The sequence below is a fragment of the Lysinibacillus sp. NPDC093197 genome (assembly GCF_044754025.1).
Classification (GTDB): Bacteria; Bacillota; Bacilli; order Bacillales_A; family Planococcaceae; genus Lysinibacillus.
In genome coordinates, this window is the sequence record NZ_JBIVOH010000009.1 from 112,698 (window position 1) to 170,368 (window position 57,671).

General features: G+C 36.7%; 51 protein-coding genes (2 of these 51 cut by a window edge). 40 read left to right on the forward strand and 11 right to left on the reverse strand.

What is annotated here, in order from left to right:
- The 6 genes from ACIP9G_RS19720 to ACIP9G_RS19745 form a co-directional block, all read left to right on the forward strand.
- Positions 1-766, forward strand: partial view of a M3 family oligoendopeptidase gene (locus ACIP9G_RS19720; RefSeq protein WP_340821958.1) — the final stretch only. It extends 932 nt beyond the left edge of the window; 766 of the gene's 1,698 nt are visible here — the last part of the coding sequence; its start codon lies off the left edge, out of view; its stop codon occupies positions 764-766.
- Between the two features lie 469 nt (positions 767-1,235).
- Positions 1,236-2,324: an AI-2E family transporter gene (locus ACIP9G_RS19725; protein WP_340821960.1), complete on the forward strand. Its 1,089-nt coding sequence runs from the start codon at positions 1,236-1,238 to the stop codon at positions 2,322-2,324.
- 13 nt (positions 2,325-2,337) lie between these two features.
- A complete protein-coding gene (locus tag ACIP9G_RS19730) occupies positions 2,338-2,955 on the forward strand; it encodes an NUDIX hydrolase (protein ID WP_401013104.1) in 618 nt (205 codons plus the stop codon).
- Between the two features lie 215 nt (positions 2,956-3,170).
- The gene (locus tag ACIP9G_RS19735) at positions 3,171-3,635 is read left to right on the forward strand and encodes a hypothetical protein (RefSeq protein ID WP_340821963.1); all 465 of its coding nucleotides are present in this window, start codon (positions 3,171-3,173) and stop codon (positions 3,633-3,635) included.
- 22 nt (positions 3,636-3,657) lie between these two features.
- The gene (locus ACIP9G_RS19740; RefSeq protein ID WP_401021631.1) at positions 3,658-3,849 is read left to right on the forward strand and encodes a hypothetical protein; all 192 of its coding nucleotides are present in this window, start codon (positions 3,658-3,660) and stop codon (positions 3,847-3,849) included.
- 18 nt (positions 3,850-3,867) lie between these two features.
- Entirely contained in the window at positions 3,868-4,473 is a 606-nt protein-coding gene (locus tag ACIP9G_RS19745; RefSeq protein WP_401021634.1) for an alpha/beta hydrolase, read from the forward strand.
- Positions 4,474-4,528: 55 nt separating this feature from the next.
- Here the strand turns inward: ACIP9G_RS19745 and ACIP9G_RS19750 are convergent, their stop codons facing one another.
- The 3 genes from ACIP9G_RS19750 to ACIP9G_RS19760 all read right to left on the reverse strand — a co-directional run bounded on the left by ACIP9G_RS19750 (position 4,529) and on the right by ACIP9G_RS19760 (position 8,556).
- Positions 4,529-6,637, reverse strand: coding sequence for an MMPL family transporter (locus tag ACIP9G_RS19750; RefSeq protein ID WP_401021635.1), 2,109 nt, complete (start codon positions 6,635-6,637; stop codon positions 4,529-4,531).
- A gap of 261 nt (positions 6,638-6,898) precedes the next feature.
- On the reverse strand, positions 6,899-7,915 hold the full coding sequence (locus tag ACIP9G_RS19755) for an inorganic phosphate transporter (RefSeq protein ID WP_340821968.1): 1,017 nt from the start codon (positions 7,913-7,915) through the stop codon (positions 6,899-6,901).
- Between the two features lie 20 nt (positions 7,916-7,935).
- Positions 7,936-8,556: a DUF47 domain-containing protein gene (locus tag ACIP9G_RS19760; RefSeq protein ID WP_173479367.1), complete on the reverse strand. Its 621-nt coding sequence runs from the start codon at positions 8,554-8,556 to the stop codon at positions 7,936-7,938.
- A 421-nt stretch (positions 8,557-8,977) separates the two neighbouring features.
- Here ACIP9G_RS19760 and ACIP9G_RS19765 point away from each other — a divergent pair, with 421 nt between their 5' ends.
- On the forward strand, positions 8,978-9,664 hold the full coding sequence (locus ACIP9G_RS19765) for an ABC transporter ATP-binding protein (RefSeq protein ID WP_401021637.1): 687 nt from the start codon (positions 8,978-8,980) through the stop codon (positions 9,662-9,664).
- Position 9,665: 1 nt separating this feature from the next.
- Complete coding sequence (locus ACIP9G_RS19770; RefSeq protein WP_340821973.1) at positions 9,666-10,985, forward strand: ABC transporter permease; 1,320 nt, start codon at positions 9,666-9,668, stop codon at positions 10,983-10,985.
- 41 nt (positions 10,986-11,026) lie between these two features.
- Here the strand turns inward: ACIP9G_RS19770 and ACIP9G_RS19775 are convergent, their stop codons facing one another.
- Positions 11,027-12,187: a class I SAM-dependent methyltransferase gene (locus tag ACIP9G_RS19775; RefSeq protein ID WP_401021641.1), complete on the reverse strand. Its 1,161-nt coding sequence runs from the start codon at positions 12,185-12,187 to the stop codon at positions 11,027-11,029.
- 196 nt (positions 12,188-12,383) lie between these two features.
- On the opposite strand from ACIP9G_RS19775, the gene putP reads away from it, so the two are divergent.
- The 12 genes from putP to ACIP9G_RS19835 all read left to right on the forward strand — a co-directional run bounded on the left by putP (position 12,384) and on the right by ACIP9G_RS19835 (position 26,567).
- Positions 12,384-13,874 (forward strand): sodium/proline symporter PutP, encoded by a 1,491-nt coding sequence (putP, locus tag ACIP9G_RS19780; protein ID WP_401021643.1) that lies wholly within the window; start codon positions 12,384-12,386, stop codon positions 13,872-13,874.
- Between the two features lie 327 nt (positions 13,875-14,201).
- Positions 14,202-15,488, forward strand: a complete 1,287-nt coding sequence (hflX, locus tag ACIP9G_RS19785) for a GTPase HflX (protein ID WP_401021644.1) — start codon at positions 14,202-14,204, stop codon at positions 15,486-15,488.
- A gap of 377 nt (positions 15,489-15,865) precedes the next feature.
- A complete protein-coding gene (locus ACIP9G_RS19790; RefSeq protein ID WP_401021646.1) occupies positions 15,866-17,353 on the forward strand; it encodes a peptide MFS transporter in 1,488 nt (495 codons plus the stop codon).
- 665 nt (positions 17,354-18,018) lie between these two features.
- Complete coding sequence (locus ACIP9G_RS19795) at positions 18,019-19,146, forward strand: M20 peptidase aminoacylase family protein (RefSeq protein WP_401021647.1); 1,128 nt, start codon at positions 18,019-18,021, stop codon at positions 19,144-19,146.
- A 15-nt stretch (positions 19,147-19,161) separates the two neighbouring features.
- Positions 19,162-19,986 carry a GNAT family N-acetyltransferase gene (locus ACIP9G_RS19800; protein WP_401021648.1) on the forward strand — a complete coding sequence of 275 codons (825 nt, stop codon included), beginning with the start codon at positions 19,162-19,164 and terminating at the stop codon, positions 19,984-19,986.
- Positions 19,987-20,007: 21 nt separating this feature from the next.
- Positions 20,008-21,117, forward strand: coding sequence for an o-succinylbenzoate synthase (gene menC / locus ACIP9G_RS19805; RefSeq protein WP_401021650.1), 1,110 nt, complete (start codon positions 20,008-20,010; stop codon positions 21,115-21,117).
- Positions 21,118-21,190: 73 nt separating this feature from the next.
- Positions 21,191-22,246 carry a YkvI family membrane protein gene (locus tag ACIP9G_RS19810; protein ID WP_401021653.1) on the forward strand — a complete coding sequence of 352 codons (1,056 nt, stop codon included), beginning with the start codon at positions 21,191-21,193 and terminating at the stop codon, positions 22,244-22,246.
- Positions 22,247-22,530: 284 nt separating this feature from the next.
- Positions 22,531-23,481, forward strand: coding sequence for an ABC transporter permease (locus ACIP9G_RS19815; protein WP_340821984.1), 951 nt, complete (start codon positions 22,531-22,533; stop codon positions 23,479-23,481).
- The gene (locus ACIP9G_RS19820; RefSeq protein ID WP_401021655.1) at positions 23,474-24,427 is read left to right on the forward strand and encodes an iron chelate uptake ABC transporter family permease subunit; all 954 of its coding nucleotides are present in this window, start codon (positions 23,474-23,476) and stop codon (positions 24,425-24,427) included. The genes ACIP9G_RS19815 and ACIP9G_RS19820 overlap by 8 nt, the downstream gene beginning before the upstream one ends.
- Positions 24,424-25,185 carry an iron ABC transporter ATP-binding protein gene (locus ACIP9G_RS19825; protein WP_401021656.1) on the forward strand — a complete coding sequence of 254 codons (762 nt, stop codon included), beginning with the start codon at positions 24,424-24,426 and terminating at the stop codon, positions 25,183-25,185. Before ACIP9G_RS19820 ends, ACIP9G_RS19825 begins: the two co-directional genes overlap by 4 nt.
- Before the next feature lie 58 nt (positions 25,186-25,243).
- Entirely contained in the window at positions 25,244-26,251 is a 1,008-nt protein-coding gene (locus ACIP9G_RS19830) for a siderophore ABC transporter substrate-binding protein (protein WP_401021658.1), read from the forward strand.
- Between the two features lies 1 nt (position 26,252).
- Positions 26,253-26,567, forward strand: coding sequence for an antibiotic biosynthesis monooxygenase family protein (locus ACIP9G_RS19835; RefSeq protein ID WP_340821990.1), 315 nt, complete (start codon positions 26,253-26,255; stop codon positions 26,565-26,567).
- Positions 26,568-26,867: 300 nt separating this feature from the next.
- Here the strand turns inward: ACIP9G_RS19835 and ACIP9G_RS19840 are convergent, their stop codons facing one another.
- On the reverse strand, positions 26,868-27,506 hold the full coding sequence (locus ACIP9G_RS19840; protein ID WP_401021660.1) for a hypothetical protein: 639 nt from the start codon (positions 27,504-27,506) through the stop codon (positions 26,868-26,870).
- 370 nt (positions 27,507-27,876) lie between these two features.
- Here ACIP9G_RS19840 and ACIP9G_RS19845 point away from each other — a divergent pair, with 370 nt between their 5' ends.
- The 7 genes from ACIP9G_RS19845 (at position 27,877) to zupT (ending at position 35,065) form a co-directional block, all read left to right on the forward strand.
- The gene (locus ACIP9G_RS19845) at positions 27,877-28,779 is read left to right on the forward strand and encodes a polyprenyl synthetase family protein (protein ID WP_401021661.1); all 903 of its coding nucleotides are present in this window, start codon (positions 27,877-27,879) and stop codon (positions 28,777-28,779) included.
- An 11-nt stretch (positions 28,780-28,790) separates the two neighbouring features.
- Positions 28,791-28,949: a competence pheromone ComX gene (gene comX, locus ACIP9G_RS19850; protein WP_340821994.1), complete on the forward strand. Its 159-nt coding sequence runs from the start codon at positions 28,791-28,793 to the stop codon at positions 28,947-28,949.
- A 47-nt stretch (positions 28,950-28,996) separates the two neighbouring features.
- Complete coding sequence (locus ACIP9G_RS19855) at positions 28,997-31,240, forward strand: sensor histidine kinase (RefSeq protein WP_401021753.1); 2,244 nt, start codon at positions 28,997-28,999, stop codon at positions 31,238-31,240.
- Positions 31,224-31,838 carry a response regulator gene (locus tag ACIP9G_RS19860; protein ID WP_340826407.1) on the forward strand — a complete coding sequence of 205 codons (615 nt, stop codon included), beginning with the start codon at positions 31,224-31,226 and terminating at the stop codon, positions 31,836-31,838. Before ACIP9G_RS19855 ends, ACIP9G_RS19860 begins: the two co-directional genes overlap by 17 nt.
- A 441-nt stretch (positions 31,839-32,279) precedes the next feature.
- Positions 32,280-33,179 carry a hypothetical protein gene (locus ACIP9G_RS19865; RefSeq protein ID WP_340821995.1) on the forward strand — a complete coding sequence of 300 codons (900 nt, stop codon included), beginning with the start codon at positions 32,280-32,282 and terminating at the stop codon, positions 33,177-33,179.
- 262 nt (positions 33,180-33,441) lie between these two features.
- Positions 33,442-34,047, forward strand: a complete 606-nt coding sequence (locus ACIP9G_RS19870) for a phosphatase PAP2 family protein (RefSeq protein WP_340826410.1) — start codon at positions 33,442-33,444, stop codon at positions 34,045-34,047.
- A 208-nt stretch (positions 34,048-34,255) separates the two neighbouring features.
- Positions 34,256-35,065 carry a zinc transporter ZupT gene (zupT, locus tag ACIP9G_RS19875; RefSeq protein WP_340821997.1) on the forward strand — a complete coding sequence of 270 codons (810 nt, stop codon included), beginning with the start codon at positions 34,256-34,258 and terminating at the stop codon, positions 35,063-35,065.
- Positions 35,066-35,120: 55 nt separating this feature from the next.
- Here zupT and ACIP9G_RS19880 read toward each other — a convergent pair whose 3' ends face one another.
- The 3 genes from ACIP9G_RS19880 to thrC are packed head-to-tail and all read right to left on the reverse strand — an operon-like array spanning position 35,121 to position 37,781.
- Positions 35,121-35,786, reverse strand: coding sequence for a 2-hydroxy-3-keto-5-methylthiopentenyl-1-phosphate phosphatase (locus ACIP9G_RS19880; RefSeq protein ID WP_340821998.1), 666 nt, complete (start codon positions 35,784-35,786; stop codon positions 35,121-35,123).
- 52 nt (positions 35,787-35,838) lie between these two features.
- Positions 35,839-36,732: a homoserine kinase gene (thrB, locus tag ACIP9G_RS19885; protein WP_401021663.1), complete on the reverse strand. Its 894-nt coding sequence runs from the start codon at positions 36,730-36,732 to the stop codon at positions 35,839-35,841.
- Entirely contained in the window at positions 36,729-37,781 is a 1,053-nt protein-coding gene (gene thrC / locus ACIP9G_RS19890) for a threonine synthase (RefSeq protein ID WP_401021665.1), read from the reverse strand. Before thrC ends, thrB begins: the two co-directional genes overlap by 4 nt.
- A gap of 204 nt (positions 37,782-37,985) precedes the next feature.
- On the opposite strand from thrC, the gene ACIP9G_RS19895 reads away from it, so the two are divergent.
- Together ACIP9G_RS19895 and ACIP9G_RS19900 are read left to right on the forward strand one after the other, a co-directional pair.
- A complete protein-coding gene (locus tag ACIP9G_RS19895) occupies positions 37,986-39,200 on the forward strand; it encodes an MFS transporter (protein WP_340822001.1) in 1,215 nt (404 codons plus the stop codon).
- A 357-nt stretch (positions 39,201-39,557) separates the two neighbouring features.
- On the forward strand, positions 39,558-40,424 hold the full coding sequence (locus tag ACIP9G_RS19900) for a MurR/RpiR family transcriptional regulator (RefSeq protein ID WP_401021668.1): 867 nt from the start codon (positions 39,558-39,560) through the stop codon (positions 40,422-40,424).
- 123 nt (positions 40,425-40,547) lie between these two features.
- Here ACIP9G_RS19900 and ACIP9G_RS19905 read toward each other — a convergent pair whose 3' ends face one another.
- Entirely contained in the window at positions 40,548-41,354 is an 807-nt protein-coding gene (locus tag ACIP9G_RS19905; RefSeq protein ID WP_401021671.1) for a GNAT family N-acetyltransferase, read from the reverse strand.
- A gap of 329 nt (positions 41,355-41,683) precedes the next feature.
- Between ACIP9G_RS19905 and ACIP9G_RS19910 the strand changes: the two genes are divergently transcribed.
- Positions 41,684-42,610, forward strand: a complete 927-nt coding sequence (locus ACIP9G_RS19910; protein WP_401021674.1) for a manganese-dependent inorganic pyrophosphatase — start codon at positions 41,684-41,686, stop codon at positions 42,608-42,610.
- Positions 42,611-42,855: 245 nt separating this feature from the next.
- Here the strand turns inward: ACIP9G_RS19910 and ACIP9G_RS19915 are convergent, their stop codons facing one another.
- A complete protein-coding gene (locus ACIP9G_RS19915) occupies positions 42,856-44,235 on the reverse strand; it encodes an FAD-dependent oxidoreductase (protein ID WP_401021676.1) in 1,380 nt (459 codons plus the stop codon).
- 126 nt (positions 44,236-44,361) lie between these two features.
- Between ACIP9G_RS19915 and ACIP9G_RS19920 the strand changes: the two genes are divergently transcribed.
- The 3 genes from ACIP9G_RS19920 (at position 44,362) to ACIP9G_RS19930 (ending at position 48,598) form a co-directional block, all read left to right on the forward strand.
- Positions 44,362-45,069, forward strand: a complete 708-nt coding sequence (locus tag ACIP9G_RS19920) for a DsbA family oxidoreductase (protein WP_340822009.1) — start codon at positions 44,362-44,364, stop codon at positions 45,067-45,069.
- Positions 45,070-45,304: 235 nt separating this feature from the next.
- Complete coding sequence (locus tag ACIP9G_RS19925) at positions 45,305-45,931, forward strand: FMN-dependent NADH-azoreductase (protein ID WP_340822011.1); 627 nt, start codon at positions 45,305-45,307, stop codon at positions 45,929-45,931.
- Between the two features lie 306 nt (positions 45,932-46,237).
- Positions 46,238-48,598, forward strand: a complete 2,361-nt coding sequence (locus ACIP9G_RS19930) for a bifunctional 2',3'-cyclic-nucleotide 2'-phosphodiesterase/3'-nucleotidase (protein ID WP_401021680.1) — start codon at positions 46,238-46,240, stop codon at positions 48,596-48,598.
- A gap of 118 nt (positions 48,599-48,716) precedes the next feature.
- On the opposite strand, the gene ACIP9G_RS19935 is transcribed toward ACIP9G_RS19930, so the two are convergent.
- Positions 48,717-49,580, reverse strand: coding sequence for a VOC family protein (locus ACIP9G_RS19935; RefSeq protein WP_401021682.1), 864 nt, complete (start codon positions 49,578-49,580; stop codon positions 48,717-48,719).
- 143 nt (positions 49,581-49,723) lie between these two features.
- On the opposite strand from ACIP9G_RS19935, the gene ACIP9G_RS19940 reads away from it, so the two are divergent.
- From ACIP9G_RS19940 to ACIP9G_RS19970, 7 genes are all read left to right on the forward strand, one after another.
- On the forward strand, positions 49,724-50,029 hold the full coding sequence (locus ACIP9G_RS19940; protein ID WP_340822016.1) for a winged helix-turn-helix transcriptional regulator: 306 nt from the start codon (positions 49,724-49,726) through the stop codon (positions 50,027-50,029).
- A 258-nt stretch (positions 50,030-50,287) separates the two neighbouring features.
- The gene (gene murB / locus ACIP9G_RS19945; RefSeq protein ID WP_401021685.1) at positions 50,288-51,202 is read left to right on the forward strand and encodes a UDP-N-acetylmuramate dehydrogenase; all 915 of its coding nucleotides are present in this window, start codon (positions 50,288-50,290) and stop codon (positions 51,200-51,202) included.
- A gap of 55 nt (positions 51,203-51,257) precedes the next feature.
- Positions 51,258-52,013, forward strand: a complete 756-nt coding sequence (locus ACIP9G_RS19950; protein WP_401021688.1) for an exodeoxyribonuclease III — start codon at positions 51,258-51,260, stop codon at positions 52,011-52,013.
- Between the two features lie 237 nt (positions 52,014-52,250).
- A complete protein-coding gene (locus ACIP9G_RS19955) occupies positions 52,251-54,614 on the forward strand; it encodes a penicillin acylase family protein (RefSeq protein WP_401021690.1) in 2,364 nt (787 codons plus the stop codon).
- A gap of 376 nt (positions 54,615-54,990) precedes the next feature.
- On the forward strand, positions 54,991-55,362 hold the full coding sequence (locus ACIP9G_RS19960) for an ArsR/SmtB family transcription factor (RefSeq protein WP_340822021.1): 372 nt from the start codon (positions 54,991-54,993) through the stop codon (positions 55,360-55,362).
- Entirely contained in the window at positions 55,343-57,466 is a 2,124-nt protein-coding gene (locus ACIP9G_RS19965; protein ID WP_401021694.1) for a heavy metal translocating P-type ATPase, read from the forward strand. Before ACIP9G_RS19960 ends, ACIP9G_RS19965 begins: the two co-directional genes overlap by 20 nt.
- Positions 57,467-57,636: 170 nt before the next feature.
- Positions 57,637-57,671, forward strand: partial view of a late competence development ComFB family protein gene (locus ACIP9G_RS19970; RefSeq protein ID WP_173479396.1) — the 5' end (the start) only. It continues 244 nt past the right edge of the window; 35 of the gene's 279 nt are visible here — the first part of the coding sequence; its start codon is at positions 57,637-57,639; its stop codon lies beyond the right edge, outside the window.

Sequence of the window (57,671 nt, forward strand, 5' to 3'; positions counted from 1 at the left end):
TGACCATGACTTAATGGACTTAGTAGCGAAAAAAGGAAAAGAAAGTGGCGGCTATTGTACGTTTATTGAAAATTATCATTCGCCATTTATTTTCTCGAACTTTAACGGTACATCAGGTGATATTGATGTGTTAACACATGAGGCTGGACATGCTTTCCAAGTATACTCAAGCCGTGATATTGGCATTCCAGAATATTTATGGCCAACATATGAATCGTGTGAAATCCATTCTATGAGTATGGAGTTTTTCACATGGCCTTGGATGGAATTATTCTTCAAAGAAGATACAGAGAAATATAAATTTACACATTTAAGCAGTGGCTTACTATTTCTTCCTTACGGTGTTGCTGTTGATGAATTCCAACATGTTATTTATGAAAACCCTACGATGACACCTGCTGAGCGTAAAGCTGCATGGAAAAAAATCGAGGAAACATATTTACCGCATCGTGACTATGATGGCAATAGCTACTTAGAATCAGGTGGTATATGGCAACGTCAGGCACATATTTATGCAAGCCCATTCTATTATATTGACTACACGTTAGCGCAAATTTGTGCATTCCAATTCTGGAAACGTTCACGTGAAGAGTTTGAGGCTGCTTGGAAAGACTATATCCATTTATGTGGCTTAGGAGGCTCTATGTCCTTTACGAAGCTTGTGAAAGAAGCTGGCTTAATTTCACCATTTGAGGATGGCTGTGTAGAATCAGTAATTGGTGATATTGAAAACTACTTAAATTCAGTGGATGATACAAAATTATAGATTGCGATAGAATCTTTCTAGAGCTAATATAGTTACTCTAGAAGGACATTAGCATATATCAGTTAAAAAGTGTTAGATTGACTGCCATCAATCTAACACTTTTTACTATGCCGTTGATGTCAGCTACGGCGGTTGCTTTCAGCGGGCACACACGTAAGCATCAACCCTCGCTAGCGCGCGGATTGCCCACGTCTTATGCTGTGTGCGTCTCGCAGGAGTCACCGCCTTCGCTACCATCAACTAGTGTGCTCTCAATATATGAACATCGTTGCCCATTTAAAATATTTTATGTTATGTCCCAACCTTTTTTGGGGAGACCACGGAAGGGTTTTTATACAAAATTGTCCAATATAAGTTGTTTTTTAGGCTGTTATCTTTTTTTATGTTTGTAATAAATACTAGGATACTTGCGAAATGGTTAATATATAAGTAGTATTTTCAGTAACTGTGATAAAAGGAAGTGAAGAACGTGACGAGGAAAGTATGGTTTCAAGTAGGAGTAGGCACTTTACTAGTTCTACTAATACTTAAATATTTTATAGAAATTCATTGGATTTTTTCACCGCTTGCGATTATTTTAAAAGCGATATTTGTGCCGTTATTACTTGGTGGCGTGTTGTATTATGTGACAGAGCCGATTCAGCGTTTTTTAGAAAAGCGAAAATGGCCAAGATGGGCTAGTATATTAACAATTATTGTTGGACTGATTGCCATGGTAGTTATCTTTGGGTGGGTTGTTGGTAATCCGATAGCTACACAGCTTAATAATCTTGCGAAAAATGCACCGTTGATTGGATCAAGCATTCAAGATGCAACTGATTATGTGGTCAGCTTGTTCAGCAATAAGGATAATTTACCTCCACAAATAACCGAATTTATCGATAATCTTGCTAATTCTGTACAAAGTATTGCTGTCGTTGCAAGTAAATGGCTCGTATCATTTATACAGTCCATTGTTTCAGTTTCCTTATTAGCTATTTTAATTCCATTTTTCTTCGTCTTTATGTTGAAAGATCATGAGAAATTTGCGCCATCCATTTATAAATATTTTAGTGGTGAACGTCGGGAATGGATAAAAAAGACGTTAAGTGAAATTGATGATGTATTACGTAGTTATATTCAAGGTCAACTGCAAATTAGCTTTTTGTTAGCACTTATTATGTATGTTGGATATTTAATTATTGGCTTAGAGTATTCATTATTGCTTGTTATTTTTGCTTTCTTTATGAATATGATACCGTTTATCGGACCGTGGATAGCCCTTGCACCAGCAGTGATTGTGGCTGTTATTCAGGATCCGATGCTTGTTGTTTGGGTATGTGTTGTTACGCTTATTGCGCAGCAGATTGATAGTAACTTCATTACGCCAAATGTCATGGGAAAATCTCTCGATATTCATCCGTTAACGGTTATTACAATTATTTTAGCAGCAGGAAATATAGCAGGCTTCATAGGGATTATAATTGCCGTTCCTTTTTATGCGGTATTAAAGGTTATTGTTTCGAATATTTATGATAAACGAATTGCAATAAAGAAAAAGGCTACGAAGTCTGTATAGGGGTCGAATAAAAATGGAACAAGAGATTGTGAAAGTTTTTAATGAGCAGCATGAACAAATTGGCACGGCTACACGAGCAGAAGTACATGAAAAAGGCTTGTGGCATGAGACTTTTCACTGCTGGCTTGTCAACGAGAACTATATTTATTTCCAAATTCGTAGTGCCCAAAAAAAGGACTATCCAGGACTGCTTGATATTACAGCAGCAGGTCACTTACTAGCCATTGAGACAGTGGAAGCGGGCATACGAGAAGTAAGAGAAGAATTAGGATTAACAATCGATATTAATGAAGTCGTGAAAATGGGTATGACTTCATGTAGTATCGTATCCGAAAAAATGATTGATAATGAATTTTGTCATGTTTATTTGTACCCTTTTGAAGACAATTGGGATTCTTTTGAGTTGCAATATGAGGAAGTTTCGGGTGTTGTTCGAGCAAAGCTTGATGAAGCCGAAGATTTCTTTTTAGGAAAAACCGTCACGCTGAATATTGAAGGATATGAATATTTTCCAGATGGACAACGTGCACGGGTAGTGAGACCTGTAAGCACTGCGCAATTTGTTCCATATCGTGAGTTGTATGTTGCAGATGTAATAGATTTTGTAAAAAATTCAATGTACAGTCGATAGAATAGCTTAATTACCGGCTAGTTGATTACGCATATGAAAAACAATGAAGTATGGTAAGAAACAGTGCTAATTCGCATGTATATAATCATAGTGGCTCATAAAGATAACTTCGAAATGAATTGAAGTTATTTTTATGAGCATTTTATGTCTATATGTTAATTTGTGTAGAAAATAAGCTATACTTGTAATTACAATGAAAGAAAAGGAGCATATACATGCTAACATTTGAACAAAAACAAGCGATAATTGAATCGTTTTCAGAATTAACGAGAAAAGAAATTTCGATGAAACGAGTGAATTATCATTTTATGGACAGTCTGTTTGAAAAAACGATTGTCGTTGAAAAATTGCATCCAAACGGAAATGGTTTTGTCTTTGTAGGGGATTTATTGCGCTACGAAAATGAGGCAAATGATAAAGGATTAGTAAATATTCGTGATTACGATGAGCAACAGCTGCGTACCATTATTGAAGATGCGATTACGTATTTAGGCGAGGAACAAGAGGAAGAAGAACCGATTATTGAGACTTGGCGTAATCGTGAAGGTGATCAATTAGAGCTTGCTTTTGAACAACGTTCATGGAATGTGTATCATCGAGATAATCTAGAAGAAGCCTTTGGCACGTATGATGCGGCAAAAGAATATTTATTGGAAGAAGGCTTTCGTAAAAAGAACTAAGTAATATGGGGGAAAACGCGTAATGAGTGGTAAAAAATTGGTGGGGGTTGTACTTATTGTTTTAGTAATTGCATGCTTATTTTCAGTTTTTACGATTCAAAATTTCTATAAAAACAATGAAGAACAGCCAAATAGCGAAAATCGTGAAGTTAATAAGTCAAAAAGTTTGAATTTAATTTTACCACAAGCTACAATTATCTCGAATTCAAGATAATTGAAAGGTGATGTGTTCATGCAACATATATTTCATAAAGGAACAGATGAAACAAAGCCTACCTTATTGTTATTACACGGTACAGGTGGAGACGAACATTCTTTAGTTAGCCTTGCAAAAGAAATTGATGCAACAGCTAATGTTTTAAGTGTACGCGGTAATGTATTAGAAAACGGTATGCCTCGGTTTTTCCGTCGTTTAGCTGAAGGTGTTTTTGATATAGAAGATTTAATTTTCCGTACGCAAGAATTACAAAGCTTTTTGGCAACAGCTGCACAGCAATACGGTTTTGATCGTACACGCATAGTAGCACTTGGCTACTCTAATGGGGCAAACATTGCTGCAAGTTTATTATTCCATTTTGAAGATGCATTGGCAGGGGCGATTTTACATCATCCAATGGTGCCGAGACGTGGAATTGAACTTCCTGCATTAGCTAATACGCCTGTATTTATTGCAGCCGGAACAAATGATCCGTTGTGTTCAGCACAGGAATCAGAGGATTTAGAGTCGCTATTATCTGGTGCAGGCGCTAATGTAACAACAGCATGGTTTAACTATGGTCACCAGCTTACAATGCCTGAAGTAGACTCAGCAAGAGAGTGGTATCGTAATTATTTTTAAACGAAAAAACCGAGAACGCTGTAAATTAGCGTTCTCGGTTTTTTGTTTGTAGAAATTACTTCTTCTTAGCAAAGGGTAGCCACCAATTCCAGTCGCCAAATAGCTTCATAAGACTTGGGACAAGCATAAGGCGAATAATTGTAGCGTCAATCGCGATTGCAATGGCAATACCAACACCGATTTGCTTTACAGGCATAACGTCGGTAAAAGCAAATGCGCCAGTAATAACGATCATAATAAGCGCAGCAGATGTAATGATACGGCTAGTAGATGTAAGTCCCTCTACTGTTGCACGAGTATTATCCGCACCTTTTTGATATTCCTCTTGTATTCGAGATATTAAAAATACTTCATAGTCCATACTCAAACCAAATACAAGGCAAAATACAATAACCGGAATGATGAGGACAATTGTGCCAGCCTCTATTCCGAAATGTCCATATTGGAATATATATACGAGTATCCCAAACGCTGAGGATAACCCAATAATATTCATAATGATTGCTTTGAGAGGAATTAAAACCGAACGGAAAGCAAGCATTAAAATAAAGAACGTTGACACGATAATAATCAAAACAGCGAATACAATTTTATCCGCAATTTCATCGAAAATCTCTTGATTGAATTTACCTTGTCCACCTAGTTTAAAATCGACGTGTAAATCTTTGTCCATCCAGGTTCTTGCAAATTTTTGTGCGGCAGAGGACGAGCCAGCTACATTTAATGTAATAGGGATAAACAATTGTGTATCCTTCGAAAAGGTATCAATAAGTGGTTTTAATTGTTCTGCAACTTGTGGCATTTCTAAAGATGCTGTTAATTCCTCCGGCGATTTTATATTAGAAGCCGTATAAATAGTTGATACTTGATCAACGAGTGGATCGTCAAGAAGCTGTTCTTGTATATCAAACAGTAGCTCTCTTGCCTTTTCATCCTCCCAGCCTTCTTTACGTTCAGCGAGTAAATATAAAATCGAAGTATCACCGAGCCCAAACGTGTCATCTAATTTATCGTACGCTGCACGTGCATCATATTTAGTTGGTAAAGAATCCACTTGAGGTATAGCTAGTTTAATATCCTTTAATGGAATCATACCGATACCAAGTAACAATAATGCGACAATGACAATCGATACAGGTCGTTTCATAACAAAGCCAGCAAAACTGCGCCAACGATTTGTCCCACCTGGCTTTACGCGTATTATGCGCCACTTATTTAGACGGTCTCCCAACACCATCATTGTAGCAGGTAATAAAGTGAGACCTGACAACACTGCGAACAACACGACAATTGTGCCGCCTAGTGCAATATTGCGGAAAATTTCAACGTCAATAACAATCATGGCCCCAAGACCAATCATGACACAAACAGCAGAAAAGATTATTGAACGGCCAGCTGTCTGGATAGCAATTTGTATCGCATCGGCAACTGTAGAATGACCACGTTCTTCGCGATAGCGATTAATAAATAGTAGAGCGAAGTCAATACTGAGGGCAAGTCCTAGCATTGGCACAATGTTTAACACAAAAATAGATAAGTTAACGCTACCACTAAGTAGTGTCAACAGTCCGAATGCTGTGACAACCGTAACTACACCAATTATAATTGGCAAAATTGCAGCTACAACGGTACCAAAGGCTAGTAATAGTACGACGATAGCGATTGGTAAACCAATTGCTTCAGCAGAAGCCAAGTCTTTTTGGCTAGCTTCATTTATATCCTCAGAAATCACAGGTCCACCTGTAATACTAATGCCATCCTCTTCAACTAATGTGCGAACTTCTTTTACTGTATCGGGCAAATTTTCAATGTTATTTTTAAAATGTACCATGGCATAGGCGATGCCGTTCTTTTGTAGCGAAGAATCATCCAATGGTGACTGGATTGAATGGATTTCTTGAATGTCATCGAGTTTTTGTAAGGTGTCTTCGATTTTTTTATTGTCTACTTGGTCAAAGACAACCATTATAGTTTCGGCAGGTAAGTCGAATGTTTTTGCTAGTTCATTTGTGACATAGGTATGATCAGCTTCAACAAAAAAGCCATCTCCATGCAGTTTGCTCGGAAGCTGTATAGCAAACACAGCCATTGCGATAAAAATAACAACCCAAATTGCAACGATAGCTTTCGCATGTGCAGTGATAAAAGCTGAAAAAGTTTTCATAATAATAAAGCATCCCCCTTTTAAACCAGTGTAAAGGATGTGTCGCTTTTTGTCGTGTGACAAAGTAAAACTCCTACTCAAACGGCAATTTTCCTAAAGTGTAAAAAAACAATGCGCTTTCCGCGGGCACGGAGTTAGACGCAACCGTCTTCGTGGATTTTTACTTGGAGTTTGCAAAGGGCTACTCCTAATTGTGTGAGAATTGTGTGAGTGCCTGTCACTAAAAAAGGCACTTTCTGTGAGTAGAAAGTGCCGTAACATCTAGAAGAATAAAGATAATATAAGGTAAATAACGGATGCCATAACAGCTGAAATTGGCATTGTAATAATCCATGTTGTCACAATTTTACGTGCCATTCCCCAGTTTACACCACGAACACGCTGTGCTGAACCAACGCCCATGATTGATGAAGAAATAACGTGTGTTGTCGATACTGGTAAGTGAACTAATGTCGCACCGAAAATAACAGTAGCAGAAGCTAAATCCGCTGCAACGCCATTAACAGGACGGATTTTCATAATTTTACCGCCGACTGTTTTAATGATTTTATAGCCACCAATAGAAGTACCAAGACCCATGGCGATTGCCGCAGCAGCTCGAACCCAGAAAGGAATATCATCCCCAGTGTGTAAGCCTCCAGCAATTAACGCCATTGTCATAATACCCATTGCTTTTTGCGCGTCATTTGTACCGTGTGTAAACGATTGAATAGCCGCTGTAAAAATTTGCATTGTACGGAAGCCTTTATTCGTACGATATAGATTTAAGTTTTTAAACCATAATTTAAACAGAGACATCATAAGAAAGCCGGCACAAATCGCGATGATTGGTGAAAATACTAAAGCCATAATAATTTTTGTAAAACCACCGTAGTTAAGTACGCCAAAGCCTGCAGAAGCAACTGCTGCACCGGCAATTGAACCGATTAATGTATGTGAAGAACTTGATGGGATACCAAAGTACCAAGTAAGCAGGTTCCAAATAATAGCCGAAATTAATGCGGCTAAAATAACGACAGAACCTGTTGTATCTCCTTGAAATGCATTTAAAGAGAATGGATCTACAATATCTTTTGTTAGAGCCTTTGCTACACCAACGAAAGTAATAGCACCGATGAAGTTCATCGTCGCCGCCATAATAATGGCAACGCGTGGAGGCAATGCTCTAGTTGAAACCGAAGTTGCGATAGCATTTGCTGTATCGTGGAAACCGTTGATAAAGTCAAATGTTAGGGCAAAGATGACGACCAATACGGTTAGTATAATTATTGTATTCATTGTAAGTGACCCACTCCTAATTACGCGTTACGCATGATAATTGTTTCCATTGTGTTTGCAACGTTTTGACAATAATCAGCGATATCCTCTAGTTGTTCATAAATATCTTTAAACTTAATAATGCGGATTGGATCTTTTTCATTTAAAAACAATTGCTTAATCGAAGTTCTTTGTACTTCGTCACATTCGCGCTCATAGTCTTTTATTAAAATTGCATGTGGGCGCATGCCGATAAGATTTTTTTTCTTTAACTCTTCAGTAGCTTTAACAATTTCGTCGGCACTTTTTGAAATATAGCCTAAGAAAATACGCATCGCTTCGTCAACTTCTGTTAAGGAGAACATTTCAAAGTGAGCGATACAATGCTCCGTACCATCTAACACGTCGTCCATACGGATTGCGAATTCTAAAATATCCTCGCGCTCAATCGGTGTCATAAATGATTTGTTTAGCATCACGATAAGTTCATGAATAAGTTTATCGCCAGCTGTTTCGTAATTCTTCATTGTAATGCTAATCTCTTTTAAGTCAGCTACACTTGTAATACGAAAATCATTTGCGTAATGTACGGCCTCTCTCATGTTTTCTGCAATTTTATGCAATGCTATAAAGAAAGGGTCTTGTTTTTTTGAGTTAAGCATGTAAATGAAATCCTCCTGGATGTATATAAAATAATCAACCTTTAAACTTTACTATCATAACAAAATCTTTCGTTTATCTACATAAAATTTATCTTCTCTACATAAAACTTTACAATCCTGTAATATACAATTTGTTCACAAATATGCTGTTTTGTATGTGTATTTATTCCTATTAGTACAGAAAAACGCCTATATAATAAGTATTTTTGAGAAAAATATAGTCTGTTTAGTACAGAATGTAGCATTTACAATCACTCGATTATACTTGCGTGTAAAATTGAATTGTAAAGGTATTGTAAAGAAACGCCCCTTAAACATAGTGTTCCCTATTTTCTTAAGAATATCTTCATTTTTATCCTTCCATATTTTTAAGAATTATTTTCTACAATTAGAAAGTACGAGAAAGGGGCATTAAGACAAAATGATTCAAGTCGAGAACTTACAACATACATTTTTAATTGGGAAAAAAGGCAAGGAAAAGCATGTACCTGTATTAAAGGGTGTCAATTTTGAAGTGAAGAAAGGAGAGATTGTTGCAATTGTCGGCAAAAGTGGCTCGGGAAAATCAACATTGCTTCAAACTTTAGCAGGGTTTATGAAGGCTGAACAAGGCTCTATTAAGGTGAATGGGCAAGAGACAGCCAAACTTAATGAAACAGAGAGTGCAGCTTTTCGATTGCGACAGTTCGGTTTTATTTTTCAAAACTTTCAACTCATGCCAGGTTTAACAGCATTTGAAAATATTGAATTGCCTTTGAAATTGCAAGGTGCTAGCAAAGCTATACGTAAAGAAAAAGTGAAGAAGATCATGGACAAGGTTGGATTAACTGCAGTAGCTGACCATTATCCAAATGAATTATCAGGCGGTCAACAACAGCGAGTAAGTATTGCAAGAGCATTGATTACCAATCCTCCAATATTGCTCGCAGATGAGCCAACGGGGAGTTTGGATTCTGAAACAGAACAAGATATTTTACTCCTAATTCAAAGCTTAAATCGTGATCTTGGCTTAACTTTTGTTATTATTACGCACGATGAAGAAGTGGCGACTATTGCTCATCGACGTTTCAGAATGTATGATGGCGAGCTTGTAAAGGAGGTAGAATAACATGATATGGAAAGATCAACTAGACTTTGTTATACAACATATAAAGAAAAATAAATTACGGGTATTTATGACGGTGCTGGCTGCAACAATGGGTTGTGCGTTTTTAATTGTCCTGGCATCCGTAGGGTTTGGACTACAGGATTCGATTCGTAACGAAATACTTTCGGATGAAAATGTAACAAAAATACAAGTATATGATGGCTCACAATTTACAGAGCAACAGAAAGATGAAATAAAGTCGATAGAAAATGTTAATACAGTGCTTGAAACGATTACAGTTAATGCAAGTGCACACTCTTATTTTGAAGATCGTGATGCAAATTCAAACTTAATCTTAACGAATATGAAAGATTTTAAAGATGTAACTGGGAAACTTGCGCAAGGACAGTATCCGACAAAGCCGAATGAGATTATTGTTGGATATCATTTCGGCCAAACTTTATTAAACGACGCTGATCGCGATAAGATTAAAGAAAAAAGTAAAAAGGCTGAGGCAGAGGGAACGTATTATGATGGTAATGAAGAAGGATATAAACAATCTGTCATTGGTAAAGAGATTGAGTTATCGTTAATATCTAATTCAAATGGAACATCTGAAACTGAAAAGGTGAAATATACGATTGTCGGTGTGACGAAGAAGCCTTCTTATGATTGGATGATTGACAATACAGTTTATATGGATTCAAAACAGAAAGAGGCAATAGGTAGCAGTTTTGCGGCATTAGATGATGTACCAGAAGATGAGGTATTTAATTCGGAATTTAATATATATGCAGACAGTTTAGAGCACGTAAAGCCTATTTTGGAAAAGCTAAAAGACAAAGGCTACAATGTGTATTCAGTGACTGAGCAATTAGATCAAATGGATGTATTTTTCCTTGTATTAAAGATTGGTTTAATTTTTGTTGGAACAATTGCCGTGTTAATCGCCTCTATTGGGATTTTTAATACGATGACTATGGCGGTTACAGAGCGTACACGTGAAATTGGCGTATTAAAGGCAATCGGAGCGAGTCCAAAGCTTATTCAACGATTATTTTTAATGGAAAGCACATTTATCGGCATTTTTGGAACAATCATTGCCGTAGTGATTTCGTATGCTATTAGCTTTACAGCAAATGCGATTTTACCGTTAATTTTAAAAGCGGCAACAGGTGAAGATGCGTTTGGTTCGTCTGATATTACATTTTCACTTATTCCATGGCAGCTCGTTCTTATTGCGTCTGCTATCAGTATTGGTGTTGCTATGGTTTCTGGCTACCGACCAGCTCGTAAAGCAACAAAAATCGATGTTATCCAAGCATTGCGACAAGAGCTATAAAAAGAACCCGAGGCACATAATGCGCCTCGGGTTCTCATAGTTTATAAATAAGATGTTAATTCATTTGCCAAAAATGGCTTCGCATTCAACAGTGTGACAAAAGCGTCGTACTTAGCACGTTGCTGTGCACTTGGCTTTTTACCAGTATAATACGCTCGAATTAAAATATTTTTCGGTGTGTTCTCCATGTCGATAAATTCCAATAATTGTGCTTCATAGCCAACAAGCGATAAAATCTCTGCGCGAATCGAATCGGTAGCCAATGCAGCAAAGCGTTCGCGGACAAGACCGTGCTGTAGCATGATGTCGAGTGCGGGTGTATCAAGTTGACGGTTTAGCTCATGCTGGCAACATGGCACGCTTAAAATAACACTTGCTCCCCATTTCACTGCGCGTGATAATGCCATATCTGTTGCAACATCACAGGCATGGAGAGTCACTACCATGTCTACATTTGATTCATCATTATAGTCATTAATATCCCCAACTAAAAATTCAAGTTGCTCGTAGCCTAAATCCTGTGCAATACGTGAGCATTCCTCGATAACCTCTTTTTTCAAATCTAAGCCAGTGACACGAATATCCAAACCTTTTTCAATTTTTAAGTAATGATACAAGGCAAACGTTAAATAGGATTTCCCTGAACCAAAATCTAAAATTCGCACTTGGCGATCTTTTGGCAAATGGGCTAAGGCATCGTCGATAAATTCAATGAAGCGATTAATTTGCTTGAATTTATCGTATTTTTGTTTTTTTACTTTTCCTTCTTCACTTTGTACACCTAAGCGAATTAAAAAAGGGTAGGGGGTGGACTCATCAAGTAAATAGTTTTTCTTGCGGTTATGTGATAAGTTTACTTCCTTTGGTGTAGCTACTTTATCAGACTTCCATAATACTTTGTTCTTTTTCGATAGTTGCACCTGTACTTTTTCGTCAATAAAATCGATATGTGCTTGACGGAAGTCAGCAAAAAACAGTTCGAGCTTAGGAAGGAAATCAGCTAGTATGACGTTCTCATGTTTTAAAATACGTTCATATTGGTATTCAATTTGTATATGATAAGCATCTTTCAGCATGATGGGCTTTAGTTTAATACGCTTTACTTCATTAGACTTCATACGAGGTTGACTGATTGTAGCTGCAACGAGTTGTTGTTGTGAAAATTGCTCTTGTAGCTGTGCTTTCATTTCTTCAAATGTCATTTATTTCGCCTTCTTCGTTGTGTAATAGATGGCATTAGTGTAACACAATTTTATTAATTCATTGTTGTTTTCAATTTTAAACAATCAGTATATCGAATATTCAGATAAACGATTTTATTTTTAATAATTTTTACGGTATATTTATAGTGAAAAGTTTTTTGAAGGTAAAGAATAATTGTGGATAGGAGGAAGACTTATGTCGGACAACACTTATCAGCTAATCGCTATTATTATTTATATGATTACAATGCTAGGAATCGGATGGTATGCATTTGTAAAAACTTCAAATTTAACGGATTACATGCTAGGGGGACGCTCGTTAGGACCTGCTGTTACAGCCCTTAGTGCGGGTGCTGCGGATATGTCTGGTTGGCTTTTAATGGGGTTGCCAGGTGCGATTTATGTATCAGGACTTGTAGAGGCGTGGATTGCAATTGGGTTAACAATCGGTGCCTATTTAAATTGGATGTTTGTCGCACCGAGATTACGAGTTTATACGCAAGTTTCAAATGACTCTATTACAATTCCAAGTTATTTGGATAATCGATTACGTGATAATACGAAATTAATACGAATTGCTTCTGGGCTAATCATACTTATATTTTTTACATTCTATGTATCTTCAGGAATGGTAGCTGGAGGCAAGTTTTTTGATAGTTCATTTGGCTATGAATACCATACAGGTTTATTAATAGTATCAGGCGTAGTTGTTGCCTATACATTGTTTGGTGGATTTTTAGCGGTGAGTTATACAGACTTTTTGCAAGGATTAATTATGTTTTTAGCACTTATAACAGTACCGTTATTCGGGGTATTTTTAACTGGTGGACTTAGTGAAACAGTAGAGTCCATTAAGGCGGTTAACCCAGAGCATTTAAGTCTATTACCTGCGACAGCAACTGCTGCCGCGATTATTTCTTCACTTGCGTGGGGATTAGGATACTTTGGGCAACCACATATTATCGTACGTTTTATGGCGATTAGTTCTGTGAAGGAGACAAAACAGGCTCGCCGTATTGGTATTGGATGGATGATTTTAAGTCTTGCTGGTGCACTTGCAACCGCATTAGTAGGCGTTGCATACTACCAGCAAAATGCTGGCGAATTAAAGGACGCTGAAACGGTGTTTATTGTACTTGGCCAAATTTTGTTCCATCCATTTATTGCAGGTATTATGTTAGCAGCTATTTTAGCGGCAATTATGAGTACAATCTCATCGCAATTAATTGTCACTTCTTCAGCACTTGTGGAGGATATATACAAAGCGTTGTTTAATAAAACAGCTACCGATAAACATTATGTTTTTATTGGTCGAATGGCCGTATTAGTAGTAGCAATTATTGCAGCAATTTTAGCTTGGAACCCTGATAATTCTATTTTGAATTTAGTAGGTTTTGCTTGGGCTGGCTTTGGAGCTGCGTTTGGACCAATTATTTTATTATCATTATATTGGAAGAGATTGACGAATTACGGAGCGTTGAGTGGGATGGTGTTGGGTGCATTAACAGCTTTTGTTTGGGGAAAAATAGAATCGCTTTCAATGGCTCTTTACGAAATTGTACCAGGCTTCCTAGTTTGTTTAGTAGTAGCCGTTATTGTTAGTATGATGACATATAAAAGAAATGAAGAGATTGAAGATGAATTCAATCGTAGCGTATCATTGTTAAAAGAAGAACGAGGGAAATGATGAACAATACTTTAAAGAGTGAATATTGTTCGTTTCTTATATAATGCAGGTTAAGCCCGTAAAATATTGTGGAAAAGTTTCATGTAGATTTATTCATTATAATAGGTTAAGAAAATTAAAAGAGTTTATCTACAGTTCGCATGCGCCCAATTTTAGGGCGCATTTGTTTTTAGTAATTAAAACTCAACGCTATAGTAATTTTATTAAATAAATAGCGCTTTGGTGGAATTAAAAGAACGCGACTAAAAGACACAGATTCGGGCATTATATGGTAAGATGGAGAAAATTTGCTGTAGCGTCACCAAGGCGTTGGTGGGAGGATTGTGAGTGGAAAAATTGAAAGAAGTAGATGTTTTACTAGAAAAAGCTATTCTTGTTGGCGTAAATTTACGTAATGATAAGCATTTTGAGTATTCTATGGAAGAGTTAACAAATTTAGCTGAAGCATTAAATGTGGAAGTCTTAGGTGTTGTTACACAAAATTTAGAGCGTGTCACACCTTCACATTATGTTGGAACAGGTAAAATCGAAGAGATAAAAAGCTTTTTTGAAGAAGCGCAAGCCAATCTGGTGATTTTTAATGATGAATTATCACCTTCCCAAATTCGTAATTTAGAGCGTGATTTAGAGACGAAAGTAATTGATCGAACGATGTTGATTTTAGATATTTTTGGGCGCCGTGCAAAAACACGTGAAGCGCAAATGCAGGTAGAGTTGGCGCAACTTCAATATATGCTTCCTCGTTTAGTCGGCTTGCATGCTTCGTTAAGCCGACAAGGCGGAGGTACTGGAGGCGGTTTTAAAAACCGTGGAGCTGGTGAAACGAAACTTGAGCTAGATCGTCGTAAAATTGAAGATCAGATTTCAAAAATCAAAAAAGAGTTAGAGCAAGTGAAAGAGCAGCGAGAGACGCAACGAAAACAACGTCGGAAAAATGCCGTACCTGTTGTGTCTATTGTAGGTTATACGAATGCCGGCAAATCGACAATTATGAACCAACTACTCGCTAAAATTGGTCAAGAAGATCACAAACAAGTATTTGAAAAGGATATGCTGTTTGCGACACTTGAAACGTCTGTCCGTTATATTGAATTACATGATAAGAAGTCATTTTTATTAACAGATACAGTCGGCTTTGTTAGTAAATTGCCGCATCATCTAGTGAAGGCGTTTCGCTCGACACTAGAAGAAGCACGTGATGCTGATCTATTGCTTCATGTTGTAGATGTCTCAAATGCAGAGCATGGTTTTATGATGGATGTTACAAACGAAACGTTAAAGGCAGTTGGCGTTGAGGGAATCCCTACTATATATGTTTATAACAAAGCAGACTTAGCAAATGTTCCGTATCCTGTCATTAGTGGAGATAATATTTGGATTTCTGCAAAGCAGGGTAATGGTTTAGATGAACTATTACAAATTATACGACAGCACATTTTTTCTGATTATGTCACATGTAAAATGCTTATACCATATGAGCAGGGCAATGTAGTTTCTTATTTAAATGAAAATGCAACGATTTATGAAACGGCATATGAAGAAAATGGCACATTACTTAAGATTGAAGTAAAAGAAGCGGATTACGCAAAATATCAACAATTCGTTGTTAAATAGCAATAAGATAATCAATGCGCGGATTGGATTGCAGTTACGGTAGTCAATTTGAATAGCATTGTTTGAAAAATCAACAGCAATCATGGCTGTTGATTTTTTATTTGTTTAAATATCTGTATATTTACTATTTTCTAACTTTAAATTAAATACTATTTTTTAGTGGATAGGGAAGAGTGAGAAAACGTAGATATTTCAATATATTTAATAAAATATTGTTTAATGAGTCTGAATATAAAGAAAAATGACAAATTTTCAACATTTTTTAAAACTCTTGCGAAAGTAATAAAAACGCTTTAGTATGATGAAACATAGTTTTTTATCCTTATCAATGGGGAACAATATTTTTAAGGAATAATGAAAGTGGGAGAGGAAATTGTATGTCTACTAAAGATGAAATTGTAAAATCTGTCCCTCAAAATGGATTTGTCGGACACCCTAGAGGGCTCTTTACATTATTTTTCACAGAATTTTGGGAGCGTTTTTCATACTACGGTATGCGAGCGATTCTAATCTTCTTCATGTATTATGAATTAAATGAAGGTGGATTAGGTCTTGATCGCGGTACAGCGAATTCAATTATGGCTATTTATGGTTCGCTTGTTTATATGTCAGGTATTATTGGTGGCTGGATAGCCGATCGACTTTTAGGGACACGTAAAACGATTTTTTATGGTGGCGTGTTAATTATGATCGGTCACTTACTGCTAGCATTCCCTGGCGGTGTAACAATGTTATTTGCTTCAATGGCGTTTATTGTTATCGGTACTGGTTTATTAAAACCGAATGTCTCAAGTATTGTAGGGGATATTTATGCTGAAACAGATAGCCGTCGTGATGCAGGATTCTCGATTTTCTATATGGGTATTAATATGGGTGCATTCATTGCGCCGTTTATTGTCGGAACAATTGGACAAAAGTATAGTTTCCATTTAGGCTTCAGTTTAGCAGCGGTTGGTATGCTAATCGGATTAATTGTTTTTAAAGTAACAGAGAAAAAATATTTAGGCTTAGCGGGCTTACAAGTAAATAACCCGTTAAAACCAGAGGAACGTAAAAAAGTCTTTACGCAATTTGGTATTGTAGCATTAATCATTATTGTTTTAGGTGGCATTGGTATTAAAACTGGTGTACTAACAATGGATGTCTTTAGCTTAATTATTACTGCTCTTGGTGTGTTAATACCAGCAGCGTTCTTTATTTATATGTATCGCAGTAAGAAAACAACAAAAGATGAGAAATCTCGCCTTCTTGCATATATACCATTGTTTTTAGCAGCAGTTATGTTCTGGGCTATTCAAGAACAAGGTGCAACAATTTTAGCAACATATGCGGATGAGCGTACACAATTAAATATAGGTGGTTTTCGTCTTGAATCGTCTTGGTTCCAATCGCTAAACCCATTATTCGTTATTACCATGTCTCCATTATTTGCGATGCTATGGTTAAAATGGGGCGATAAGCAACCATCGACACCACGTAAGTTTTCTTATTCACTATTCTTTGCCGGACTATCATTTTTAGTAATGATGATTCCTGCACATCTTTCAGATGGACAAGCTTTAGTAAGTCCATTGTGGTTAGTATTATCATTCTTCTTAGTTGTAGTTGGGGAATTATTATTGTCTCCAGTAGGTCTGTCTGCAACAACGAAATTAGCTCCACAAGCTTTTGCTGCACAAACAATGTCACTATGGTTCTTAACGAGTGCTGCGGCTCAAGCGATTAACGCTCAGCTAGTAAAGGTATACGAAGTTGTAAGCGAATTCACGTATTTCGGATTCTTAGGATCATTGTCAATTGTTATTGGCATACTCTTATTAGTACTTTCACCTATTATTTCTAAAGCGATGCGTGGTATTAATTAGTTAAAGAGGCTAGAGAAAAGGAAAAAGTGTTAGATTGACTGCGGTCAATCTAACACTTTTTTTGCTATGCCGTTGATGTCCGCTACGGCGGTTGCTTTCCGCGGGCACACACGTAAGCCGCAACCCTCGCTAACGCGCGGCTTGTTGCGTCTTACGCTGCGTACGTTCCCGCAGGAGTCACCGCCTTCGCTACCATCAACTAGTGCATTCTTCAAATTTTTTATTGCAAAAGTAAGAATAGCTAAGGCTTCATCCATTTTGCATAGCGGGAAAATGCCAACAATCCAACCCTTTTGGCAATGCCGTTGATGTCCGCTACGGCGGTGCTTTCCGCGGGCACACACGTAAGCCGCAACCCTCGCTAACGCGCGGTCTGTTGCGTCTTACTATGCGTGCGTTCCCGCAGGAGTCACCGCCTTCGCTACCATCAACTATTATTATCTGCTAAATTTTATCTATTGCAAAAGAAAGGCAGCTAAGTTTCATAATAAATAGCAAATTTACATAAACCTTTGCCTTGCTTTTAAAACTTTAGGGTAATGTCCCTGCATCTTTTTTGTCTCTTGTGTAGTCTATTAGCTAGAAGATAATTTAATTTTCTGTCGAATAGGGCTGTTTTTAGTTATAATAATCTTACTAGTAACATTTTTAAGGGGTTGGTTGTCATGAAAGAAGCATTGGATCGTTTGAGGCCTAGATTAATGGAGATTTTCACGTATTTACATGCGAATCCAGAAATAAGCTGGCAAGAGGTAGAAACAACAAATTATATTTTTGATTTGCTGACACGTGAAGGATTTTCACCACAACGCTTTAAAAATAGCACAGGGCTGTATGTTGATATTGGTGATGGAAACCCAAAAGTAGGTTTACGTACGGATATAGATGCATTATGGCAAGAAGTAGATGGTGAGTTTAAAGCAAATCATTCTTGTGGACATGACGGACATATGACTATGGCAATCGGTGCTCTTTTACTTTTGAAAGAGCAGTCTCAATCATACAAAGGCACAATTCGTGTTATTTTCCAACCGGCTGAAGAAAAAGGAACAGGTGCATTAGCCGTTCTAAAAGAGGGCATTATTGATGATTTAGATTATTTATTTGGAGTCCATTTAAGACCAGTACACGAGCTTGAGGACGGCACATATTGTGCAGCTTTGTATCATGGAGCATCTCGTTTACTCGAAGGTGAAATCATCGGTGAGGATGCACATGCGGCAAGACCACATCTTGGTGTAAATGCAATAGAAGTAGGTGCAACAATTATAGAAGATTTGCGAACCATACATACAGATCCTATGGTACCTGTATCCGTTAAGATGACAAAATTTCAAGCTGGAGGTGGGTCAGGTAATATTATTCCAGGAAGAGCAGCCTTCACGATTGATATAAGAGCACAACGTAATGATGTAATGGATACACTCGCTCAAGGTGTTAAACGTGTAATCGATTCTTCAAAAATTTTGCATAAAGTGCAAATTGAGTTGCGTACAGTTGCTAATATTGTGGCAGCGGAGGTAGACACAACTGCTCAATATGTTATGGAGCAAGCCATTGTAAAGGCAGCGGGGTTATCTAATTTACGAAAGCCTGTGCATACACCAGGAGGAGAAGATTTTCACTATTATGCAGTTCAACGTCCGCATTTAAAAACGACGATGCTTGGACTAGGCTGTGGATTAACACCAGGACTACACCATCCGAAAATGAAATTTAAGCAGGCAAGACTTGTAACTGGAGTTGAAATTCTTGCAAACGCTGTATTAGGAGCATTAGAACTCGAAACATAAAGGAGGCATCAGAAAATGTTAGAAAACGTTTCTATTAAAAAAATGATGACACCTGAGGAAATTGCTGAGGTGCAATTCTTAAATGTTGAAATTTGGGGGAGTCAGGCAATCCCCTCACATCAAATGCTAGCGGCTGTTCAAAATGGCGGATTATTGCTTGGTGCGTATTTTGAAGGTCGACTAATTGGTTTTAATTACTGCTTTGTAGGTTACCGCGAAGGAAAAATGTATCTACACTCACACATGATTGGCGTCGAAAAAACATATCGTGAACAAGGTGTAGGAGAGTTATTGAAGCATGCCCAGCAAGAATATGCGCGGGAGAATGGGTTTCAGCTTGTCCGTTGGCTAATTGATCCATTAGAAGCGCGTTTGGCAAATTTATCGTTTTTAAAGCTAGATGCATATAGCAATCAGTATGAAATAGATTATTACGGTCCGTTGCAAGATGATTTTAATGATGGACTGCCCTCTGACCGCATTGCAGTAGAGTGGTGGGTTGAGCGTAAGCATGCAGACGATAGTTTGGATGAGCTAGAAGAAGCGGCAGAACAAGTAGTGCCGTGGTCATTGACGGTTGATGGATTACCAGTGCTCGATAAAGATAGTGAATTTCAAAGTAACCAAAGATTTTATAAGGATGCTTATTTACTTCCAATTCCACAGTATTTACAAAAGATGAAAGTGGAAAGTCCGAAATTGGCAGAGGACTGGCGTTATAAAATTCGTACAATATTAACGACCTTTTTTGATCAAGAATATGCAATTGTTCGGGTGAAAAAGGAAAAAGAATATATTCATTTTTACCTGTTAGTCAGACGCTCTTTATTGGCTTTATAATAGAGCTAAGGAGTGAATTTTGTGAGAATAGAAGAAATTACAATAAGACATTTAAAAATGCCTATGAAGGCACCATTCACAACAAGTTTTGGGACTGTTAGTGAAAAAGAGCTATTGCTTTTAGAGGCGAAGGATGCGACAGGAACGATTGGTTGGGGAGAGACAGTTGCTTTTGTAGCACCATGGTACACAGAGGAGACATTAAAGACGACATGGCATATGTTAGAGGACTTTTTAATGCCTGCCTTGCTACATAAAGAGCTGGTACATCCAGATGAGGTTAGTGCCTTGTTTGCTCCTATACGGCGTAATTGTATGGCCAAAGCATCTATTGAAGGGGCTGTGTGGGATATTTATGCACAGCAAACGAAACAGTCCCTTGCCCATGCGTTAGGTGGAAGCAAAGATTATATTGATGTAGGAATCAGTTTAGGAATTCAAACTAGCACTGAAAAACTTTTAGATGTGATTAAGGTCTATGTAGAAAAGGGTTATAAGCGAGTAAAGGTAAAAATAAAACCTGGGTACGATGTCGAAGTAATTCGAGCTATCCGTGCTACATTTCCTGATTTGCCATTAATGGCAGATGCAAACTCAGCGTATTCATTAAAAGATATAAAAGTGCTACAGCAGTTAGATGCATTTAACCTTCTAATGATTGAGCAACCACTTGCAGCTGACGACATTATAGATCATGCTAAGCTTCAAAAGCAGTTGAAAACACCAATATGTTTAGATGAAAGTATTACATCACTTGAAGATGCCCGTAAAGCGATTGAGCTAGGTAGCTGTGGTGTCATTAATATAAAAATTGGGCGTGTAGGTGGTTTAACAGAGGCTAAGAAAATTCATGACTATTGTCAAGAGCATGATATTCCTGTTTGGTGTGGTGGCATGTTGGAAGCGGGAATCGGACGAGCGCATAATATCGCATTAACAGCACTCTCCAATTTTATATTACCTGGTGATACAGCAGGGTCAAGCCATTATTGGTATGAGGATATTATTATGCCTGAGGTCGTAGTAGAAGATGGTGTTATTCGTGTGCCTCAGACCGTCGGCATAGGCTATAAGCCAAATATGGCTGTCATTGATAAATTAACAATTAGCAAGAAAGTCTATACAGAATAACTTTAACAGATGGAGGCTGCCTTTTCCTCCTTCTGTTTGTCAGTACGGGATAAATAGTCGAGGAGAGAAGTGATTGAAAAAGAGCTTGCAAATCGGCGGGGCTTATGTAGGAATTATCGTCGGTGCAGGATTTGCATCAGGGCAAGAAATCATTCAGTATTTCACGAGTTATGGCAATAAGGGGATATTAGGCGCACTTTTAGCGACACTCTGGTTTGCCTTTGTAGGAATGTGTACAGCACAAATTAGTTCAAGGCTGCGGACAACGTCCCATAAGGATTTGATTTATCAAATTTCAGGTAAAACTATAGGCTTTATAATGGACTTTATTCTATCACTTTTTTTGTTTGGTGTGTCAGTTATTATGTTTGCAGGAGCAGGTGCTACCTTCGAGCAAATGTTTGGACTACCAGTATGGCTAGGAAGTATTTGTATGATTGTCCTCACCATGATGACGGTTATGATGAATGTAAAAAGTATTATTAATATTATTGCCATTGCGACGCCTTATTTGTTAGCTGTTGTAACGATTATTGCGGTCTATTCAATAGCTACGATGGATCTATCATTTGCAGAGCAAGCAGTTATAGCTGAACAACAATTACAAACATCTTCCAAAAGCTGGTGGATAACGGCTTTGCTATATATGTCTTTTAATATTGGCGTATGCTTCTCTCTTCTCACGGTGATGTGTGGCGCTATTCGTAATGAACGAATTGCAGGCATGGGTGGAATTATCGGGGGACTATTATTAGGCGCACTCATTTTACTTATTCATTTTTCACTTCTTGCTAAAATGAACGTTATTGCTGGAATGGATATTCCAATGCTCGCATTAGCAAATGAAATTCATCCAATAGTAGGTTTATTAATGTCATTTTCGTTATTAGGAATGATTTACAATACGGCAGTAGGAATGTTTTATTCTTTTACGGTGCGATTTTTTAAACCAACAAAGCCAAGCTTTAAGGCTGCTGTTATTTTTATGGGCGTTCTAGGTTTTTTTGCTAGCCTAGTGGGCTTTACAACACTCGTATCGAAATTATATTCAGTAATGGGCTATGTAGGCTTTATTTTAGTAGCGTCCATAATTTTTGCATGGCTACGAGGAATAAGAAGAGTAGCTTAATGAGGTGATTGAGAAGGGCAAGTTATGCCATTCTCAATTACCTTTTTATTTTAATAGAAATTCCGAGGAAATAGTGCACTATTGTTGAATGAAAAATATCTTATTTTGTCGGTGTTTTTGTTGAAAAATCATAGTTTTTAAGTATTTCCGAATAAAGCGAGAACAATTCTCAATAGAAGGTTGACTGATAATAAAAAGATGCTTATAATGAGAATCGTGAGTAATGATAATCATTTTCAGCTGATTATTAATTACACTCAATAATGAATCTACCGGGGATTACAATGAAAATAAGATATCTTTTAACAGCAACTGTTGTGTTGTCTTTTGTGTCACTATTCATTGGCGTAGTAAATATTAAGCCAAGTGACTTATTGGACTTCGGATCAGAAGAAACTAGACTATTTTTAATTAGTCGTGTACCAAGACTTGTAGCAATATTGTTAGCAGGTGCAGGTATGAGTATTGCTGGTTTAATTATGCAAAGCTTAAGTAGGAATAAGTTCGTGTCACCAACTACAGCAGGAACTTTAGATGCTACGAAATTAGGTGTGCTAATTTCAATGATGTTTTTTACAAACGTCACGTACTTTCAAAAAATTTCCTTCGCTTTCATATTTGCTTTAGCCGGCACTTTAATGTTTATGCAAATATTAAATCGAATAAAGTTCAAAGATGCGATTTTTATACCGCTTATTGGCTTAATGTTCGGAAATATCCTGTCTTCGATTACAACATTCTTTGCGTATAAGGCTGATATTATCCAAAACATTGCTGCATGGTTACAAGGAGATTTCTCATTGATAATGAAAGGTCGTTATGAGCTTTTATACATAAGTGTACCTGTTCTAATTTTAGCTTACATTTATGCAAACCGTTTCACAGTGGCTGGAATGGGTGAGGATTTTGCAAAAAACCTTGGTCTTTCCTACAAATTCGTTGTGAATTTAGGTTTAGTGTTAGTAGCACTAGTGACAACTACGGTGGTACTAACAGTGGGTGTGATTCCGTTTCTTGGTTTAATTATTCCAAATATTATATCGCTATTCAAAGGGGATAACCTCGCAAAGACATTACCACACACGGCTTTACTCGGTATGTCGTTCCTATTATTATGTGATATTTTAGGGCGCGTGTTAATTTTCCCTTATGAAATTCCGATTAGTATGACGGTCGGCGTCATCGGAAGTGCAATCTTTCTAATTATGTTATTTAGGGGGAGAGCATATGCGTAACCGTACCAAAATGTTGATATTAATCGGACTAGCAGTAGCCGCTATGTTACTGTACGTCTTTTATGAATTAAATGGGAACTACAGTTATGCATTCCCACGTCGTCTCATTAAAGTGGTGGCGATGGCATTAACGGGAATCGCTATTGCGTATTCAACGGTGGTTTTCCAAACAATTACACATAATCGTATTTTAACACCAAGTGTTATGGGGCTTGATGCTTTGTACATGATGGTGCAAACAATTATCTATTACTTCTTTGGCTCGATGTCAATATTTGTTATTAATGCGCATTACAATTTTTTACTAGCTGTTTCAGCAATGGTTGTTTTCGCGTTAATATTTTATCGAGTATTGTTCAAAGAAGGTAAACGTCCGATTTACTTTCTACTGCTTGTCGGTATGATTGTCGGAACATTTTTAGGAAGCGTCACTACGTTCTTCCAAGTATTAATTGATCCTAATGAATTCCTAAGCTTACAAAGTAAAATGTTTGCAAGCTTTAATAATGTGAATTCAGATTTAGTATGGTTAGCAGGTCTTGTTATTGTTGGTACATTTATTTACGGTTGGCGTCATATGAGTCAACTTGATGTAATGTCACTGGGTCGCGATACAGCAATAAACCTAGGGGTACCTTATGATAAGCTTGTACAACGCATGCTCATATTATCTTCGATATTAATCGCCGTATCTACAGCTCTTGTTGGGCCAATTACATTCTTTGGCTTAATCGTAGCGAATTTATCGTATCAGTTTTTCAAGACGTACAAGCATTCTGTATTAATTGCAGGCTCTTGTGTAATGAGTATTGTTGCTTTAGTCGGTGGTCAGTGGATGGTCGAGCGTATTTTCAACTTCGATACAACACTAAGCGTTATTATAAACTTTGTAGGTGGCGTGTACTTCATCTACCTATTATTGAAGGAAAGTAGGTCAGCAGGATGATCCAAGTTAAAGAAATTTCTAAGTTTTTTGGGAAAAAGCCGGTCATTCAAGATGTTAGTGTAGACGTTGCGCCAGGTAAAATTACGTCCTTTATTGGACCGAATGGTGCAGGTAAATCAACCCTGCTTTCAATGGTAAGCCGTTTACTTAATGCAGACACTGGGGAAGTACTACTCGATAAGTCAGATGTGCGACGCTGGAAATCTGATGACTTTGCAAAGCGTGTATCGATTTTAAAGCAGTCAAACTACATGAATGTACGCCTAACAATACGTGAACTCGTTTCATTTGGTCGTTTTCCTTATTCAAAAGGGAACTTAAAACCAGAGGATGAGCAAAAAGTAGATGAGGCAATACAATATATGAATTTAGCTGATATTCAGCATAATTATTTAGATGAATTATCAGGTGGTCAGCGACAACGGGCATTTATTGCAATGGTCATTGCGCAAGATACAGACTACATTCTACTTGATGAGCCACTTAATAATTTAGACATGAAGCATTCCGTGCAAATCATGAAAATATTGCGCAAGTTGGTCGATGAGCTAGGAAAAACGGTTGTCATTGTTTTACATGATATTAACTTTGCTTCCGTATATTCTGATCATATCGTCGCTTTAAAAAATGGACGCGTTGTAAAAGATGGTCCAACGAATGACATTATTAACTCAGATGCGTTAAAGGAAATCTATGATATGGATATCCCTGTACAAGAGCAAAATGGTTGTCGCATTTGTGTGTATTTTAACTCTTAGTAACAATAGATAGTCATTACTATCTAAAAATATAAAAACAATTAAAGGAGATTTCACAATGAAGAATTGGAAATTACTTACTGTATTAATGGCAATGATGCTTTTAGTATTAGCTGCTTGTGGTTCTAAAGAAGAATCAAAAGAAGATGATAAAGGTTCAACGGATAATAAGCCTGCTGAAGAGCAAAATGAAGCTGCTTCTGCTTACCCAATTACAATCCCAGGAAGTACTTCTGGTGAAAATACTTTTGAAGAAGTGACATTAAAAGAACAACCAAAAAATGTTGTCGTATTTGACTATGGTTTCCTTGATACTTTAGATGCTTTAGGCGTTGAAGTTGCAGGTGTTTCTCAAAAATCAGTACCAAGTTATTTAAGCAAATATGCTGACACAACTTACGTAAATGTTGGGTCTTTAAAAGAGCCTGATTTTGAAGCAATCTCTTCTATGAGCCCAGACATCATTTTCATCTCAGGTCGTCAAGCGGCTGCATACGCAGAATTATCTAAAATTGCGCCAACTGTATTCGTTGGTGTAGATAACAATAATTTCATGGAATCGTTTAAAATGAACACTGAATTAGCTGGTAAAATTTTCGGTAAAGAAAAAGAAGCTGCTGATGCATTTGCTGCATATGAAGCAAAAGTAGAAGATCTTAAAGCAAAAACTGCTACATCTGAAGACAAAGCATTAATCGTTTTAGGTAATGAAGGTTCATTATCTGCATATGGTCCTGGTTCACGTTTCGGTGTTATTCATGACGTATTTGGCGTAAAAGCTGCTGATGACAAAATTGAAGCTTCTACACATGGTGCTAACGCTTCATTCGAATATGTACGTGACACAAACCCAGATATTTTATTCGTAGTTGACCGTGACGCTGCTGTTAACCCAGAAGGTGAGTCTGGTACGAAAGCTGCTATTGAAAACGAAATCGTTGGTGCTACTAACGCTGCTAAAAACGGCAAAATTTATTACCTTGATCCAGAATATTGGTACCTATCAGGTGGCGGTTTACAATCAGAAACTGCAAAAGCTGATGATATTTTAAAGGCGTTTAACTAATATGTTTGTACAAATTAAACGTATGGTCGTAACAGAGGGTAACGGAGATAAGGTTGTTGAACGATTTGGAGCTAAAAAAGACGGTCCATCATTACTTGAACAGCAACCGGGTTATATCGATAAACAAGTACTTGTAAAAAAAGTACGCCGTGGTGATGAAGAAGTGCTAATTATGGTTCGTTGGGAATCAGAAGAAGCATGGAAAAATTGGGAGAAGAGTCCTGAGCATATTGCTGGTCATAAAGCAAATGCTGGTAAGCCTAAACCTGACTATATCATCGAAAGCGGACAAGATGTTTACTATGTAAAAGGTTAATAAAATTAGAGGTGTCTCACAAGTAAATTGTGGCACCTCTTTTTTTTGTTATCTAACTTCTTAAAAAATGCTCTATAGGTGTGAATAGCAAGGAATTAACTTAGGAGATAGTCAATTTGTTAGAAGTCTAACTATATTTGTTGGGAATCGTTTTAGGGTGTGAAAGGCACGGAAGGCAAGGAGTTTTTAGTTAAATTGCGCCACACCTCGCCACATATAGAAGGGTGAATTTTGAGGTAAACAATAAATTTTATATAAATTTAGTAGCACATAAAGCTGTGCATAACGTTAAATATCTGCTTAATGTTTAAGGGAAGCTTTGCTCCAAATATTAAAGGCTGAGTTAATGTTGAAGGAGATGCCGCTATTATTAATGAATAATCCTGTAATATTGGTTGGGTAGTACTGATAGGCGTCATTTTCCACTGTAACTGTATTAACCATTTTTGAAGAGGTATTATAATCAATATTTTTGAAATCGGTTGGAGAGTCTGTAAAGCTGCTTATTTCAACAACGTTACTGCTGTTTTGACCATTCTGCGTTCCTCTAGCATAAACAATGCAGTATTGTGAAGTTTTATAGAGCATCGGTGTATGGATATTCAAACCAGATGTAAAAGGGCTCACTAAAGACAATAATGGTAAATCCTTTTCTGGTACTTTTACAATGTCATGCTGCGCCATATACGTGTCTAGTTTTTGCTGAAAAGTATCTTCAAATCCAGGAATATCACAAATGAAATTAGAAATAGAAGACTTATGTTTAAACTCTGCTAAAGCTTCTTGATAAGCACGTTGTTCAGCTTGAATGATTAATTGTTCAATAGATTGTTGTTCATTAGAAGGTTTTTTAATCGTAATTTCTTCTGCAGAGACAGAAATTGTACAGGAAAAAGTTTCTGTAAGTATTAACACGTTGTCATTTACTCCATTAGTCATTTCAATCACTCCTTAATGTTGGAGAATATATTATAGAGAACTTATCATACGGTTTAAATTGCAAATCGAGTCACATACAATACTAATGAATTTTACTTATCTTAAGCGTAACATCAGTCAGGACGCCATTTCAATGGTCAGTTAACGCCAAAAACTGGCGGTCGCTTTTGTGACACCGCCATTTTTTTACTATTTCTTAGCAAAAAAATGGCGTGCTTTCTATGAATACCGCCAATTTTTGGCGGTATTTATGTATTTATAATAGTGATTAATAGAAGATGTGAGTGATTCATTTAACATATAAATACTAGAATTAATTCCCATTAATATGTATAATATTTAACAATATATTTAGGGGAGTAGAGGACTATTGGGTGATATAGATGGACGTATTAATGATTCATTAGACAGTCTGATTGAACATGATTTGATGCTTGGTAATGAACTAAAGTCAATGCTTAAAAGTTTTAAAGCAGAAAAGAAAGTAATAGGCTATTCATTTGGTAAACTCTGTTTTTGGCATTATGAAGCATTTGTTGATTGTTTGAATGAAGATATATATAAAGTTGCTGCAGCTATTGAACTTCTAATTTTGTCCTATGATATTATTGATGATTTACAGGATAAGGATACAGACTATATTTGGAGTAAAACACCTGAACTTTCTTTAAATGCTGCACTTGCCTTGCTCGTAATGTCGTCAAGAGCTATACATGACACTTCTTTTGAACATAAAGATATAGCCATTCGTCTACTTGAACAATATGCTTTACGCAGTATTAGTGGTCAGCAGTTAGATGTACTTAATACTTGTCGAGATGAGCAATCCTACTTACAAATGATTGACCAAAAATCAGGGTCACTCACAGCAATGAGTTGCGTCATTGGTGAGGCACTTGCAAAAGGGAAGGTGACTGCTGAAATAGAGGAGTACGGAAAATACATAGGTATTATCCAGCAAATTAAAAATGATATTCTAGATTTAAAAACGTGGGGACCTAAAAATGATCTTTTAAACAGAAAGTATTCATTGCCTATTATTTATCTAATGGCAAAAAAAAATAGTGTATCAAAAACTGTGATAAACTATTATAATAAAGATATAGTTACATTTTTGGATAATAATGTTACAGAACTTGAGTTGACAAATAGTGGTGCAATACGTTATGCGGTTGCAATTAAAAATCTCTATAAGATAAAAGCATTGAATAATCTTGAAAAAGTTGCTATAAACAAGTTAGGTAAAGAATACCTAATAAAACTAATGAAATGAGGAGAGATTTTATGATTAATGTAATTCAGTATCTAGAAGAAAACCCAGCACTAGTACCACTGTTAAAAGAACAAAAAGTTGCATTAATTGGTATTTCAGCAATTGAACAACAGGCAATACTTGACTCATTCGAAGATGTACTATGCTTAAGAGACCCTATTTGGAATTAAATTTATATAATCAAAAATGGTTTATGCTTGCTATAAGTGTTTACATAATGCTAGGTGTCTACCTGCTATATGTTCCTTATAGCAAGCCTTATTTGGGTATAAATTTGGTAGAGGAAAAGGGAGACTGGGTTATAGAACATACACATGACCAACTAGTGGATGGTCAGAAAATATCTGCGGGGGATATTGTATTAAAAGTAGATAATATTGAAATAGAAGATATTTCTTATATTAAGTATGATTTGACAATAAGGGCTGCAAATTCACTAACAATATTAAAGCCTAATGGAAACATAATTGATATTAAACCAAGTGGTTTAGATTTTTCGGAACGGTTTTATTATATATTGTTAATCCCTGCATGTTACTATTTTCTTACACTATTTGTTGTATGTTATTTGCATTATAAACAAAAACACACTTCGCTTTTAAGATTGCTCATCTTATTTATGCTAACTGTTTCCTTAGCATATGTGAGTATTGGAGCATCTGGTAGTCTCGATATTATAGGAATTATGGTCAATCGAGGTAGTATGTTGCTATGTTTAGTATTACTGTTACATTTTTTAAGAAACTATTATTTATTTTTAAAAGCTAATTGGTTACTTTTTAACAATATTAAATTATTTTATTTATTGCCTATAATGGCAATGTTACTTAGCTATGTTGGCATTATTAATAATAATTTGCATAACTTTCTTTCTTATATTGTTTTAGCTACTTTTTTAATTTTACTTATTTTAATACTCATTATTTTATTGCTAAGTTATTTTAAATATAAATCACCTCAGTTAAAAATTTTATTGAATAGTGTAATGATTCCATTTCTTCCATTCTTATTTCTCTATGCAATTCCAAATATTCTATTTCATCATCCTGTGCTTTCCGCCGAAATCAGTGCTTTGTTTTTATTATTGATTCCTTTTAGTTTTATTTTTACACAACTAACGGAACGATTATTTGACATTGAGTATCATATTACAAGGCTTCGTTACTATGTCATATTTTCTGTAATTTTTACTGCATGGTTTACATTTGGTTTGTATTGGATCGCGGGCAAATTTTTAACTATGACTATTATGTCAGGTGTTTCATTATTTACATTTTTATCGTTAATTGTTCTTTTCTACATAAAAGAAAAGGTAGATTATCGCAAGCGGAAAATTTTGTTTTCTACTAAAGGGGATTATATACATCAGTTATATACTGCTGTAGATAGAATTGGTAAGACGATTAAATTAGACGAGCTTCTAGAAAAGTTTGCTCAGGAAGTTTCGCTGCACCTAGAGCTTGAGCATGTATTTGTATTAACCTATGACTATGACACAAATCAGTTTACTTCAATGGTTGAGGGAAAGTTTCCGATAAATCCTATGCTAATGGAAGATTTGAAATTAGGAGAAATACGGAAAATTGACAAAGTCTATCTAGCTTTCCTCCATCAAGATGCTCATTACAAAAGAGCCTTAGTATTGGGGCATAACAATTCAATTCATTTAAAAGATGAAGAGCTTTTATGGCTCGAATTGCTCCTGTTATATGTAAATAACTTTATTGAAAATACAAAAATGGTGGAAGAACTGTTAGAGGAACTAAAGCATATGAAGCAAGCAGATGAAGGTCAATTACCTTGGCTAAATAAGCTATTATGGCTAAGGTTTGAAGAGGAGAAATATCAATTAGCTCAAGAGTTGCATGATACTAATTTACAAGAGCAACTCCATATTGCTCGTGAAGTAGATGTTTTAATAAATGCAAAAGATACTATAGAAATCCAACAAAAACTTGTCAAGATTCATAAACAAATGGTTGCATCTTTACATGATTTAAGAGCATATTGTGAGAATCTAAAGCCCCCATTGTTAGACACATTAGGGCTAAATCCCGCATTAGAAAAGCTCATTCGAAAAGTAACGGAAAGGGCTAACTTTTTGTTAATTTATACAATAGACCGCCTTTATTTAGAGGATGAACGAATGAATTTAATGATTTATCGTCTATTTCAAGAATTACTCAATAATGCTTTGAAACATTCCTATGCGACAACAGTTGAAATTCACCTCAAGGAAATGGACAATGGATTTGAAATCGTCTATAAGGATGATGGAGTAGGTTGTAATGTTAATGATATTATTGTTGCTGAATCGATGGGAATCCGTGGTATGCAAGAGCGTGTAAAAGCTTTTGATGGAAACTTTTACATAGATACTCAAGTTAATGAAGGAATGTCTATTAGAATTACAGTAAAAGAAGGAAGTGACACACTTGATAACGATGCTCATAGTGGATGATCATCCTATTGTGTTAGAAGGAACGAAAAATTTATTTAAAGAGAATGAAGACATTTTAGTTGATACAGAGAGTGATGCAACTTCTGTAATCCCAAAAATTAAAGACAAGCCATATGATATTTATTTAATTGATATTAATATGCCTTTAGAAAATGGCATTCATTTAGCGAGAAATATTAAAGCGATACAAATAGATGCTTCGATAATCCTTTATACGGGGGATGACATTACAGATTATTACCCACTAATTTTAGAAAAGAAAATAGAGGGGATTTTAGCCAAAACGGCTTCCAAAGAGCAAATCTTACGGACGGTTCGTGCCATTGCAAATGGAGAAATTGTTTTGCCCATAAATTTCTTAGACTTTCTAGATAATCGATTTAAATTACAAGATGCTAAGCTCGACATACATTTAAATGAAAAAGAAAAGAAAATTTTAAGATTGATTGCTGAAGGGCATACAAATAAAGCGATAGCTATAGAATTAAACATTCCTCAACGAACAACTGAGAGATATTTAACACAACTGTTTTCCCTGCTAAATGTAGATTCGCGAACAGAAGCAGTAAATCTTGCTGAACGAATGAATTTACTATAGCTTAGCTATATGTTATTATAAAAGTTAATTGTTATATTTTTCTATAAAAGGATAGTATTTAGGTAATGTAAAGACACTATAATATTAATCAGGACAATATCCTTTTTTAATAAAACTAAATACCTATGGATTCGGATGAACACCGCCACTTTTTGGCGGTGTTTTTTTCATGACCGCCAAATCACGCCAAAAAAATTAGCGAAGCCCGCCAAAAAACTGGCGTAAACCCAACATTGAAATGGTGGTATAAGTACTGGTACGCTTAGATTAATCGAGTTAAGTAATTTTTTCCATAGTGAGTAATAGTTTAAGAGAATATATCGTTGAAATAAGCAGTTTAACTATTTATTTATATAGTAGAAAATGTATTAGATTTTTTAAGGATGTTACTAGCTAGACAGCATACTCACGAAAAAACTTTAATAAAGGTAGGCGTATAATTTGAAAGTAGAACTTGAAAATTTAATCTCTATAGATGAATCTAACCAAGATCAAGTCATTAAAGTTTATAATCGCTACGGTATTTATGTAGGTGCGCCTGAAATCAGAAAAAGAAATTTGAAGGCATCTTTTAATCCTATTTTTACTTTAAATGAAGATGTGACGTATGAGCAGGTGGCAGCATTATATAAATCGTTGGAACATGAGTTGGGCATTGTATCTATTGGGGAACGTTTCTATTTTGACTTTTCAGACAGTGAATATGAACAAACGCCATTATTTACGTTAAACTCTACAGGCAACTCTCCAGAAATGTTTTTAGATGATCGAGGTACTTTATTTTCAATAAGTACATATTGTAAGCATTGTGGGCTTATGGAAAAAGAGCAACTTTCACCATTAGTTATTGATACTTCGCAAATGAAAGATCGTCATTTAGTTCATGTGAGTGGGTATTGGGTGGCCTCTGAAGAATTAGCAGCATTAATGAAACAAGCAAATATTGAAGGCTTTGAACTTCTAGAAGTAATTCATAGTGGATCAGAAGTAGGGAAGCAGCTTGCATATCAAATAATACCTACACAAATGCTACCGGTTAGTAATGCTGAAAGAGTAAAGCTGTATTTTGCAACTGAGCAGCCACCTTGCAAATGTGGGTTAAGTGGTGTAATTCTAGGCCCTGATATTTACAATGCTAACGATATTATGAATGTAAATGGAGATGTATTCTATTCAGCAGAGTGGAGTCATGATGGCAGCTATCTTTACAGAAAAACAATATTCAGTAGAAAGTTCAGAGATTTAATTATTAATAATCATATTTCTCGAGAAGTTAGAGGGGAAAAGGATCGAAACTTCGGACCGAAAGATTGGTTATTCGACCCTGTATTATTGAAATAGTTTGAACTATAGAATAATAAAAGGTGAGGGAGTGTTGATGTTGTTTAGAAAAATACTACCTATTGTTGCTATTTTATTTATTGTAGCATTAGCGCTTTCAAATTACTTTAATAAGCCGAATGAAGAATCCATTATACTAGCTAATATAATTAAGTACATTTTTATGCTATAAAATCAGATATCGTATCTTTTCCTCAAGTTCACCTAATTATGGTATGATGTGAAAAAACATTGCGTGAATGTGCTTTGAGGTGAAATTTTGATAAAAAAATGGTCGTATCCATTAGCGATTGTAACACTTATTGTATTTTTTGCGTTGCGCTTAACATACAAGAGTGACATGATTTTAAACTTCGATAAAAAAGTGGCAGAAATACTATTTGGCAATCGGTATATAGAGATTTTTCATTATATTGGTGAGCCTAAATTTGTAGTCGGGGTCGCTATTATATTAATTTTATATTTAGCATGGAGAGCGAAAAATTACCGGGGCATGTTATTTGTAGTGTTAACATTTGCCGTAGGGAATGTGTTAAATCAAATGTTGAAAAAATGGGTGCAACGTCCGCGCCCTGAAATAGACGATCAATTAACATCATTCAGTTTTCCATCTGGACATGCTATGTCAGGTATACTGTATTTATTTACTGTTGCCTACTTACTATCAGAAAATAACACTAAGGCACGTCAAATACAGCTTTGGATAGGTGCAATTGTGCTTACAATTCTTATTGGCCTATCACGAGTAGCAGGAGCGCGTCATTTTGCCTCCGATGTGCTAGCTGGATGGAGTATAGGTTACACGTGGTTCATCATTTGCGTTCTTTGGTATGAACGACGTAAACGACTGTTTAAACCCAAAAATTAAGTGCCAGTCACCCAAACAATTCTGAATTTTTTACGTTTTCGATAGCCTAAATTAAGCATTTGTCAGCAGTACCGTATCCAAGGTACTGCTTTTTTATGATTTTTTTATGTGACATCAATTAAATATTTACCTTACAAAAAAGAATTGCTTATAGGAAACTTTTAAGCTAAGATGAGTACAATAAAAAAAAGAGAAAAGGAAGAAGGAATTGGAAGGACAAATTTTATTTGCTTTAGGGTTAACCCTCTTTGCTGGACTTGCAACAGGAGTAGGAAGTTTAATTGCATTTTTTACCTCAAGAACTAATACTAAATTTTTATCAATAGCTCTTGGTTTTTCGGCGGGGGTTATGATTTATGTGTCACTTGTAGAAATTTTTGTAAAAGCAAAGGATGCATTAACCAATGCCTTAGGTACTACTAATGGTTATTGGATGACGATAGCGGGTTTCTTTGGCGGAATGTTATTTATAGCGTTGATTGATAAGTTTATTCCGAAATCGACTAATCCTCATGAAGTAAAGCTTGTGGAAGATGTTAATGCTATCAAACCACAGGTAGATGAAAGCCACTTAATGAAAATGGGCGTGTTCACTGCACTTGCAATAGGTATTCACAATTTTCCTGAAGGCATAGCAACATTTATGTCTGCAATGAATGACCCGAATGTCGGCATTGCGATTGCAATTGCTGTAGCCATTCATAATATCCCTGAAGGAATTGCTGTCTCCGTTCCTATTTATTTTGCAACAGGAAATCGTAGAAAAGCATTTAAACTTTCCTTCTTATCGGGGTTAGCAGAGCCTGTTGGTGCGCTAGTAGCTTATTTACTCTTAATGCCATTTTTATCGGATGTCATGTTCGGTATTGTATTTGCAGGTGTTGCAGGAATAATGGTATTTATATCATTAGATGAGCTACTACCAGCCGCACAGAGATACGATGAAACACATTTATCAATGTATGGTTTAGTTGCAGGAATGGCAGTGATGGCTATTAGTTTAGTATTATTAGCGTAAGTACTTAACTTGCTATTAAAAAAGGAATCTAGTCTTATCGGCTAGATTCCTTTTATTATGCTTCTATCAATTCTTTAACTGTCTCTAAGCAGTCATAAAAAGTGTTAAAAGGCTTATAAGGGATATGTAAATCTTTACAGCGATCAATTAATTGCTCCCTAGCTAATACTAAATCTGCTTGTTTAGCAGCTTCAAAATCGGAAATAGAGTCACCGATAACAATTTTAAATTGATCGTGCTGTGCCATTTCTCGCATGACGGTTGGCTTGCAACAACCACAACTTTGTGTTGGAAATTTTGCACAATGCTCATCGCAGCTATGAGGGTAGACAACGGTAATTTGCTCTCCAGAAAAGTCGGCACTATTGCAATAAATTCCTGAAAAGGGGCCGAATCTTTCAAGCAATGGTTGAATGAAAAAATCTACACCGCCACTAACAATGTAAAATGGAATGTTATGGTCCTGCGCATAGCGGACAAATTCGCTAAAGCCATCACGGATAACAGCGGTCTCCATCAAATATTGAATAATATCATCTTTTTGGTTAGTCGATAAAAGATCAAACATAGCAGTAATACCTTCTTTAAAGCTAATTGTTTGAGCCATCATTGCCTTTGCAATTTTCTCAGATTGCTCAGGAACGAAATGCGTCATTAGGGAGACAATATTATCTGTTTCTGTAATAGTGCCATCAAAATCGCAGAAAATAATTGGTTTCAAATTACTTCCTCCTTCAAGAAAAAACGCCTACTTTGAAGTAGACGTTCTACATTTATTTTACTTGTACACCATGCTCATCGGCCTTCGTTAAGATGATTTGATGTTCTGGGAACTTTGCTTGCATTGTAGTAACAAAGTCATCAGAAATAGTAGTTGGAATAATGGAAATGAGTGTCGGACCTGCTCCACTTAATGCTGTACCGTATGCACCATGTGCTTTTGCAGCTTCACGGATTTCTGCATATTGAGGTATCAATGTTGAACGGAAAGGTTCATGGAACAAATCCGCTTCCATGTAGTGTCCTGCACGTTTAAAATCTCGTGACATTAAAGATGCAGCTAGCATATTAGCGTTTGCAGAGGCATGTACTGCATATGCTCGATCCAATTGTTTTGGTAAAACGGAGCGAGACTCACTCGTTTTTAGCTCAACATCTGGTACGTACACAACAAAAGAAGCATTAATATCATTTACATGGAATGTATCTACTATTCCGTTTTCATCCATTGAGGAAATCGTCAAGCCACCAAGTACCGAGGCAGTCGCATTATCAGGATGCCCTTCAATTTGAGAAGATAAATTTAGTTTATCCTGTATAGTTAACTTTAAATCGCATAGTTGGTTAGCTAGCTCAATACCCGCTACAATGACAGCAGCGCTACTTCCTAAACCACGGGCTAATGGTAGTTCACTTGCCATTTCAACACGGCAAGCAGGTAATGGTTTATTATACTGATCAGCAATTTTTTTGGCAATAATATATAGTAAATGTTGTTCTAGCTCAAATTCACTAGGACCGTTGTCATCGAGATGTATGATCTCCCAATTATCCTGTAGGGAAACATCTAATTTCAAATAAAGAGACAAGCCGAGTCCGATAGAATCAAAGCCAGGGCCTAAATTGGCTGTGCTCCCAGGAACGGTGATTTGCCACTTTTTACTCATAGTACACCCTCGATATATTTACGAATTTCTTCTTCATCATTTTTAAGAGATACGACGTCTACTGTTGAAACGTTCATTGCAGTATCCGGATCTTTTAAGCCGTTACCAGTAAATACTGTCACGACTTTTGATCCTTTAGCAATTTTACCGTTTCCGACAGATTTAATAACACCTGCTAATGATGCAGCTGAACCGGGCTCAACAAAAATCCCTTCAGTTCCTGCGATTAGCTTGTAAGCTGCTATAATTTCTTCGTCTGTTACAGAATCAATAATACCGCCAGACTCATCACGAGCTGCTTCAGCAAATTGCCAGCTAGCAGGGTTTCCAATACGGATAGCTGTGGCAACTGTTTCTGGGTTAGGGATTGCTTCACCTTTTACAATTGCTGCAGCTCCTTCTGCTTCAAAGCCGTACATTTTTGGTAAACCTGAAGCTTTCACATCGTTATATTCTTTAAAGCCTTTCCAGTAAGCAGTGATGTTACCTGCGTTCCCAACTGGAATGCATAAATAGTCTGGAGCAGAACCTAAAGCGTCCACAATTTCAAATGAAGCTGTTTTTTGCCCTTCAATACGGTATGGGTTAACTGAATTGACAAGTGCTACTGGAGTCGTTTCACTTACTTGGCGCACAATATTTAAAGCATCATCAAAATTGCCATCGATTTCAATAATTTTTGCACCGTACATTGTCGCTTGTGCTAGTTTACCAAGGGCTACTTTCCCTTTAGGAATAACTACAATCGACTGAATACCTGCGCGAGTTGCGTAAGCTGCAGCTGCTGCGGAAGTATTTCCTGTTGAGGCACAAATTACACATTTACTACCGTCCTCAATAGCCTTTGCTACCGCAAATACCATACCACGGTCTTTGAAAGAGCCGGTAGGATTTGCGCCTTCTATTTTACCATAAAGCTCGATACCAAGCTGTTTTGATAGATTAACTAAATGTATAAGAGGCGTGTTGCCTTCGTTTAATGTTAGCGCAGGTGTATTTTCTGTTACGGGTAAAAATTGTTTATATTCTTCAATAAGGCCTTTCCACATAACGTAACGATCTCCTTTTGTTCTCATAGAAAGAACAGTTGTTTTTGTATAAGAGACATTTTAACGCAAATGACTATATATTTTCAATAGCAATTATTAAATTGTCTAAACAATTCGGTCATTTGAATTTTACTTGTCACTTTCTCGAAACAACTGTATAGTAAACTCGTAATGTAAAGTCATGTGTAAAGACAGGTGGTTATTATGACAACAATAAAGACAGAACAATCCATTTCACGTAACAAGCTCTTAGGAGTTGCAGGTGTTGGCTGGCTCTTTGATGCGATGGACGTCGGTATTTTATCTTTCGTTATTACAGCGCTAGCGGTAGATTGGGATTTAACAAAAAGTCAAATGGGCTGGATTGGTAGCATCAATTCTATTGGTATGGCAGTAGGGGCACTTGCATTTGGTATTTTTGCCGATAAAGTCGGACGTAAGCAAGTTTTTATGTGGACATTAATTCTATTTTCCGTAGCAAGCGGCATTTCCGCATTTACGACAACATTAGTAGCATTTATGGCATTACGTTTTTTAGTAGGGATGGGGCTCGGTGGAGAACTACCAGTAGCATCTACACTTGTTTCTGAGAGTGTAGAGGCGAAGGAACGTGGAAGAGTAGTCGTATTACTGGAAAGCTTTTGGGCAGCAGGTTGGCTAATTGCAGCACTTATATCTTATTTTGTCATACCTACATGGGGATGGCGTGTAGCTTTATTATTAACAGCAATTCCTGCTGTGTACGCTATTTACCTTCGTTGGCATTTACCAGATTCACCGCAATTCACTGCAAAGGCTGAATCTAAAAAGCGCAGTGTCTTTCTCAATATACGGGAAGTATGGTCGAAAAAATATGCACGTTCAACATTAATGTTATGGGTGCTTTGGTTCACTGTTGTATTCTCGTATTACGGAATGTTCTTATGGTTGCCGAGCGTAATGGTAGGAAAAGGTTTTGATATGATTACTAGCTTTAAGTATGTACTGATTATGACGTTAGCACAGCTGCCAGGATACTTCACAGCTGCATGGTTTATCGAAAAGTTCGGACGGAAATTTGTACTTATTTCCTATTTAATTGGAACGGCTGTAAGTGCTTTCATTTTTGGTAATGCAGAAACGATGGCAGTGTTATTAATATCGGGTATGTTTTTATCCTTCTTTAACTTAGGAGCATGGGGTGCACTATACGCTTACACACCTGAACAGTATCCTGCAGTTATTCGCGGTACAGGTGCAGGCATGGCAGCGGCAGTTGGAAGAATTGGCGGTATTTTTGGGCCTTTATTAGTAGGATCCCTGTTAACAGCAGGCTATGATATTGGCTATATTTTTGCGATTTTCTGTGGTGCAATTATTATCGGGGTCATTGGTGTTATATTTTTAGGGACAGAAACAAAACAAATTGAATTAGAATAAAAAAGAAAGTCTTGGATTCTAACTGAATTCAAGACTTTTTAATATGCTCACCATTTAATAAATAAAATAAGAGTTTATTTTTATACACATTTTTCTGAAATATGTTAAAATTTCGAATTGAATATTGTATACAGTTAGATTACCAAGTTAATAAAAATATTTTTAATGTTGTCAATACATAAATTATATGTCAATTTATTACGAACTAACACATTAGTGTATTAATGTGTTAAAGATTTTTCTGAAAAGTCATTGTATTCAAATTGTAATCGTGATACTGTATTTTTAATCGAATTTAGAATCAGTAGGGAATAATCTCCATTCGTGATAATTTCTTTGAAAGAAAGGTTGTTAGGAATGAGTATAAAAGAAGATATAAAGAAAAGGTATGTAAGGCTGTCTAAAGGACAACGTAAAGTCGCGCAATTTGTTATGAGTAATCCAGCGGTTGTGATTGCCAATGGGGCGGCTGAAGTGGGTAGACAAGCGAATGTAAGTGAATCAACCGTTATTCGTTTTTGTTATGCAATGGATTTGTCAGGTTATGTCGAGCTACAGGAGGAATTAAGAAGTTATTTAAACTCTCAAAATGAGGGAACGCCTCTCCAATCTACATATGTGACGAGCAAGCAGAAGACTTCTAGCTTTGGTAAGGTAATGCAACGCGACATGCAAAACATTCAAGATACAATACATCTCATTAACGATACTATGCTTCAAAAAAGCTCCAAATGGATGCATGAAGCAGATACTATTTATATTTTAGGTGCACGTCAAGATGCTTCCGTTGCAAATTGGTTATCGTATACGTTAAAAACTTTACGAACAAATATAAAGCAGCTGCGAACAGATTCTGATGATCTTGTTCAACAAATAAACAGTATGAGCGAACGTACAACGTTAATAGTCTTTTCATGTGATAAACAATCCAATGATGTAAAAACAATTGTTGAAATTGCTAAAATGAAAAAGGTGAAAATCATTGCTATTACAGGTTCGGCTTTGTCTCCAATAAGGGATTATGCAAATGCATTGTTTGCATTAGGTTTGAAAAATCAATCTTCTTTGGACATTGTGCCAGTACTGTTTTCCTTTATGCATGCATTGATTGAAGAAATGATTAGCCAAGATAAAGAGCGATATGAGCAATATCAACAATCGTATGAACAAGTAGAAAATAATTTATTGTTTTTAGACATTGCAAGAGAGAAACAAGTATTTTAATAAAATACAGCGTATAGATTGGAGTACAACTGCTAATCTATACGTTTTTTACGATAGGTGATGTCAAATTAGAAGTAAAAAAAAGATGTCCAAATAAGGCATTAGACATCCTTGGGAAATAATTTATAAAATTTTACTGAAGCTATATTCAGCCTTAAACGTATCTTTTAGTTTAATAGCATTGGAGCGTGTTCCTTCTTGCTGAAACCCATGTTTTGTAAATAACTGTACCGCAGCATCATTATGCTCCATAACGGATAATTCTAAGCGGGAAATATCTCTTTTGCTAGCCCAGTCTTCCACTGCATTCATAAGTGCTGAACCGATACCTTTTCGTTGGTGTTCTTTTTTTACGGCCATATGAATTGATGCAACGTGTTTAGCTTTAGAATGCTTATAACCATGGATAACGGCATAGCCCGCAAATGTGCCATTTAAAATGCAAAGTAAAATCGTGCGGTTTTTTAATTGCTTCCAATAAGTTAGGTCTTTTCTTAGCTGCTGTACGGTTAGCTCTAACTCATTTTCTACATTATACAAAAAGTCAGTTTGTTGAAGGATTTCTTCTTGTAAAAGAATAAATGCTCTAGCATCTGTTGCTTCAATCGCTCGGATTATGTACGCAGAAGTATTTTCGTTATTTTCAGAAATATTGTCCGAAGGTATTTTCTCTTGTGTGCGAGAGAAAGTGACACTCGTGCCCAATTTGACATCAATGACATAATAACCTGCATTTGTCCAAGATAAAAAGTGCGTAAGAGGGGGTTTTGTTTTTTTCCACCAGCTCTTATTCAAATATGCAGCATTGGGTAAAGCTTGTCCCATAATGTTTTCTATTGCGCTAAAGGATAATGTAATCTCATTTTGCGAAGCTACGTCAAAATAGCTTGCTAAAGGAATATACTTTTTTTCCATCTTCTTTGTCATCATAATCCCCATTCCTGTAATTCCTAAAAAATTTTGACTACATGATAATAGCATAAAATTATCGTTTCTTGTATAAAAATCACAACTATATATCTATCTAAAATAAGGAAATTTATGCTTAACATAGAAAAAGTAAAATAGTGCATGGTAAAAAATAGATAAACTATAAAATGAAGGGGAATGCTTTTATTATAGTATAGCGCAGCGTGAATGAACAAGAAGATAGTTAATGAAAATGCAGGATGATGAAAGTTTTACTTTATATCATGTTCTATTATAAATTATGTTAAAATAAATGAAAATGTAGAAGCCATTTAGGAGGAAAAGTATTAATGAGTAAAGTTTTAGTTTTCGGACATAAAAATCCAGATACAGATACGATTACATCTGCAATTGTATATGCATATTTAAAACAACAAATTGGAGTAGATACTGAAGCAGTACGTCTCGGTGAAGTAAATAACGAAACAAAATATGCCCTAGAGAAATTTGGCTTTGAGGCACCTCGTTTAATTACTTCCGTAGTAGGGGAAGCTGAAAAAGTTATTCTTGTAGACCATAATGAATTCCAACAATCGGCTGATGGAATTGAAGAAGTACAAATTACAGAGGTAATTGACCACCACCGTATTGCAAACTTCCAAACAGCAGACCCATTGTATTATCGTGCAGAGCCAGTTGGTTGTACGGCAACTATTTTAAATAAAATTTTTAAAGAAAATGATGTTGAAGTACCATCAAATATTGCTGGTTTAATGTTATCTGCTATTATTTCTGATACATTATTATTTAAATCACCAACTTGTACAGAACAGGATGTTAAAGCTGCACAAGAGCTAGCAACAATCGCAGGAGTTGACGCTGCTGATTATGGGCTAGCAATGTTGAAAGCAGGCGCTGATCTTTCAGATAAATCATTAGAAGATCTTTTATCATTAGATGCTAAAGAGTTCCAGTTCGGTGAATATAAATCAGTAGTTGCTCAAGTAAATGCTGTCGATATTAATGACGTACTTGGTCGACAAGAGGAATTAGAAATTCTTTTAAACAAAAATGTTGCTGAAAATGGCTTAGACTTATTCTTCTTTGTCGTAACAGATATTTTAAACAATGATTCAACAGCTGTTGCAATTGGACAAGTTGCAGAAGCTGCAGCAAAAGCATTTGGTGCTGAGCTTACAAACAGCCGTGTTGTATTACCAGGTGTTGTTTCTCGTAAAAAACAAATCGTACCTGTATTAACGGAAGCATTAAAATAAGATAAGTATTGCAAAAAAAAAGTGTTAGATTGACTGTCTCAATCTAACACTTTTTTGCATTGTCGTTGATGTCCGTTACGGCGGTGCTTTCCGCGGGCACACCGTAAGCCGCAACCGACGCTATTGCGCCGCTTGTTGCGTCTAACTTTGTGTGCGTTCCCGCAGGAGTCACCGCCTCCACTCCCATCAACTAGTGTTCATTTTGTATTTTTGGAAGATGGACTGCCGTAAGAAGGCAGTCCTTTTTAATCAAGTTTTAATGGTTGAACTGCTGGTCCTTCTAGCACTTCTCCCTGGGCATTAAAACGGGAGCCGTGGCATGGGCAATCCCACGTTTCGTCTGCTTCATTCCATTTAGTTTTACAGCCTAAATGTGTACAAGTTGGCGCGTTGCCATTTTTAATATGGCCTGAGACAAATTCCTTTGCCACGAAGCCTCCAACCTTTAGCATTTGCATAAATTGTGCACCAAATTTCGTGCGTGCTGGTGAATAGAGTGCACTGGCATCGTTGGCATTTGTAGTCTCGGTAATAAGTGATGACAGTATATCTCCAGCTACAAACGAATTAGAAATCCCCCATTTACGATACCCTGTTGCGATAAAGACATTAGGTAAGGATTTTGTTATTCTACCGACATAAGGTACCATGTCTGGTGTTTCAATATCCTGTGCCGACCATCTATAAAGTGGCTCCTGCCCAAAATGCGTTTTCATTTCATTTTGAATGGCGTCATAATAGGGCTCGGTTTTTGCCGTTTCACCTGCTATATGATTAGCCCCACCGAGAAGCAAATAATGTTCATCATTTATTGTCGTCGTACGAATAGAACGGGAAGGGAAATCGACTGATAAATATTGTCCTTGGAACGTCTCCGTTATTTTACTGGCGACCATATAAGAGCGATTATTCGAAAGCTTTAAAAGTTGTAGTCCTTTGAAGGCTTCAATTGGATAATGTGTGCACAAAATGAGCTTGTTATATTGAACCGATATATTTTTTTCGGTATGTAAGTTATTTTGCGCAATTTGCAGTTGCTGAACACGGGTATTCGCATATAGTTTTGCACCCATTGATAACGCCTCTTTAATAAGAAAATTGCTAACCATTACAGGATTTATTTGCGCCTGTTGTGATATGCTGAGGGCTTTTGTAACAGGGAATGGAAGCTCTGTATCAGAGGTAATTTTAGACTTTATATTTAATACTTTATAGGCGTTCCACTCTTTTAATAATTGCGAGTACCCATCTTTTGTTTGACAATAAAGTAATGAATCCACTTGCTGAATGGACTCTTTAGGTAGTAACTGTAATGCTTGCTCTATAGCAAGCTGATTCAATTGATAGTAAAGCCGAGCATCATCTACAGAAAGTTTTTCGATAAGATTCGCATAAACTAAGCCATGCTGTGCAGTTAATTTTCCTGTTGAATGACCAGTCGTACCATGACTAAGCTTAGCATTTGCCTCAAGCAGTACAACATCAACACCTGCTTTTGCTAAAACATAGGCAGTATATAGTCCAGTCAAACCCCCTCCGATAATACAAACATCACATTTAGTTGAAGCCGTCAATGATGGCAATGAATCAGAGTCGGTCGTTGCTAGCCAAAGAGATTGTGTCATAGTTAACCCTCACAGTGTTTTTATGCTTAGTATGGAGATTGGTTTGAAAATTTATGCAATGAAGCATAAAAATTGCTTCAAGCGAACTGGTGTCGTTACAATGTAGCAAAAGGAGCGTGTTCAATTATGAAAATTGAAATTTGGTCAGATTATGTTTGTCCATTTTGCTATATTGGCAAAAAGCAATTAGAAAAGGCTATTCAGGATACAGGCTTTGAGGGACAGGTGGAACTTGTTTATAAAAGCTATCAGCTTGATCCAACAACACCAGAAGATACGAATGAGTCAGTCTATGAATCTTTGGCAAAAAAATATAGTATGACAATAGAAAAAGCGAAAGAAATGACGCAAGGTGTAACTGCGCGTGCAAAAGAAGTCGGTTTAAACTATAACTTCGATAAAATGAAGACAGAAAATACATTAAAAGCACATCGACTTGTGAAATGGGCTGAACAACAAGGGGACGCTACAGCACTTGTTGAGGCACTGTTACACAGTCATTTTATAGAAGCAAAGCGCATTAGTCATGATGATGTGTTAGTAAACATAGCAGAACAAGTAGGCCTAAATCGTGATGATGTTATAAAGGTTCTAGCTAGCAATGATTTTAAAGCTGATGTAGAAGAAGATATACAAGAAGGGCTTCAACTTGGTGTGAAAGGGGTTCCGTTTTTTGTGCTAAATCGTAAATACGGTATTTCTGGAGCACAACCACAAGAGGTGTTTGAAAATACATTACGCAAAGTAGCAGAAGAAGAAGGTTTGCAACCTGCTTTAAAAATGGAAGGCTCTAGTGATGCAGGCGTATGTACAGATGAGAGCTGTGAATTTTAATTTAATTTAATACAGTGGCACTTAAGCCCCAGCTACTGTCTCAGATTTTTAGAGGAGCTTTTCAAGTAGGCTCGAAAAAAAATCTGGATGTCATTACGGTTTGGGGCTCATACTAAAATTATTCAGTCAAAAGTCTTAGGTTAGGAACATTGACTTTTTATCCTGATTTTCTTATTATAAGTATATATCTTGAATTCGAGATATTAAACTAAGAAATTTAAGGGAGATTTATATAATGAACGTATTAGTAGTAAAAGCTAACAACCGTCCAGACGGAATTTCAACAAAAATGTATGACACTTTCATGGAAAGCGTACAAGATGTAAACGTAACAACATTCGATGTGTATGCTGAAGATATGCCCTACTTCGGTCAAGATCTTTTCAACGCATTTGGTAAAGTGCAAAACGGTGGAGAATTATCTGATATCGAATCACGTCTTTTAGCTGCAAAACAAAAAGCTATGGATGCATTAACTGCAGCAGATGTTGTTGTATTTGCTTTCCCATTATGGAACTTAACAATCCCAGCTACATTACAAACTTTCATTGACTATGTATACCAAGCTGGTTTCACTTTCAAATATGATGAAAACGGTCAATTAGTTAGCTTAATGACTGATAAAAAAGCTATCATCCTAAATGCTCGTGGTGGTTATTATTCAGCACCAGAAGCACAACCTATGGAAATGTCAGTAAACTACATTAAAAACGTAGTTGGTGGCGTATTCGGTATGGAAATTATTAATGAAGTTATCATTGAAGGTCATAATGCTACACCAGATAAAGCAGAAGAAATTATTGCAAACGGCCTAGAAGCTGTTAAAGAAGTAGCAAAATCTTTACAAGCTGTAAAAGCATAAGTAACTTTTTTTTACTAAAAGTCCTCTCATTATTGAGAGGATTTTTTTTATTGTTTTTATAGAGGTATGGTAGAAGTATAAAGGTCTGACATATTGGTGTTGTGCATTTATTAAACATTTACATAAAATAACATACTATAAATAAAGAAAATTAAGAAATGATAATAATATATGATTTACTTAAAAAGTGTTCTGCTATTGGTTAAAAAGTACATACAATTAGGACTAAGTGTTCAGTTAAATTGATGATTAGTATAATATAATAGAAAACGAAGGAAAATATTATATTTATAGGGGGGTAATTGCTTGAATAAGAAAATAATAACTAAAATGTTAGCCGTGTTACTTGTTCTATTTGCTGTATTACCATTTGGTTTTTCAGCGAATGCTGCATCTAATGATGTAACACGTGGAGATTACGTGAAGGAACTAGTAGAAAGCTTGAATGTTGAGCTTGGTGACGGGTCTTCACTTGGTTTTACGGATGTCCCTAAGGATTTAGCACCTTATGTGGAAAAAGCGGTAGAACTAAAGTTAATTAAAGGGAAAACAGCAACTTTATTTGGCCCAAATGATAAATTAACTCGTCAACAGGCATTTGTTATTTCGGCCCGTGGATTAGTAACAAACAATGCTTCACTTAGTGAATTAGACAAATTCAAAGATGCTGATCAAGTTGCTGAGACACATAAGCAAGATTTAGCAAATGCTGTAGCAGCGAATATTTTACAAGGATATGAAGATAATACAATTCGTCCGCGTGACTATGTGACAGCCGATCAAATGCAAAGTATTGTTGAGCGTTTTGTAGCTGAATACAAAGTACCTACATCTGCGACAACAGTGGATCTTCAAATTTTAGGTACTACTGATATTCATACTAACTTAGCAAACTATAACTACTATTTAGATGCAGAATCTGCTGATGTTGGACTAGCAAACACTGCTTCACTTATTGAGCAAGCGCGTACAGAAAACCCTAATACATTATTATTTGATAATGGAGATTTAATTCAAGGAACACCACTAGGTTCTTATAAAGCGTTAGAAAATGTGTTAAAACCAGGTGAAACTCATCCTGCTATTGCTGCTCTAAATGCACTAAAATATGATGGCGGCACTTTAGGAAATCATGAATTCAACTATGGTTTAGAATTTTTAACAGAAGTACTGAATGATGCGCAATATCCAGTGGTGAATGCGAACACTTACGATGCAAAAACAAAAGAACATATGTATACACCATTTGTTATTATCGATAAAGAGGTTGTGGACAATACAGGTAAAAAACATACATTAAAAGTGGGTGTAACAGGTATTGTACCAACTAAAATTGTTGAATGGGATGCTATTCATTTAGAAGGTAAAGTAGAAATGCAGGAGCCTGTAGAGGCAATTAAAGAAGTTGTACCTGAAATTCAAAAAGCAGGTGCAGATGTAATCGTCGTGCTTTCTCATTCAGGTATCGGTGAAGATACGAATGTAAAAGGCGCTGAAAATGTAGGATACCAAATTTCTGAAATAGAAGGCATTGATGCTTTAATTACAGGTCACTCGCATTTAACATTCCCAGGTGACTATAAAGACCTTAAAAATGTTGATCAAGAAAAAGGGACTATTAATGGAGTTCCAACAGTTATGGCAGGTAGCTATGGTAGCCACCTTGGTGTTATTGATTTGAAATTAGAACAACAAGGTTCTGAATGGGTTGTTGTAAATGGACAAGGTTCAATCCGTTCTATTAAACAAGAAGGATTACAACCATCGCAAACTGTGTTAAACGCTATTAAAGAAGCACATGAAGGTACATTAACGTATATTCGCCAAGCTGTTGGTGAAACGACTGCACCTATTCACAGCTACTTCTCAATGGTTCAAGATGATCCATCTATTCAAATCGTAACACAAGCTCAAAAATGGTTTATTGAAAAAGAACTAAAAGGGACTGCTGATGAAAACACACCAATCCTTTCTGCTGGTGCTCCTTTCAAAGCGGGCTCTCGTAACAACCCTGCGGACTTCACAAACATTCCTGTAGGTCCACTTGCTATTAAAAACATGGCAGACATTTATCATTACGATAATACTGTTGCAACGATAAAAGTTAAAGGTGCACAAGCTATCGAATGGTTAGAGATGGCTGCTGGTATTTTCGCAACAATCGATCCGACGAAAACCGAGGAACAAAATATTATTGATGCTGAAGCACGCTCTTACAACTTTGATGTTTTAGATGGCTTAACATATCAAATTGATGTAACATCTCCAGCAAAATATGATCGTCGTGGTATTCTTGTCGATGAAAAAGCGAACCGTATTAAAAATGTACAATACAATGGTAAGCCAATTGATCTAGAGCAAGAATTCATTATCATTACAAACAATTACCGTGTTGGTGGTTCTTATGGAGCAACCTTTAAAAATGCGGAAGGCACAAATGTAACAAACTATGCTTATGAAAATCGTCAAGCAGTAGTTGACTACATTATGGCAAACAAAACAATTAATCCTGCTGCGGATAACAACTGGTCATTTGTACCGTTCCCAGCTAATACAAAGATTATTTATCATTCTGCTAAGGATGCACAAAAAGTCATTCCAGCAGGTAGCAACATCGAGTATCTTGGTGATACAGAAGGCGGCTTCGGTAAATATTTAATTAAATAATGCAGTTTATAAAAAGGAGAGTACGATTAGTCATCGTAGCTCTCCTTTTTATGATGTATAAAAGCTTTTAACACGAGCAATTATTGTAGAAATTAAAAACCGTTGTACTTTATATAAACTAGCGAACGTAAAAAATTATTGCATCATCATTGAAATCTACAACTACTAACTGATCGTTTTCGAAAGTATACGGAATTTGTTTTTCCTTTAAATTATTCAACAGCTTTTGTAGTTCTTCATGTGAAGAAAGGGCGAATGTGTAGCTGAGTAAACCAGTAGTTTGTTTTGGTGGAACGGGAGCACCTACGCCTTGCCATATATTTACCGCGATATGATGATGATAACCACCAGCAGAAATGAAGAGTGCGCTATCGTGGAAATTAGTCATAATATCAAAACCAAGTGCATCTATATAGAAGTAAGTTGTTGCTTCATTTATAACGCTCACATTTAAATGGATGTGACCTAATACTGTTCCTTTAGGGAAACCTACCCATGGCCGCTGACGGTCATATAATGCCATTACGCCTTCTATATCCACTGCCTCTGTGCCAGTTATGAGCCCACCATGACCATCGCTAATCCATTCAGTACGAGGGCGATCATGATAGATTTCTATTCCGTTACCTTCAGGATCGTTTAAGTAAAAGGCTTCCGAATAAATATGATCACCAGCCCCTGTTATAGCTACACCTGTGTTTAACAAATTGCCAATCACATATGCTAAATCCTCTCGAGAAGGAACTAAAATAGCGAAGTGGAATAAACCAGTCGTACGAGGTGGACGAATCGCTACACTTTCTTCTGTTGATAATACTAAAATGGGTTTCGTATTGCCTGGGATTGAAAATGTCACTTGTGTTGTCGTTTGGTTGAGGACTTGAAGTCCAAGTTTTTTATAGAAATTAGTCATTGTTTCTAGTGACTGTACAAGTAAATGTAAATGCTCAAGCTCTAAATTTGCATCAATTTTAAATGTCATAGCGAATAAATCCTCCAAATATATAAGTTACTTTTTGTAATTAAATATAGAATAGTAAACACATTACGTCAAGTAAATAAGTTACTTTAAATTTACTTTTACTAAATTAATCGTTACAATAGAATACATAAGAGGTGAAAAATATGAATGAGACAACTTTATGTCCTCGTTTAGCTAAGGCAATGGATTTAATCGGAAAACGCTGGACTGGGCTAATTTTATATCAATTATTAGACGGATCGCAGCGTTTCAATGAAATTGAATCAGCATTGCCTGTAAGTGGCCGTTTATTATCTGAACGTTTAAAGGAACTTGAAAAAGAGGGGCTTGTTGAGCGCAAAGTATTTTCAGAGGTGCCTGTGCGAGTAGAATATTCTTTAACGGATAAAGGTCAAGCATTAGAAGGTGCTATTCGTAATATTGAATCATGGGCTACTAACTGGCTATAGTATTCGAAACTAAATGTCAGTTGAATGCGCGATATAGTTAGACTTCATCAAGTGAAAGCCATTTTCCTTAGATGATTAGTTGGATAAGTCGGGCAGTTACAAAGTCCCGGATGTTCTGAAAAATACAGAGGATAACTGAAAAGGACAACAAACTGCCCGTTAAAGCGCAAAAAATACCCTTCATTTTACTTGTCAAATCGAGGTTCTAAATCCATACTAGTGTAGAGTAAGAAGGACGTTAGAAAGGAATTAGCTCTCATGACAAAAGAACAATGGGCTGCGGATTTAGCACAAAACATAAATCCGGCCAATATTAAGTTAGATGAATTATTACAGCACTATACAATGACAAAATTAGGTGGTAAAGCGGATGTTTTTGTTCTTCCTGAAACAGAGGAAGAAGCAATTGCAGTTATTCGCTATGCACATTTAAATAAAATTCCATTATTAATGTTAGGAAATGGATCTAACATGGTTGTCCGAGATGGAGGCATGCGAGGGATTGTTGTGACATTCTCACATTTAGATGAAATTCATATTAATGGCGAACATGTCTATGCACAAAGTGGTGCACTCATTAAAGATGTATCAAAGCTTGCCGCTGCTGCATCTCTTACTGGTTTTGAATTTGCGTGTGGTATTCCAGGCTCTATTGGTGGAGCGATGGCGATGAATGCAGGTGCTTATGGTGGCGAAATAAAAGATATTATTATTTCTTCAAAAGTTTTAACAAAAGAAGGAGAAATTTTAATTTTATCAAAAGAAGAGCTAGAATTAGGTTACCGTCAAAGTAGTATAGCCAAAAAAGGTTATTATGTACTGTCTTCTGAGTTTCAATTAGCTCCAGGAGTACAGGAAGAAATTGATGCAAAAATTGCTGATTTAACGTTTCAACGTGAATCAAAGCAACCACTAGAGTATCCTTCAGCTGGTAGCGTTTTTAAACGCCCGCCAGGACACTTTGCAGGCAAGCTTATTCAGGATAGCGGCCTACAAGGAAAAGGGGTAGGTGGAGCAGAAGTTTCTACAAAACATGCCGGTTTTATTGTCAATAAAGGAAATGCTACGGCTACTGACTATATCGCAACGATTAAAATGGTACAACGAGTTGTAAAAGAAAAGTATAATGTTGATTTGGAAACAGAAGTGAAAATAGTCGGTGACGACCTATAAAAACAATGCCGCTCTTCGCTTTGGCGAAGGGCGTTTTTTTGAGGAGTGGGAATGGATGAAATTTATTTCATGGAATGTGAATGGTATACGAGCTTGTTTGGGGAAAGGTTTTTTAGACTTTTTTAATAGTGTGAATGCAGATTTCTTTTGTATTCAGGAATCAAAATGCCAAGCAGGGCAGGTAGAGCTTGCATTACAAGGTTATGAGCAGTATTGGAATTACGCTCAGAAGAAAGGTTATTCAGGTACCGCAATTTTTACGAAGCATATCCCTCTATCTGTGCACTACGGTGTTGGTGAGGACGAGTCGCAGGATGAAGGAAGAATTATTACATTAGAATATGAAAACTTTTATTTGGTAAATGTTTATACACCAAATGCGCAACGTGATCTAGCAAGATTACCTTTTCGACTAGACTGGGAGGATCGCTTAGCGTTGTATTTAAAAGAACTTGATGCGAAAAAACCAGTCATTTATTGTGGAGATTTGAATGTTGCCCATGCTGATATTGATTTAAAAAATGCAAAATCAAATATAGGGAATTCAGGTTTTACATATGAAGAACGAGCTAAAATGACAGATTTATTAGCAGGTGGCTTTGTAGATTCTTTCCGCTACAAGCATCCAGATGTGACCGATCATTATACGTGGTGGTCTTATATGAATAAAGTTCGTGAACGAAATATTGGATGGCGCATTGATTATTTTATTGTGTCTGAACGTTTAAAGGAACAAATTGATGTAGCGACAATACATCCACATATAATGGGCAGTGATCATTGCCCAATCGAACTTCAACTGAATGTATAACCTTTTTTTATTTGAAATTGTTTGAGAATTGTTTGGGTGCCTGGCACTTTTTTTGAGAACCGTATTATCCATTTGGAAATACGGTTTTTTGTTGTATTAAAAGAATTGCTTGTGTTTAAATGTAGAAAAAAAGTGCGCAATACAGCAAAATTCGATAAAATTTGAGGTTATTCTGATTGTAGAAAAGGATTTGAGAAGCCAAATAAAGAATATATTGCTTATAGAGGGGGTTGTAAGGTGAGAAAGTTTAAGTGGAAAAAGTGGTTATTGGCAATCGCTGGTGTGTTGGCGGTAGTCGCAATAACATCTTTTATTGTCTTTACATGGTTTATGAATAAATCAAAACCGATTATTGATGGAGAGCTCGCAGTTAGCATGCTCGATCAAGATGTGACTGTGACAAGGGATGACAAAGGGGTTCCTCATATATTTGCCGAAACAGATGCGGATTTGTATCGGGCACAAGGCTATGTACAAGCGCAGGATCGTCTGTTTCAAATGGATTTAGCACGTAGGCAGGCTAGTGGTCGCCTGTCGGAAATCATTGGCGAGGCGACGGTTGAGACAGATAAGCATTTTCGTACATTTAGTCTTCGTAATGCTGCTGAAAAATCATTAGCAGCGTATGATCCAGCGAGCAAGCAAGTTCTTGAATGGTTTGCAGAGGGAGTAAACGCCTTTATGGAAGAGGCGAAGAGTACGAATACATTAAGCTATGAATTTGCGTTACTAGGTTACGAGCCAGAAGAATGGACTGTTGTAGACTCTTTAACAATCGGAAAGTATATGGCTTATGATTTAGGGGGGAATTGGAATACGCTGGCCTTCCGCCATTGGGCTTTACAAAACTTTGATGAAGAAAAGGCAAAGGAATTATTTATTAAGTATCCTGAAAATGCATCATCGATTATCGAGGCAAATAAAGAAAATCCAGTGTCTGTAGTAGGGCAGTTTAATGCAGAGTTATTGCCCAATGAATTTAATGGCAGTAATAACTGGGTTGTATCTGGCGATAAAACAAAGTCAGGAAAGCCAATATTAGCTGACGACCCTCATCTAGGGTTAAGTACACCATCTATTTGGTATCAAATGCATTTACAATCACCAGAACAAAATGTTAGTGGTGTAATATTTGCGGGAATTCCGGGCATTATTTTAGGTCATAACGAAGAAATTGCATGGGGGGTAACGAATGTAGGCCCTGATGTACAGGATTTATATATTGAAATTCCAAATCCCGATAATCCAACACAATTCCGCTATGACGGTGAGTGGGAACAAGCAGAGGTACGTGACGAGTCGATAAAGGTAAAGGATGGAGAAACGGTAGACTTTGAAGTAATTGTGACACGCCATGGCCCAATTATGACAGATTTAATGTTTAAAGAAACGGAGCCTTCAGCCCAATTTTCAATGCAGTGGACAGCACTTCAACCAACTGCTGAATTACGAGCAGTGCTTGGTTTTAATAAGTCGAAATCTTGGAGTGAGTTTGAGAAGGCTTTAGAAGATTTTAAAGCACCCGCACAAAACTTTGTTTTTGCCTCTAAGGATGGCACGATAGCTTATAAAGCTAACGGCCAAATTCCACTGCGAAAGCAAGGGGATGGACAATTACCAGTACCTGGTGACTCAAGTGATTATGGCTGGGAAGGTTTTATTCCTTGGAATGAGTTACCGACTGTTGTCAATCCAGAAGAAGGCTTTATTGCAACCGCAAATAATGAGGTTATTGGCGACGAATATCCATATCATATTACAGATTTTTGGGCGCAGCCTTATCGCTTTGAACGGATTAAAGAAGTGCTAGAAGCGAATGATTCAATAACAGTTGAGGATATGATGAATCTGCAAATGGATCAGCATAATCTATATGCACGAGAATTTTTACCGGATTTATTAACGTCTATTAAAAAGATGGATAAGGATGGGAAGTATACTGAAGTCATTACATTGTTAGAGGATTGGAACATGGTGGATGCCAAAGATTTAGGTGCTCCGTTAGTGTTTCATACGTTAATGGTGCAATTACAAGAAGTATTGTTTAAAGAGCAGATGCCAGAAGATATGTATAAAATGATGTACGGTAAATTTAATATTACTGATCAGCTTCTACGTAAAGCATATGCAGGCGAGAGAAGTATTTGGATGGAAGAGCAAGGTGGTGTAGATGCCACAGTCTTTGAGGCGTTAGAGCGCTCTGTTAAACAAATTGAAAATCAGTTCGGGAAAAATGTATCGAAATGGCAATGGGGTGACTTCCACCAACTAACGTTTGATCATACATTAGGCAGTGCTTCACCGATACTTGCTGCATACTTTAATGCTAAGAAGGTTCCAGTTGGTGGCTCGAAGGTGACGGTGCAGGCAGCAGATAATGATTTAGCGGGCAACGTTAATCACGGTGCATCATGGCGTTTTGTTGCTGATGTAGGTGATTTAAGCTCTGCTTACCATATTGTAGGGCCTGGCCAAAGCGGTCATGTGAAATCGGATTGGTATCAAGATCAAGTAATGGACTGGGCAAATGGTAATTATCATGAGACGTTTGTCAAAAAGGAAGATATTAAGGGTAAAACTGTATTATTAAAATCTCAATAATAGAAACGATCAGCGCATGTTTTTATGCGCTGATTTTTTTGTTGAGCGGAAGGTGCCAGTTTAGAAGGTGTCAGGCACGCAAACAATTTATATACCTTCCTAAGTAGAAATCTACGTAGACTCCTGCGGGAACGCACGTAGCGTAAGACGCAACAATCCACGCGTTAGCAAGGGTTGCAGCTTACGTCGTACCCGTAGAAAGTGAATGGATTTTCCGATATAGAAGCCCACATTATGCTAGCTAGGTGCCAGGCACGCAAACAATTTATTTTACTTTCGTGATAGTAATCCTATACATTCAAATGTCTGTTTGAATATGATGGAATATTATGCTATATTAAAAACAATCAAACGAATATTTGAATGAGGTGAGGAAATGACGAAAGAAGTATGTGAAGTGACGCATGTTAATGAACAAGCGGTCACAAAGGTACAGCAGCAAATGCCAGACTTATCAGGTGTAGCCAAATTTTTAAAGGCATTATCTGATGAAACAAGACTCAAAATAGCGTATGCCTTAACGGTAGAGGATGAATTATGTGTTTGCGATGTTGCGACAATAATAGGTTCATCTGTAGCGACAGCATCGCATCATTTACGATATTTAAAAGAACATAGTTTAGCGAAATCGCATCGTAAGGGGAAGCAAATGTATTACGCTTTAGCCGACGAGCATGTATACCAAATTGTAACGATTGCCTATGAACATGCGAAAGAAGGGATTGCCAATGGCAGTGACACCAAGTAAGCAAGAGTATCGTCTACAAAACTTATCCTGTGCTAGCTGTGCAGCTAAATTCGAAAAAAATATAAAAGCTCTTCCTGACGTTCAAGATGCACAAGTGAACTTTGGAGCTTCTAAATTAATGATTGTAGGGGCAGTTAGTGTTGATCAAATAGAAGAAGCAGGGGCATTTGATGGCATTAAAGTGTCACAATCTGCGGCAAAAGCAAGTGAAGCAACAATTCCTTTTTATAAGAAAATGGAGAACATATTAGCTAGTGTCTCACTGCTATTCGTTGTAGTTGGCTATCTATTATCTTCTGTTCGTGGAGAAGAAGACTTGTTGACGATTGCTATGTTTATCATTGCGATTATCGTTGGAGGCGTAAAGATTTTTAAAACAGGCTTCCGCAATCTTGCGCGACTAGAATTTGATATGAAAACGCTTATGACCATTGCGATAATTGGCGCTGCAATAATTGGTGAGTGGGAAGAAGCGGCAGTTGTTGTCTTTTTATTCGCAGTGAGTGAGGCACTTGAAGCCTATTCAATGGATAAGGCACGTCAATCAATTCGTCAGCTAATGGATATTGCTCCGCCAACTGCCACTATTAAACGAGCGCATGGTGAGCACTTCCACGAGATGGAATTGGCAACAGAACAAATTGAAATTGGCGATATTTTAATGGTGAAGCCTGGTCAAAAAATTGCAATGGATGGCATTGTACTTACGGGGCTATCCGCGGTTAATCAGGCAGCCATTACAGGTGAATCAATTCCTGTCAACAAATCAGTCGGTGATGAGGTATTTGCAGGAACGTTGAATGAAGAAGGCGCATTAGAGGTACGTGTAACGAAACGTGTAGAGGATACAACAATTGCGAAGATTATTCATTTAGTGGAGGAGGCACAGGCAGAAAAGGCTCCATCCCAACAATTTGTAGATCGTTTTGCTAAATACTATACACCAGCAATCATGCTTGTGGCGCTTCTTGTAGCGATTGTTCCACCTTTATTTGTAGGAGATTGGCAACACTGGATTTATCAAGGATTGGCAGTACTTGTTGTCGGATGCCCATGTGCGCTTGTTGTTTCCACGCCAGTGGCAATCGTAACAGCTATTGGGAATGCTGCAAGACAAGGCGTTCTTATAAAAGGTGGTATTCATTTAGAGCAATTAGGTCATATAGATGCAGTTGCATTTGATAAAACAGGGACATTAACAAAAGGAACGCCTGTCGTAACAGATATTGTTACACATAAGGGATTGCAAGAGAATGATGTATTACAGCTTGTAGCAGCAGTTGAAAAGCAATCTCAGCATCCGTTAGCAAAAGCGATATTGAAGGCGTTACATGATAAAGAGCTGACAGAGCTTGTTCCGACAGATTTTCAATCCGTAACTGGTAAGGGTGCTTATGCAACGGTAGATGGTCAGAAGGTTTATGTGGGTAGTATGAATTGGATTTTATCGTTAGCGACAGTTGATGACACGATAAAGGAACAGGTTAACAAACTTCAAAAACAGGGTAAGACTGTAGTAGCAGCTGTTAGTGATGGTCAATTTATAGGATTAATAGCTATTGCTGATCAATTGCGCGCGGAAAGTAAAAAAGTGCTAGAAAAATTAAGTGCTTTAAAGGTGAAGCATACTGTGATGCTAACAGGAGATGCCAAATCAACTGCTGAAGCGATTGCCTCTACATTAGGTATGAGCGATGTAAGAGCAGGGTTACTTCCAGCGGAAAAACTATCTGCTATTAAAGAATTACGCACGAAATACGGAGCTGTCGCAATGGTAGGAGATGGTGTGAATGATGCGCCAGCATTGGCTTCGGCTAATGTAGGGATTGCAATGGGTGGTGCAGGTACAGATGCCGCGTTGGAGACAGCTGATATTGCACTAATGGGTGACGATTTAACAAAATTACCGTATACGATAGCTTTAAGCAGAAAAACATTACGAATTATTAAAGAAAACATTATATTTGCACTAGCTTTAAAATTAATTGCCCTATTACTCGTTATTCCAGGATGGTTAACATTATGGATTGCCATTTTTGCAGATATGGGTGCAACATTACTCGTTGTTTTCAATTCTTTAAGGCTTATTAAAACGAGAAAATAATAGGTATAAGGATGTGCGTTGTTTTTCTCTGTAGGTAAATAATCATTCCAATGTTTATTTATTATTGTTGTATAGATGCTACTAGCGATTCTTGAAAAGCATTAAAATTCACGTTATTATTAATAGAGGAAAAATGTAACAATACATTATAAATGAGGCGAAAGTTTTATATGTCAGAACCTATTTTAGTAAATGTTACAGAGGA

Bases quoted from the DNA above. Each gene is read 5' to 3' on its own strand.
- ACIP9G_RS19730 (WP_401013104.1), top strand. From the start codon at position 2,338: ATGGAACAAGAGATTGTGAAAGTTTTTAATGAGCAGCATGAACAAATT.
- ACIP9G_RS19735 (WP_340821963.1), top strand. From the start codon at position 3,171: ATGCTAACATTTGAACAAAAACAAGCGATAATTGAATCGTTTTCAGAA.
- ACIP9G_RS19740 (WP_401021631.1), top strand. From the start codon at position 3,658: ATGAGTGGTAAAAAATTGGTGGGGGTTGTACTTATTGTTTTAGTAATT.
- ACIP9G_RS19745 (WP_401021634.1), top strand. From the start codon at position 3,868: ATGCAACATATATTTCATAAAGGAACAGATGAAACAAAGCCTACCTTA.
- ACIP9G_RS19750 (WP_401021635.1), bottom strand. From the start codon at position 6,637: ATGAAAACTTTTTCAGCTTTTATCACTGCACATGCGAAAGCTATCGTT.
- ACIP9G_RS19755 (WP_340821968.1), bottom strand. From the start codon at position 7,915: ATGAATACAATAATTATACTAACCGTATTGGTCGTCATCTTTGCCCTA.
- ACIP9G_RS19760 (WP_173479367.1), bottom strand. From the start codon at position 8,556: ATGCTTAACTCAAAAAAACAAGACCCTTTCTTTATAGCATTGCATAAA.
- ACIP9G_RS19765 (WP_401021637.1), top strand. From the start codon at position 8,978: ATGATTCAAGTCGAGAACTTACAACATACATTTTTAATTGGGAAAAAA.
- ACIP9G_RS19770 (WP_340821973.1), top strand. From the start codon at position 9,666: ATGATATGGAAAGATCAACTAGACTTTGTTATACAACATATAAAGAAA.
- ACIP9G_RS19775 (WP_401021641.1), bottom strand. From the start codon at position 12,187: ATGACATTTGAAGAAATGAAAGCACAGCTACAAGAGCAATTTTCACAA.
- putP (WP_401021643.1), top strand. From the start codon at position 12,384: ATGTCGGACAACACTTATCAGCTAATCGCTATTATTATTTATATGATT.
- ACIP9G_RS19790 (WP_401021646.1), top strand. From the start codon at position 15,866: ATGTCTACTAAAGATGAAATTGTAAAATCTGTCCCTCAAAATGGATTT.
- ACIP9G_RS19795 (WP_401021647.1), top strand. From the start codon at position 18,019: ATGAAAGAAGCATTGGATCGTTTGAGGCCTAGATTAATGGAGATTTTC.
- ACIP9G_RS19800 (WP_401021648.1), top strand. From the start codon at position 19,162: ATGTTAGAAAACGTTTCTATTAAAAAAATGATGACACCTGAGGAAATT.
- ACIP9G_RS19815 (WP_340821984.1), top strand. From the start codon at position 22,531: ATGAAAATAAGATATCTTTTAACAGCAACTGTTGTGTTGTCTTTTGTG.
- ACIP9G_RS19820 (WP_401021655.1), top strand. From the start codon at position 23,474: ATGCGTAACCGTACCAAAATGTTGATATTAATCGGACTAGCAGTAGCC.
- ACIP9G_RS19825 (WP_401021656.1), top strand. From the start codon at position 24,424: ATGATCCAAGTTAAAGAAATTTCTAAGTTTTTTGGGAAAAAGCCGGTC.
- ACIP9G_RS19830 (WP_401021658.1), top strand. From the start codon at position 25,244: ATGAAGAATTGGAAATTACTTACTGTATTAATGGCAATGATGCTTTTA.
- ACIP9G_RS19835 (WP_340821990.1), top strand. From the start codon at position 26,253: ATGTTTGTACAAATTAAACGTATGGTCGTAACAGAGGGTAACGGAGAT.
- ACIP9G_RS19840 (WP_401021660.1), bottom strand. From the start codon at position 27,506: ATGACTAATGGAGTAAATGACAACGTGTTAATACTTACAGAAACTTTT.
- comX (WP_340821994.1), top strand. From the start codon at position 28,791: ATGATTAATGTAATTCAGTATCTAGAAGAAAACCCAGCACTAGTACCA.
- ACIP9G_RS19855 (WP_401021753.1), top strand. From the start codon at position 28,997: ATGCTAGGTGTCTACCTGCTATATGTTCCTTATAGCAAGCCTTATTTG.
- ACIP9G_RS19860 (WP_340826407.1), top strand. From the start codon at position 31,224: ATGCTCATAGTGGATGATCATCCTATTGTGTTAGAAGGAACGAAAAAT.
- thrB (WP_401021663.1), bottom strand. From the start codon at position 36,732: ATGAGTAAAAAGTGGCAAATCACCGTTCCTGGGAGCACAGCCAATTTA.
- thrC (WP_401021665.1), bottom strand. From the start codon at position 37,781: ATGTGGAAAGGCCTTATTGAAGAATATAAACAATTTTTACCCGTAACA.
- ACIP9G_RS19895 (WP_340822001.1), top strand. From the start codon at position 37,986: ATGACAACAATAAAGACAGAACAATCCATTTCACGTAACAAGCTCTTA.
- ACIP9G_RS19900 (WP_401021668.1), top strand. From the start codon at position 39,558: ATGAGTATAAAAGAAGATATAAAGAAAAGGTATGTAAGGCTGTCTAAA.
- ACIP9G_RS19905 (WP_401021671.1), bottom strand. From the start codon at position 41,354: ATGATGACAAAGAAGATGGAAAAAAAGTATATTCCTTTAGCAAGCTAT.
- ACIP9G_RS19910 (WP_401021674.1), top strand. From the start codon at position 41,684: ATGAGTAAAGTTTTAGTTTTCGGACATAAAAATCCAGATACAGATACG.
- ACIP9G_RS19915 (WP_401021676.1), bottom strand. From the start codon at position 44,235: ATGACACAATCTCTTTGGCTAGCAACGACCGACTCTGATTCATTGCCA.
- ACIP9G_RS19920 (WP_340822009.1), top strand. From the start codon at position 44,362: ATGAAAATTGAAATTTGGTCAGATTATGTTTGTCCATTTTGCTATATT.
- ACIP9G_RS19925 (WP_340822011.1), top strand. From the start codon at position 45,305: ATGAACGTATTAGTAGTAAAAGCTAACAACCGTCCAGACGGAATTTCA.
- ACIP9G_RS19935 (WP_401021682.1), bottom strand. From the start codon at position 49,580: ATGACATTTAAAATTGATGCAAATTTAGAGCTTGAGCATTTACATTTA.
- ACIP9G_RS19940 (WP_340822016.1), top strand. From the start codon at position 49,724: ATGAATGAGACAACTTTATGTCCTCGTTTAGCTAAGGCAATGGATTTA.
- murB (WP_401021685.1), top strand. From the start codon at position 50,288: ATGACAAAAGAACAATGGGCTGCGGATTTAGCACAAAACATAAATCCG.
- ACIP9G_RS19950 (WP_401021688.1), top strand. From the start codon at position 51,258: ATGAAATTTATTTCATGGAATGTGAATGGTATACGAGCTTGTTTGGGG.
- ACIP9G_RS19960 (WP_340822021.1), top strand. From the start codon at position 54,991: ATGACGAAAGAAGTATGTGAAGTGACGCATGTTAATGAACAAGCGGTC.
- ACIP9G_RS19965 (WP_401021694.1), top strand. From the start codon at position 55,343: ATGGCAGTGACACCAAGTAAGCAAGAGTATCGTCTACAAAACTTATCC.